The 44,431-nt window shown below is 64.4% G+C and carries 43 protein-coding genes, 4 tRNA genes and 1 riboswitch (1 of these 48 running past the window's edge); of the genes, 28 read left to right on the top strand and 19 right to left on the bottom strand.

The window, feature by feature from the left end; genetic code table 11:
- On the bottom strand, positions 1-233 hold a 233-nt coding region (locus ACIQLI_RS01805; protein ID WP_400384403.1), incomplete at its 3' end, for a hypothetical protein.
- Between the two features lie 14 nt (positions 234-247).
- Here ACIQLI_RS01805 and ACIQLI_RS01800 point away from each other — a divergent pair.
- Both ACIQLI_RS01800 and ACIQLI_RS01795 read left to right on the top strand, forming a co-directional pair.
- On the top strand, positions 248-1,453 hold the full coding sequence (locus ACIQLI_RS01800; RefSeq protein ID WP_400384400.1) for a cupin domain-containing protein: 1,206 nt from the start codon (positions 248-250) through the stop codon (positions 1,451-1,453).
- Positions 1,450-2,358 carry a sucrase ferredoxin gene (locus ACIQLI_RS01795; RefSeq protein ID WP_400384397.1) on the top strand — a complete coding sequence of 303 codons (909 nt, stop codon included), beginning with the start codon at positions 1,450-1,452 and terminating at the stop codon, positions 2,356-2,358. The genes ACIQLI_RS01800 and ACIQLI_RS01795 overlap by 4 nt, the downstream gene beginning before the upstream one ends.
- Before the next feature lie 32 nt (positions 2,359-2,390).
- Here the strand turns inward: ACIQLI_RS01795 and ACIQLI_RS01790 are convergent, their stop codons facing one another.
- Positions 2,391-2,546 (bottom strand): hypothetical protein, encoded by a 156-nt coding sequence (locus tag ACIQLI_RS01790; protein ID WP_198318330.1) that lies wholly within the window; start codon positions 2,544-2,546, stop codon positions 2,391-2,393.
- Between the two features lie 118 nt (positions 2,547-2,664).
- Between ACIQLI_RS01790 and ACIQLI_RS01785 the strand changes: the two genes are divergently transcribed.
- Positions 2,665-3,585 carry a spermidine synthase gene (locus ACIQLI_RS01785; protein ID WP_400384394.1) on the top strand — a complete coding sequence of 307 codons (921 nt, stop codon included), beginning with the start codon at positions 2,665-2,667 and terminating at the stop codon, positions 3,583-3,585.
- Here the strand turns inward: ACIQLI_RS01785 and ACIQLI_RS01780 are convergent.
- Positions 3,568-5,322, bottom strand: a complete 1,755-nt coding sequence (locus ACIQLI_RS01780; protein ID WP_400384391.1) for an ABC transporter ATP-binding protein — start codon at positions 5,320-5,322, stop codon at positions 3,568-3,570. The two genes, ACIQLI_RS01785 and ACIQLI_RS01780, sit on opposite strands and share 18 nt — an antisense overlap.
- Positions 5,319-7,142 (bottom strand): ABC transporter transmembrane domain-containing protein, encoded by a 1,824-nt coding sequence (locus ACIQLI_RS01775; RefSeq protein ID WP_400384388.1) that lies wholly within the window; start codon positions 7,140-7,142, stop codon positions 5,319-5,321. The genes ACIQLI_RS01780 and ACIQLI_RS01775 overlap by 4 nt, the downstream gene beginning before the upstream one ends.
- A gap of 40 nt (positions 7,143-7,182) precedes the next feature.
- On the opposite strand from ACIQLI_RS01775, the gene ACIQLI_RS01770 reads away from it, so the two are divergent.
- The 6 genes from ACIQLI_RS01770 (at position 7,183) to ACIQLI_RS01745 (ending at position 13,030) form a co-directional block, all read left to right on the top strand.
- Positions 7,183-8,016, top strand: a complete 834-nt coding sequence (locus ACIQLI_RS01770) for a helix-turn-helix domain-containing protein (protein ID WP_400384385.1) — start codon at positions 7,183-7,185, stop codon at positions 8,014-8,016.
- Positions 8,017-8,152: 136 nt separating this feature from the next.
- Positions 8,153-9,106 carry an ABC transporter substrate-binding protein gene (locus tag ACIQLI_RS01765; protein ID WP_400384383.1) on the top strand — a complete coding sequence of 318 codons (954 nt, stop codon included), beginning with the start codon at positions 8,153-8,155 and terminating at the stop codon, positions 9,104-9,106.
- The gene (locus ACIQLI_RS01760; RefSeq protein WP_400384381.1) at positions 9,103-9,984 is read left to right on the top strand and encodes a siderophore-interacting protein; all 882 of its coding nucleotides are present in this window, start codon (positions 9,103-9,105) and stop codon (positions 9,982-9,984) included. Before ACIQLI_RS01765 ends, ACIQLI_RS01760 begins: the two co-directional genes overlap by 4 nt.
- Positions 9,985-11,079 carry an iron chelate uptake ABC transporter family permease subunit gene (locus ACIQLI_RS01755; protein WP_400384378.1) on the top strand — a complete coding sequence of 365 codons (1,095 nt, stop codon included), beginning with the start codon at positions 9,985-9,987 and terminating at the stop codon, positions 11,077-11,079.
- 41 nt (positions 11,080-11,120) lie between these two features.
- The gene (locus ACIQLI_RS01750; protein ID WP_400384783.1) at positions 11,121-12,182 is read left to right on the top strand and encodes a FecCD family ABC transporter permease; all 1,062 of its coding nucleotides are present in this window, start codon (positions 11,121-11,123) and stop codon (positions 12,180-12,182) included.
- Entirely contained in the window at positions 12,179-13,030 is an 852-nt protein-coding gene (locus ACIQLI_RS01745) for an ABC transporter ATP-binding protein (protein WP_400384376.1), read from the top strand. Before ACIQLI_RS01750 ends, ACIQLI_RS01745 begins: the two co-directional genes overlap by 4 nt.
- A gap of 20 nt (positions 13,031-13,050) precedes the next feature.
- On the opposite strand, the gene ACIQLI_RS01740 is transcribed toward ACIQLI_RS01745, so the two are convergent.
- Positions 13,051-13,947, bottom strand: a complete 897-nt coding sequence (locus ACIQLI_RS01740; protein WP_354232090.1) for a LysR family transcriptional regulator — start codon at positions 13,945-13,947, stop codon at positions 13,051-13,053.
- Between the two features lie 137 nt (positions 13,948-14,084).
- On the opposite strand from ACIQLI_RS01740, the gene ACIQLI_RS01735 reads away from it, so the two are divergent.
- A complete protein-coding gene (locus tag ACIQLI_RS01735) occupies positions 14,085-15,473 on the top strand; it encodes an MFS transporter (RefSeq protein WP_354232092.1) in 1,389 nt (462 codons plus the stop codon).
- Between the two features lie 4 nt (positions 15,474-15,477).
- A complete protein-coding gene (locus ACIQLI_RS01730; protein ID WP_354232094.1) occupies positions 15,478-16,227 on the top strand; it encodes a 3-hydroxybutyrate dehydrogenase in 750 nt (249 codons plus the stop codon).
- A 15-nt stretch (positions 16,228-16,242) separates the two neighbouring features.
- On the opposite strand, the gene ACIQLI_RS01725 is transcribed toward ACIQLI_RS01730, so the two are convergent.
- On the bottom strand, positions 16,243-16,620 hold the full coding sequence (locus tag ACIQLI_RS01725) for a winged helix-turn-helix transcriptional regulator (RefSeq protein ID WP_400384372.1): 378 nt from the start codon (positions 16,618-16,620) through the stop codon (positions 16,243-16,245).
- Between the two features lie 106 nt (positions 16,621-16,726).
- On the opposite strand from ACIQLI_RS01725, the gene ACIQLI_RS01720 reads away from it, so the two are divergent.
- Positions 16,727-17,590: an SDR family oxidoreductase gene (locus tag ACIQLI_RS01720; protein ID WP_231340581.1), complete on the top strand. Its 864-nt coding sequence runs from the start codon at positions 16,727-16,729 to the stop codon at positions 17,588-17,590.
- 79 nt (positions 17,591-17,669) lie between these two features.
- Here ACIQLI_RS01720 and ACIQLI_RS01715 read toward each other — a convergent pair whose 3' ends face one another.
- Positions 17,670-19,106: an amino acid permease gene (locus ACIQLI_RS01715; protein ID WP_400384369.1), complete on the bottom strand. Its 1,437-nt coding sequence runs from the start codon at positions 19,104-19,106 to the stop codon at positions 17,670-17,672.
- A gap of 287 nt (positions 19,107-19,393) precedes the next feature.
- Here ACIQLI_RS01715 and ACIQLI_RS01710 point away from each other — a divergent pair, with 287 nt between their 5' ends.
- Together ACIQLI_RS01710 and ACIQLI_RS01705 are read left to right on the top strand one after the other, a co-directional pair.
- Positions 19,394-21,388: a hypothetical protein gene (locus ACIQLI_RS01710; RefSeq protein ID WP_400384367.1), complete on the top strand. Its 1,995-nt coding sequence runs from the start codon at positions 19,394-19,396 to the stop codon at positions 21,386-21,388.
- A 123-nt stretch (positions 21,389-21,511) separates the two neighbouring features.
- The gene (locus ACIQLI_RS01705; RefSeq protein ID WP_089593401.1) at positions 21,512-22,318 is read left to right on the top strand and encodes an IclR family transcriptional regulator; all 807 of its coding nucleotides are present in this window, start codon (positions 21,512-21,514) and stop codon (positions 22,316-22,318) included.
- 31 nt (positions 22,319-22,349) lie between these two features.
- Here ACIQLI_RS01705 and ACIQLI_RS01700 read toward each other — a convergent pair whose 3' ends face one another.
- Entirely contained in the window at positions 22,350-22,778 is a 429-nt protein-coding gene (locus ACIQLI_RS01700; protein WP_400384364.1) for an SRPBCC domain-containing protein, read from the bottom strand.
- 162 nt (positions 22,779-22,940) lie between these two features.
- Here ACIQLI_RS01700 and ACIQLI_RS01695 point away from each other — a divergent pair, with 162 nt between their 5' ends.
- From ACIQLI_RS01695 to ACIQLI_RS01685, 3 genes are all read left to right on the top strand, one after another.
- Positions 22,941-24,695 (top strand): urocanate hydratase, encoded by a 1,755-nt coding sequence (locus ACIQLI_RS01695; RefSeq protein WP_400384362.1) that lies wholly within the window; start codon positions 22,941-22,943, stop codon positions 24,693-24,695.
- Positions 24,696-24,699: 4 nt separating this feature from the next.
- Positions 24,700-26,292, top strand: coding sequence for a histidine ammonia-lyase (hutH, locus tag ACIQLI_RS01690; RefSeq protein WP_354228633.1), 1,593 nt, complete (start codon positions 24,700-24,702; stop codon positions 26,290-26,292).
- A gap of 197 nt (positions 26,293-26,489) precedes the next feature.
- The gene (locus ACIQLI_RS01685; protein WP_400384359.1) at positions 26,490-26,738 is read left to right on the top strand and encodes a hypothetical protein; all 249 of its coding nucleotides are present in this window, start codon (positions 26,490-26,492) and stop codon (positions 26,736-26,738) included.
- Between the two features lie 121 nt (positions 26,739-26,859).
- On the opposite strand, the gene ACIQLI_RS01680 is transcribed toward ACIQLI_RS01685, so the two are convergent.
- The 5 genes from ACIQLI_RS01680 to ACIQLI_RS01660 all read right to left on the bottom strand — a co-directional run bounded on the left by ACIQLI_RS01680 (position 26,860) and on the right by ACIQLI_RS01660 (position 30,524).
- Entirely contained in the window at positions 26,860-27,081 is a 222-nt protein-coding gene (locus ACIQLI_RS01680) for a hypothetical protein (RefSeq protein ID WP_089593406.1), read from the bottom strand.
- A 184-nt stretch (positions 27,082-27,265) separates the two neighbouring features.
- A tRNA-Cys gene (locus tag ACIQLI_RS01675) sits at positions 27,266-27,336 on the bottom strand.
- A gap of 162 nt (positions 27,337-27,498) precedes the next feature.
- Complete coding sequence (locus ACIQLI_RS01670; protein ID WP_400384357.1) at positions 27,499-27,978, bottom strand: hypothetical protein; 480 nt, start codon at positions 27,976-27,978, stop codon at positions 27,499-27,501.
- Positions 27,979-28,034: 56 nt separating this feature from the next.
- Positions 28,035-28,985: a formimidoylglutamase gene (gene hutG / locus ACIQLI_RS01665; protein ID WP_400384354.1), complete on the bottom strand. Its 951-nt coding sequence runs from the start codon at positions 28,983-28,985 to the stop codon at positions 28,035-28,037.
- A 96-nt stretch (positions 28,986-29,081) separates the two neighbouring features.
- Positions 29,082-30,524 (bottom strand): NCS2 family permease, encoded by a 1,443-nt coding sequence (locus ACIQLI_RS01660; protein WP_354228641.1) that lies wholly within the window; start codon positions 30,522-30,524, stop codon positions 29,082-29,084.
- A 114-nt stretch (positions 30,525-30,638) separates the two neighbouring features.
- Here ACIQLI_RS01660 and ACIQLI_RS01655 point away from each other — a divergent pair, with 114 nt between their 5' ends.
- Together ACIQLI_RS01655 and ACIQLI_RS01650 are read left to right on the top strand one after the other, a co-directional pair.
- Entirely contained in the window at positions 30,639-31,301 is a 663-nt protein-coding gene (locus ACIQLI_RS01655) for a copper resistance protein CopC (RefSeq protein ID WP_400384350.1), read from the top strand.
- A 150-nt stretch (positions 31,302-31,451) separates the two neighbouring features.
- A riboswitch (cyclic di-AMP (ydaO/yuaA leader) is annotated at positions 31,452-31,644 on the top strand.
- A 3-nt stretch (positions 31,645-31,647) separates the two neighbouring features.
- Complete coding sequence (locus tag ACIQLI_RS01650) at positions 31,648-32,436, top strand: NlpC/P60 family protein (RefSeq protein ID WP_207596010.1); 789 nt, start codon at positions 31,648-31,650, stop codon at positions 32,434-32,436.
- Positions 32,437-32,605: 169 nt separating this feature from the next.
- On the opposite strand, the gene ACIQLI_RS01645 is transcribed toward ACIQLI_RS01650, so the two are convergent.
- Positions 32,606-33,298, bottom strand: a complete 693-nt coding sequence (locus tag ACIQLI_RS01645) for an FAD-dependent monooxygenase (protein ID WP_400384347.1) — start codon at positions 33,296-33,298, stop codon at positions 32,606-32,608.
- A gap of 415 nt (positions 33,299-33,713) precedes the next feature.
- Here ACIQLI_RS01645 and ACIQLI_RS01640 point away from each other — a divergent pair, with 415 nt between their 5' ends.
- Both ACIQLI_RS01640 and ACIQLI_RS01635 read left to right on the top strand, forming a co-directional pair.
- A complete protein-coding gene (locus ACIQLI_RS01640; protein ID WP_354228644.1) occupies positions 33,714-34,751 on the top strand; it encodes a universal stress protein in 1,038 nt (345 codons plus the stop codon).
- Between the two features lie 20 nt (positions 34,752-34,771).
- Entirely contained in the window at positions 34,772-37,507 is a 2,736-nt protein-coding gene (locus ACIQLI_RS01635; RefSeq protein WP_400384344.1) for a PEP/pyruvate-binding domain-containing protein, read from the top strand.
- Here ACIQLI_RS01635 and ACIQLI_RS01630 read toward each other — a convergent pair.
- Both ACIQLI_RS01630 and ACIQLI_RS01625 read right to left on the bottom strand, forming a co-directional pair.
- Positions 37,504-38,424 (bottom strand): cation diffusion facilitator family transporter, encoded by a 921-nt coding sequence (locus ACIQLI_RS01630; protein ID WP_354228647.1) that lies wholly within the window; start codon positions 38,422-38,424, stop codon positions 37,504-37,506. The genes ACIQLI_RS01635 and ACIQLI_RS01630 overlap by 4 nt on opposite strands.
- A gap of 10 nt (positions 38,425-38,434) precedes the next feature.
- Complete coding sequence (locus ACIQLI_RS01625; protein ID WP_400384340.1) at positions 38,435-38,935, bottom strand: metallopeptidase family protein; 501 nt, start codon at positions 38,933-38,935, stop codon at positions 38,435-38,437.
- A 92-nt stretch (positions 38,936-39,027) separates the two neighbouring features.
- Here ACIQLI_RS01625 and ACIQLI_RS01620 point away from each other — a divergent pair, with 92 nt between their 5' ends.
- On the top strand, positions 39,028-39,951 hold the full coding sequence (locus ACIQLI_RS01620; protein ID WP_337340782.1) for a carbohydrate kinase: 924 nt from the start codon (positions 39,028-39,030) through the stop codon (positions 39,949-39,951).
- On the opposite strand, the gene ACIQLI_RS01615 is transcribed toward ACIQLI_RS01620, so the two are convergent.
- A complete protein-coding gene (locus tag ACIQLI_RS01615) occupies positions 39,948-40,901 on the bottom strand; it encodes a DMT family transporter (protein ID WP_400384337.1) in 954 nt (317 codons plus the stop codon). The two genes, ACIQLI_RS01620 and ACIQLI_RS01615, sit on opposite strands and share 4 nt — an antisense overlap.
- A 341-nt stretch (positions 40,902-41,242) precedes the next feature.
- Here ACIQLI_RS01615 and ACIQLI_RS01610 point away from each other — a divergent pair.
- From ACIQLI_RS01610 to ACIQLI_RS01600, 3 genes are all read left to right on the top strand, one after another.
- Positions 41,243-41,315: transfer RNA gene (locus tag ACIQLI_RS01610), tRNA-Glu, on the top strand.
- Between the two features lie 84 nt (positions 41,316-41,399).
- A tRNA-Asp gene (locus ACIQLI_RS01605) sits at positions 41,400-41,473 on the top strand.
- Positions 41,474-41,519: 46 nt separating this feature from the next.
- Positions 41,520-41,595, top strand: a tRNA-Phe gene (locus ACIQLI_RS01600).
- A gap of 217 nt (positions 41,596-41,812) precedes the next feature.
- Here the strand turns inward: ACIQLI_RS01600 and ACIQLI_RS01595 are convergent.
- Together ACIQLI_RS01595 and ACIQLI_RS01590 are read right to left on the bottom strand one after the other, a co-directional pair.
- Complete coding sequence (locus ACIQLI_RS01595) at positions 41,813-42,757, bottom strand: PKD domain-containing protein (RefSeq protein ID WP_400384334.1); 945 nt, start codon at positions 42,755-42,757, stop codon at positions 41,813-41,815.
- 2 nt (positions 42,758-42,759) lie between these two features.
- Complete coding sequence (locus tag ACIQLI_RS01590) at positions 42,760-43,440, bottom strand: DUF6318 family protein (RefSeq protein ID WP_400384331.1); 681 nt, start codon at positions 43,438-43,440, stop codon at positions 42,760-42,762.
- A gap of 222 nt (positions 43,441-43,662) precedes the next feature.
- On the opposite strand from ACIQLI_RS01590, the gene ACIQLI_RS01585 reads away from it, so the two are divergent.
- The 3 genes in view from ACIQLI_RS01585 to ACIQLI_RS01575 are tightly spaced (each overlapping or abutting the next) and all read left to right on the top strand, a layout consistent with a single transcriptional unit that may run on beyond the window.
- Positions 43,663-44,109 carry an Asp23/Gls24 family envelope stress response protein gene (locus tag ACIQLI_RS01585; RefSeq protein ID WP_354228655.1) on the top strand — a complete coding sequence of 149 codons (447 nt, stop codon included), beginning with the start codon at positions 43,663-43,665 and terminating at the stop codon, positions 44,107-44,109.
- On the top strand, positions 44,106-44,297 hold the full coding sequence (locus ACIQLI_RS01580) for a DUF2273 domain-containing protein (RefSeq protein ID WP_026542624.1): 192 nt from the start codon (positions 44,106-44,108) through the stop codon (positions 44,295-44,297). Before ACIQLI_RS01585 ends, ACIQLI_RS01580 begins: the two co-directional genes overlap by 4 nt.
- Positions 44,294-44,431 carry the start of a hypothetical protein gene (locus tag ACIQLI_RS01575; protein WP_089593422.1) on the top strand. Its footprint extends 243 nt past the window's final position, so only the first 138 of its 381 coding nucleotides appear in the window; it begins with the start codon at positions 44,294-44,296; its stop codon lies off the right edge, out of view. Before ACIQLI_RS01580 ends, ACIQLI_RS01575 begins: the two co-directional genes overlap by 4 nt.

Genomic DNA, 44,431 nt, shown 5'->3' with positions numbered 1-44,431 from the left:
GTGCTGACGGTGGTGCCGACGGCGGCGCAGATGGTGGTGCAGAAGGCCCCGCGGACGGTGGTGCGGACGGCGTGCCCGGCACGCACGACGGCGGTGCTGACGGTGGTGCCGACGGCGGCGCAGATGGTGGTGCAGAAGGCCCCGCTGACGGTGGTGCGGACGGCGTGCCCGGCACGCACGACGGCGGTGCCGACGGTGGCGCCGATGGTGGCGCGGACGGCGGCGCCGGACAACAGGGCAGCTAGGTTTGAGCTCTACCAGTACTGATTTCCAGGACCCCGGCGCCGTGAAAGGCGGCGGGGTCCTGGAAACACGCTTAATCGACATCGGCCAGGAAAAATTCGCCAGTGATGTCTGGGGGCGGACCGCCCTGCTCAGCCGCGGTGTCAGCGACTTCTCCGATGTTTTTTCAGCCGGCGCAGTGGACGAATTGGTTTCGCGGCGCGGGCTGCGGACGCCGTTCCTGCGCGTCGCCAAAGGAGGCTCCACGCTTCCCGAGTCCTCCTACACTTCTCCGGCAGGGGTCGGCGCCACCATCTCGGACCAACTTGACGACACCGCGCTGTGGCGCAAATTCGCTGACGGCGCCACCCTCGTCCTGCAAGCGCTGCACCGCACGTGGGAGCCTGTGTCGAGTTTCAGCTCGCAGTTGAGCACTGAACTCGGACATCCTGTGCAGGCCAACGCTTACATCACCCCGCCGCAGAACCGTGGCTTCGATGATCACTACGACATCCACGACGTCTTCGTGCTGCAGATCGAGGGAACCAAGCGCTGGATCATCCATGAGCCGGTCCACGTAGATCCGCTGCGAAGCCAGCCTTGGACGGATCGCCGCTCCGCCGTCGAAGAGGCCGCTCAAGGCGCGGCGTACATCGACACGGTCCTCGAGCCGGGCGATGTCCTTTACCTGCCACGAGGCTGGCTCCATGCCGCCCAGGCGCAGGGGAAAGTTTCCATCCATCTCACCTTGGGTATTCACACCTGGACCCGCCATGCCTTGGCCGAGCATCTGGCACAGGCCGCGCTTGCCGCGCTCTGTGACGATCCAGGGATGCGCCGGTCCTTGCCATTGGGTGTCGCCGGACCTGAGGAGGAAATCGCCGCAGTCCGCGAACGTCTCGCCGCCGCTGTCCTTGAAGCCGATACGACGTCCCTTTTCCATCGGGCCCGAAGGGGACAAGGGCGGCCGGCTCCGCTGGGTCCGGTGGCCCAGCTCGCGGCCATTGACGGACTCAGGCCGGAGTCGCTGGTTCGTCTTCGGGAGGCCCTGGAAGCACGGTTCGATGGCTCACGCCTCACAACCCGCGTCGGTTGGCTGGACTTCCCCGAGGAAGATCTGCCGTCCGTGCGGCGCCTGCTGGAGGGCGGGGATTACCTCGCGGCGGACATCGGCCTGGAACTGGCTGAGAGGTTGTTGCGCGCAGGAGTTCTTGTCCCCGTTACACAATGACGTCCCCGGCAGCCGCAACGGAACGCTTCTTCTGCGCGGAAACTGCCCGGGTGCGCGGCGACTCGATGGCAGGCACAGCGTCACCCGGCCTCGTCTGGGTCCTTGTGGAGTACCGGGGCGCGTGGCCGCCCAACGGCTTTGACGCCCTCGATCTCGAGGCTGGGACCAAAGCGCTCGTCATCTCAGCCGCGCGGACGGCGAATGCGCGGATTCTCCTGGTGCGGCGGCCCGGCCCTCGCCGCCGCCCGGGTCCGGGCAGATGGGCTGTACTTCGCCATGAAGGCTCCGGCGCCCATCGACAGCACTGGGGAACGTGGGAGCGGGATGAGGACCTCGCAGGGATTGCATCAGCCCTGGTATCTCCCGGGGAGCCCGGTTTTCCACCGGTCATCATGGTTTGCGCCCACGGTCAGCACGACCCCTGCTGCGCAGTATGGGGGCGCCCCGTGGGACGTGCACTCAGCGAGCGATGGCCGGAGATGGTGTGGGAGTGCTCCCACGTTGGCGGTGACAGGTTTGCGGCCAACGTGGTCATCGCTCCGGACGGCGTGTACTACGGAGGGCTCGACGCCGGGTCCTCCGTGGCCACCGTTGAGGAGCATCTGGCCGGTCGTATCCACGCCGGGTATCTGCGTGGATATACGGATCTTTTGCCGCCCCAGCAAGCCGCAGTGGTGGCGGTGCTGGGGCGGTTCGGTCCTGCCGGCCGGCAGGATTTTGGGGTCACTGGGACCTTGCGGGAGGGCGACCACTGGCGCATCCAGATCACTGGCCGGCCGCCCCATCCGGCGCATATCGAGGTGGAATTGCGGGCCAGCCGCGCACCGCGGAGGCAGCTGACCTGCCGGGCGCCGGCGGAGGGCTCGGTCATCGCCTACGAAACCCTTTCCATCCGCATAAACTGACACGTGCGGACCGCAGGCACCAACTGCCAGACCTAACGCGATTCCGGATCGTCGGGCGGATCCATGTCCAGCGGCGAATCGAGGAGGCCCGGCGGTTTGGGCACACGGGCCAGCAGCAGGCAGACCACCGTCAACCATGCGACAGCCACGGTCAACACCTCCGCCCACACCGATGCTCCGAGTTCCATGTAGAGATCATAGGGCTCCAGAGGCCGTAAAGGTAAGTAGCCTTACCTTCGATGTGACCGTTCGGAGTAATGGGGCGCTCCACTAGGCTTGAAGCATGACTCAAGCAGGGCTGAAGTAGTGGCGAAACGCGGCAAACCCAACAGGTCCCAGAGGTCGACGACGGGAGTCGTCGAGGTGCCTTCCGGCACCCGTCCTGATGGTCCGGTTGCGGGGGTCTACTACATCGATACCGGCGACTGCGAGCTCATCCCGGACCAGGACAACTCCAACGGCTGGCTGCTGAAGATCAACGGTGTGATGAGTTCCCACATTGACCTCGCCGATCCGCTGTTCCTGGATTTTGAGTACATGCGTTGGATCGCTGCCTTGGTGGAATCACGTTGGCCGCCGGAGCAGAAACCGAAGCTGCGGGCCTTGCACCTCGGCGGGGGAGCCTGCTCCATGGCGCGCTACTTCCACGCCGCCTACCCGGAAGCCCGGCAGGTAGTGGTGGAACTGGACGGCAAACTGGCCGACTATGTGCGCGGCTGGTTCGACCTTCCCAAGGCGCCGTTGTTGAGGCTCCGTGTGGGCGAAGCCCGGCAGGTCACTGAATCCCTCACTCCGGATACCCGGGACCTCATCATCCGCGACGTCTTCGCCGGTGCCTTCACACCCCGCGCGCTGACCACCCGCGAGTTCACGGCGCATGCCGACGCGGTGCTTGCCCCCGACGGCCTGTACGTGGTCAACTCCGGGGACGCTCCTGACCTCAAGAACGCCCGGGCAGATGCCGCGACCATCGCCGACACTTTCGAGCACACCATGATCATCGCGGACCCTGCCATGCTTAAGGGCCGCCGTTACGGCAATATGATCATGGCCGGCAGCCACGCACCTTTCGGAGATGACCCCACACTGGCCCGCAAACTCCTGGGCGGAGGCGTCCCGGCGCACATCTGGGATGATGCGAAAGTGCGGTCTTTTGCGGCGGGAACGCCGGTGCGGCATGACCCCGTAGCCGTCCCCGCGGCCGATCCCTCAGTTGCGGCTGAGTGAGCTGTTCCACGCCTCCCACAAGGTGGCGTAACGGCCCCCGCCGGCCAGCAATTCCTGATGCGGGCCCGACTCGATAATCCGTCCCTGCTCCATCACCACAACGGTGTCCGCCGACGCTGCTTGGGATAAACGGTGTGCGATCACCACGGACGTCCGCCCCGCCAACGCGGCTTCGGCAGCCTGGTCCAGCATGGTGGCTGAGCCGGTTCCCGCCTCAGCAGTAGCTTCGTCGAGGACCGCAATGGGCGGATCCTTGAGCATGAGCCGGGCCAGCGCCAGCTGCTGTGCTTGTTCGGGGGTGAGCTGGTGGCCGCCGGCGCCTACGGGCGTCTCCAGTCCGTCGTCGAGCGTGTTCATCCAGGTAGCCCCCACGGCGGCGAGGACGCGCGGGAGTTCAGCGGGGGAAGCGTCCGGCTTGGCAAGCTTGAGGTCCTCGGCCAGCGTTCCTGAGAAGACGTGCACCTCCTGGCTGACCATCGCGATCCTCGAGTGCAGGTCCGCGGGGGCTGCGGCGGCTGAGTCGAGCCCACCCACCCAGGCGGTCCCGCTGTCCGGGTGTTCCAAGCCCATGATGACCTTGGCCAGGGTGGTCTTTCCGGCTCCTGAGGTGCCGACGATCGCAACCCGCTCACCCGGTCGTACTGTGAGCGAGACGCCGTGGAGCGCGGGCCCCTGGCCGGGGTAGGAGAAGCTGACGTTGTCCAGGACGATGCTGGAATCAGTGGCGCGGGATTCGGCGGTTGGGGAGGTCTTGGCCGTTGACATGGTCAGCCCGAACATGCGCCCCAGGCCGGCAGCGGCCTTCTGGAGTTCATCGAACTGCCCCAAGACCAGCCCGATCGGATCGAACAGCCGGTAGAAGTACAGCGCAGCCGCCGTCGCCGCACCAATAGTCACGATGCCCTCGGAGTGAAGCCAGAAGCCCACCACGAGCACTGCGGACAGGCCTATGAGTTCGGCCAGGTTGAGGCGGTTGTAGAACCGGGTCAGGTAGCTGACGCCCTTGAGCGCGTGGCCGATGTTCTCCTGGGAAGCAGTTGCCACCAGCTCCGCATGGCGCGACCCGAGACCCAACGCCAGGACCGACGGTGAGCCGTGGACGGTCTCGATGATCTGTTCGGTCCGGTTGGCCTCGGTGATACGGACGGTCCGGTAAATGGGGGCGGTCCGTTTGAGGAACCACCGCAGCGTGAACACCTGTAAGGGTGCGGCGATGAGGACGGCCACGGCAAAGCGCCAGTCGATGACCCCCAGGCCCAGCAAGGTGACAGCGATAGTGAAGGCTGCGCTGGTGAACGCCGGCAGTACTCCGGAAATGGCTTCGCTGACAGCCTCGACATCGCCGGACACGCGGGCCACAACATCGCCGATGCCCGCCTTTTCGAGCTGCGCCAAGGGCTTCCGGACAGCTGCCGCGAAGACCTCCTCGCGGAGGCCGGCGAGGGCTTCCTCGCAGATCCGGGCCAGCAGGTTCTGGCCCAGGATGCCCAGCAGGGCGCCGCATCCACCCGCAACCAGCAAGCCGATGGCCAGCCACAGCAAGTTCATGACGTCTCCGCCGCCGGCCGCGATGTTGACCATGATGCCCAGGATCGCCGGCGCTGCCAGTCCACAGCAGGCCGCCGCCAGCAGGACGAACACGGTCAAGGCGAGCCTGCCGGGGCGCTGTGCCAACAGGCGCCACATGGCCCGCCGGGTCTCACGGGGTGTGGCGATGGGCAGGATGTCGGTGCTCATGAACCCACCACCTCGCGGTAGCCGGCCGACGTCGCGAGGAGTTCCCGGTGCGTCCCGGTTTCCGACGCCCCATCGGCACCTCCCACCACCACCCGGTGACAGACGGCCAACAGCGTGGGGCTGGTGGTGACCAACACCAACGCCTTGTCCGGGAAGTTGCGGAGGCCTTCCGCGATCACAGCTTCGGTAGCGGTGTCGACGGCGGTGGTGGGGTCGTGCAGGACCAGCACCGGCTGCTGCTGGTGCAGCGAGCGGCCAAGAACCAGCCGCTGCCGCTGCCCACCGGACAGGCTCTGGCCATGCCCGGTAAGAACGGTTTCGGTGCCATCCGGCAGTTGGGAAACGAAGTCCGCGACGGCTGCAGCCGCCATGGCGCGCTCTTGCAGGGGGATATCGGCTGCTGCCACGTTGTCGCGGACACTGCCGCGGAAAAGGACGCCTTCGTGAGTATCGGCGAAGACTTTGGAGCGGACATCCAGTGGGTCCAGGTCGGCGGCGTCGTGGCCGTCGATGGACACTACGCCGCGGGGAGCGGGTGTGCGGAAACCAAGGGTGTCCACCAATCGCCTGGCTTGCGGGCCGTCCGGCAGCACCACGCCCACGATCTCCCCGGCGGAGGCCGTGAAGGGAGGGAAGGCGCTGTTGTCAGGGCTGTCACGGAGTTCGAGGAGCGGGACCGGGTGCCCCGCGGAGGCGGGCTGCGTCGCTGACGTGGCGGACGCCGTCGTGCTTTCTGCTGCGGCGAGGCGGTCCCCTGAAGCTGCGCGGTAGCCGTCGGCAAGGCGTTCCCCGTCAACAGTCGCAGGCACCGCCTCCGGTTCCTCGAGCAGTACCGCGATGCGTGCCGCTGAGGCCCGTTTCCGGGCGAAATCCACGCTGAGGAAGCCCAGCGCGGCCATGGGCCCCTGGACATATTGGGCCACGCCGACAACCGCCACCAGTTGGCCCACCGTGATGCTGCCTTGGACCGCGAACCACGCTGCGAAGAAGGAGATCCCGGCCAGGAACGCAGCGGACAGCGCGGTGCTGGCGCCGTTGTAGGCGGACCTGGCCCGGACAGCCCGCAGCCCGGCCAGCAGCGATGTCCGGCTGGCGGCCTGGTATCGGGTGATGGCTGCTTCCTCGGCCCCGAGACCCTTGAGGGGGCGTGATCCGGTCACGAAGTCCGTGGCCAGCGCGCCGGCGCTGGCCGCTGAGGACTGTTCCACATCGCTGCGGTCCTCCAACGGCTTGGTGAGGCGCTGCATCACCACCAGCATGACGGGCGTGGCCACCAGGACCGCGATGCCCAAGGGGACCGAAATCAGCAGCAGCGTCACTGCGGAGGTTACGACGCCGGCCGCCGCGGCGATGCCCCCACCGATGAGCCATGACAGGCCGGCAACCCTGTCTGCGTCGGAGGAGGCGATCGCCACGATTTCGCCGGGTGCGCGCCGGGCCGCCATGCCGCGTGGGTGAAGGGTGCGTTCCACCGCCAACTGCCGGAGGTCGTGCGAACCGTAGAGGAAGGAGCGGTTGGTGGCCAAGGTGCCGATGCGCCAGGAAAGGGCGAGCACCACGAAGACGACGGCCAAGGCGCCAAGCCACCAGAGGAGGGCGCCGGCGTCGTGCGGTGCGATTGCCTTGTCAACGGCGGCACCGATGGTCGCGGGAACCAGAGCCTCGCTGACTTGATGCAGGATAAAGCCGGCGCAGCCCACCAGCAGCAACTTCCAGCGGCCATTGGCCAACAGGGTGAACTTGAAGAGACGGGAAGCCGTCCACGGTGTTGGCTTGTTACGCCCGGGTGGGCAGGACGGAATGGCGGAACGGGAGGGCATGCTTACCATAGTAAGGCTCACCTAACTTCAAGAAGGCCAGATGACCCGCCAAGCTATATCGCAATCCGGACAGACCGTGCCACAGGCGACGGCAGGGGTGGGGGTACAGCAGGTCAATGGCGTCTGCACGCAGTATTTCGAGTGCGCGACGCCCGCAACCTGGACTGAACACGTCCACACTACCCATGAGTTGCTGTGGGGTGCCCGCGGTGTCCTGACGGTGGAGGCCGACGGCGGTTTCTTCGCCGTACCGGCAACCCTGGGCCTCTGGATCCCCGCGGGCGTGGTCCATGCTGTGAAATCCGCGCAGGGTACAGGGTTTTACTGCTCGCACATCGACGGCCAGGTAGTGCCGAATCTTGCGAGCCGGACCGTGGCGGTGACGGTGCCGGCCGCAGCGCAGGAGTTGCTGCGCCACATGAGCGCTTTCGATATGGACGACTCCATCCGTGAGCGCTCGGAGCAGGTGGTGGTGGGACTTTTGGATGTTGTGGATGCCCGGCCGATGCTGCTGCCGATGCCCACGGACCCCCGGCTGGAACTCATAGCCCGGGCGCTCCTGGATGATCCCGCACTGGACCGTTCCCTGGAGGAGTGGAGCGTGAAGGTTGCCATCAGTGTCCGCAACCTTTCCCGCCTGTTCCACAAGGAAACCGGCATGACTTTTGCGCAGTGGCGCATCCATGCCAGGGTGCGGGTTGCCTTGGGGCTGCTGGCTGCCGGCTACCCCGTTTCTTCGGTCAGCAGGCGGGTGGGTTACAACAACCCGAGCGCTTTCGTTCAGGTGTTCCGAAAAGTGATGGGGCACACTCCCGGCTGGTACGTGTCCTCGCTTAAGGCCGGAAACCATCACTCTTTGGCCGGTTCCGAATAGATTCCAGCGGTTTCTCAGACCAGTCCGTTGTTAGGGTAGGTATACCTAACTTCGGCAGCCGCTGCGAGGACCCATCAACGGGGCCGCGGACGCCATCGGGAGCTCTCCGTCTCCCCTGAGAACCAAGAGGACCGCAGTGATTTCACGCCCTAAAACCATGTCGGCCGCCGTTGCGGCCCTGGCATCCGCAGCCCTTCTGATGAGCGGATGTGCCACTACCAATGCCAGCGCCAGTGCGAAATCGGAAACCCGCACTGTCACCAGTGAGGTCAAAGAGGTCAACATGCCCGCGGAGCCCAAGAAGGCTTTGGGCATGTACACCACGGACCTGGACATGCTGATCACGCTGGGCATTCCGCTGGCCAGCCAGCAGCCCATCCGCGACAGCGGTTACACAGGCTTCCCGTCTTTCTTTGACCAGGAAGCACTCAAGGGCATCACGCCCTTCACCAACTACCCCGAGTTCAACTTCGAGGCCATCCTCAAGGCTCAGCCGGATGTCATCCTCAATGGCCTGGGCTACGACAAGGAGCTTGACGGCAAGCTCTCCGACATCGCTCCCACCTACACGTTCAACGGCTTCGACGGCAGCGACTGGCGCACCAAGTTCAAGACCGTAGCCGAGGCCTTCGGCAAGACGGAGCAGTACCAGGTGTGGATGGACAAGTACCAGGCAAAGATGGACGACGTAAAGAAGCGCCTGGCCGCCGCCGGCAAGAGCGACCTGGTGATTGGCCCCGTGGATTACTACGAGGACCAGGTATCGGTCAGCTGCTACGGAACGCCATGCCTGGTCATCAAGGACCTGGGCCTGAAGGTCTCCCCGCTGGCCGACGGTGAAGGCTCCAAACTGAGCGCCGAGCAGTTGGAACAGCTCAACGGCATCGATGCCATCATCACCACCGAGGTTCCCGAGAAGGATGGCGCCAACCCGGACGCCTTCGCCCCGCTGGCCAACAACAAGCTGTGGACCTCACTGCCCTTCGTGGCCAACAAACAGATCCACACCTACGACCTCGAAATGATCTACGGCTCCCCGAGCGGCCAGTACGCACTGCTGGAGAAGTTCGAAAAGGCCCTCCTGTCATGATGGCCATCTACCGGGCCGAGGTCCTCGCCACCCGCCGTTTGACGCCTGGAATGGTGCGGATTACCTTCGGCGGTCCCGGCCTGGCCGGCTTCGACACCACGGGTGTCGGCGACGAATATCTCAGGGTCTTCCTCCCCGATCCCGGCACGCATGAGGCCCGGCTGCCCATCTCCACCGGGGACTCCTGGGACTGGTCCGAGGGCGTAGAGCCGTCCGCCATGCGGACCTACACCGTCCGCGCTGTGGACCCCGCCGCCGGAACGGTGGACATTGACTTCGTCGTTCACGACGGCGGATTGGCAGCTTCCTGGGCGCAGCGCGCCCAGGTGGGTGACGTCGTCGGGCTTAACTCGCCCACCGGACTGTACGAACCCCCGGCGGACCTTCAGTGGCAGATCCTGCTGGCCGACGCGACCGGCCTCCCCGCCGTCGCGCGGCTGGTGGAGCAGACGCCGCCGGGAGTTCGGACCCGCGTCCTGATCGAAGTGGAGCACCCGTCGCACCAGCAGGAGCTGACCCTGGGCGCTGGAACCGAGGTCGCCTGGATCCATGGCGGCAACGGCCACAGCCAGTCCCGGCTGGGCGAGGTCCTGCGCTCCATGGAGTTGCCTGGCGGCATCGGCTACATCTGGGTGGCCGGCGAAACCAAGGTGCTGCGCGGGATCCGCAAGTACCTCCGGCATGACAAGAAGCTCACGCCCGAGTCCTACAAGCTGATCGGCTACTGGACGGATAAGAGCGAGGCCTGGGAAGCGCGTTGGGAAAACCTCGACGCCGAAACCCGCCGCTGGTTCGACGATCTTTGGTCCAACGAGAAACGCGATCGCGAGGAAATCGTGGACCTTCAGGACGCCAAGTTCGAATTGCTGGGCCTCTAAATGGCGTCCGGAACCATGGCGCCGCGCCCGGTCATGGCTGAACCGCAGGACGCGGCGCCGGTTTCTTCTGCAGATGCGCGCCCCGCCGGGTTGGTGGCCGTGAACCGGTACCGACTCCTGGGACTTCTTGCAGCGATTGCCGCGCTGGCCCTGGTTCTGTGGCTAAGCCTGGTGGTGGGGTCTAAAGACGTGGACATGGGCAATCTCTGGCCCGCCATCACTGCCTACGATGCCTCGCCGGAGCACGTGATCATCCACGACCTCCGCCTGCCCCGCACCGTCACCGGAGTGGTGGTGGGCATCGCCCTCGGCCTGTCCGGGGCGTTGATCCAGGCCTTGACGCGCAACCCGTTGGCGGACCCCGGCATCCTGGGCGTCAACGCGGGTGCGGGCTTCTTCGTAGTGCTCGGGGTTGCGCTGTTCGGCGTGACCAGCATCCATGAGTACATCTGGTTCTCGTTCGCCGGTGCCGTGGTTGCCACCGTAGCCGTGTACTTCATCGGCTCGCGGGGGAGAGGCGGCGCGACACCGCTCCGCCTCACCCTTGCCGGCGTTGCCCTGGGAGCAGTCCTGGGCGGAATTTCGTCAGGGATCACCCTCTTGCGGCCCGCCGTGTTCGACAGCATGCGCAGTTGGAGCGCCGGGACGTTGAGCAACCGTACCTGGGAAATCTTCACCACCGTAGCGCCGTTCATCCTGGTGGGGACGCTCATAGCACTCGCCCTTGCCCGGCCCCTGAACGCCGTGGCCATGGGCGACGACACTGCCAAGTCCCTCGGCGCCAACATCATCCGCACCCGGATTTGGACCATCGTGTCCGTCACCCTGCTTAGCGGTGCCGCAACGGCCGCGGCAGGACCCATCGGCTTTGTGGGGCTCATGGTTCCGCACGTGGCCCGGTGGATCGTCGGGCCGGACCAGCGCTGGATTCTGGCCTACACCCTGGTGCTTTCGCCTGTGCTGCTCCTCGTCTCTGACATTGCGGGCAGGCTGGTGCTCCGCCCTGGCGAAATGCAGGTAGGCATCATCACGGCCTTCATTGGTGCGCCTGTCCTGATATGGCTCATCCGACGCCGGAAAGTGAGCACGCTGTGACGCGCACCGATCCCGCGGCTCCCATCCAACAGGCCCCTTCCATGCAGCAGGCCCGTTCCATCGATTTTGGCCGCCGGACCCTTGCTGTCCGCCGCTTCGGTGGGCGGCTTTCACTGCGCGTCGACGTCCGTACCCTTGTTGTCACCGCCGTCCTCATCGCCGCCGCCCTGGCGCTCGCCGTCGTCGCCCTTGGCCTGGGTGAGTTCAGCGTTGCGGTGCCGGACGTCGTATCGGCTTTGCTGGGTCAATCCAGCGGAGCCGTGCACATGGTGGTGGTGGAGTGGAGATTGCCCCGCGTCCTCCTGGCCCTGTTATTGGGGGCGGCCATGGGGGTCAGCGGGGCAATCTTCCAGTCGCTGACGCGCAATGCGCTGGGAAGTCCGGACGTCATTGGCTTCAACACCGGCGCCTACACGGGTGCCCTGGTGGTCATCCTGCTGATGGGTGGCGGCTACTTTGCGGTGTCGGCCGGTGCGTTGCTGGGTGGCCTGGTAACTGCTGCCCTGGTGTACCTGTTCGCGTATAAGAAGGGCATCCAGGGGTTCCGGCTCATTATTGCCGGCATCGCCGTGAGTGCCATGTTGGCTTCCGTGAACACTTTTATGATCCTCAAGGCCTCCCTGGAACAGGCGATGTCCGCTGCCGTCTGGGGTGCCGGTTCCCTCAACAAGGTCTCGTGGGACCAGGTGCTGCCCGTGGTGGGTGTCTTTGTGCTGCTGCTGGCCGTGCTGGTGTTTTACGGCAGGCGGTTGGGGCTGTTGGAAATGGGCGACGACGCCGCCCGCGCCTTGGGCGTTCGGCTGGAAGGATCGCGGCTGGTCCTGGCAGTGGTAGGCGTGGCTTTGACGGCGATGGTCACCGCTGCGGCCGGACCGATCGCTTTCGTCTCCCTTGCCGCCCCGCAACTGGCACGCCGGCTGACCCGCTCCGCCTCGGTGGGCATGGTTCCCTCCGCGGCCATGGGCGCCTTCCTGCTGGTGGCCAGCGACATCGTGGCGCAGAACCTGTTCGCGCCGATCCAATTGCCCGTGGGTGTGGTGACCGTCAGTATCGGCGGCTGCTACCTCGTGTGGCTCCTTGCCCGCGAAGTGAAACGGCAATGAGCCAAGAAATGAAGGAAATTGCTGTGACTGATGTGATGGATGTTCCGGCTTCTGTTGGCCCGCATGGTGTGGGCGCCCGGCTCCGCGCCGAGAACGTAAGCCTCGGATATGCGGGCCGGACCGTGTCTGAGGCGTTGGACGTGCGCATTCCCGATGGTGGGTTCACTGTGATTGTTGGGCCCAATGCCTGCGGGAAGTCGACGCTTTTGCGTGCGCTGTCCCGGCTGCTTGAGCCCGGTTCCGGTTCCGTGCTGTTGGATGGCAAGAGCATCTCCTCCTACGGTGCCAAGGAAGTCGCCCGACGCTTGGGTTTGCTGCCGCAGACCTCCATTGCGCCCGACGGAATAACCGTGGCCGACCTCGTTGCCCGGGGGCGCTACCCGCACCAGAAGTTGCTGCGCCAGTGGTCAGAGTCCGATGAAGCGGCCGTGGTTGCTGCGTTGGAAGCCACCAACGTGACGTCGTTGTCCGGGCGTTTGGTGGACGAGCTCTCCGGCGGGCAGCGGCAGCGAGTGTGGGTGGCCATGGTCCTGGCCCAGCAAACCCCGCTGCTCCTGCTGGACGAGCCCACCACGTTCCTGGATATCGCGCACCAGATTGAGCTGCTGGAACTGTTTCGGCGGCTCAACCGCGAAGGGAACACGCTGGTGGCCGTGCTGCACGACCTCAACCATGCATGCCGTTACGCCACACACCTGATCGCCATGAAGGACGGGGCCGTGGTGGCCGAGGGGCGGCCTGCAGATGTCGTGACGGCCGAGCTGGTGGAGCACGTGTTCGGCCTGCCGTGCATCGTGATCGATGACCCCGTGAGCCACACGCCGCTGGTGATCCCGCTGGGGTCCTGATGGTCCCCGCCGCCGGCGGGCTATTCAGCCCCCAGCAGCTCTTCCCGCCGCTGCTCGGTCTCCTCCCGCAGTGCCTGCACGACGGCGGCTACCGCGGGGCGGCGCATGGAGTCCGGGCGGAGGACCATCCAGTAGGGGAGCAGCTCGGCGAAATCCGAGGGCAGCAGGCGCACCAAATCAGCGTGCCGGTCGGCCATGAAGCACGGCAGAAACCCGATGCCGGCCCCTGCCCTGGTGGCCTCGACGTGGACGAACACGTTGGTTGAACTCAGCCCGTCCCGCATGGTGGGAACAAGCCTGCGGGGAGCATCCAGATCGTCCACTTGGAGCATGGAATCCACAAAGTAGACCAGTTGGTGCTGAGTGAGTTCCTCGATGCTCTCCGGGGTACCCTTTGCCGCTAAGTAGGCCCGGGACGCGTACATTCCCAGCCGGTATTCGCCCAGCCTGATCGCTTCGGCCCGGTGGACCTGCGGCGTCCCCACCACCACCTCGATATCCAGGCCGGAGCGCTGCTGCAACGCCCGCCTGGTCACCGTCACGATCTCCACGCTCAACCCAGGGTGTTCCCTCCGCAATCGCGCCACCGCTGGGGCCGCGATATAGGCGCTGAAGCCATCGGTCGCGGTCATGCGTACGACGCCGGTAATGGGGTCGGGCGCGCGGTCGCTGGGTCCCAGCGCGCCCACCGCAGCCTCAATCCGTTCTGCGACCAGTACGGCCTCCGCGCCCAACTCCGTGACCTCCCAACCGCCCGCGGCCCGCGCGAGGATCCTGCCGCCCAGCGCCTTCTCCAGCGCCGCTATCCTGCGCGAAACGGTGGTGTGGTTGAGCCCCAAGGCTTGGGCCGCCGTCGTAAATTTTCCTGAACGTGAGACGGCGAGGAAGATGAGGAGGTCATCCGGGTTCGGCTTCATATCTGCAATTTTGCACACACAGGGTGCTGCTTTGGTCATTGAGACACAACAAATCTGCGGCAATACTCAGTGGAGCATTTCGTGTTGTGGATCACATCACGTTCAAAAGGGTCAAAGAGGACACTGAGGAGATGGATATGAGCGTAGAGCAGCGCTCCGCATCAAAAGCAGGGAAGGGCGCCGGCGAAGGCTCCGGACTCAAGAAGATCGTCGCGGCCTCGATGGTGGGCACCGTGGTGGAGTGGTACGAGTTCTTCCTGTACGCCACGGCCGCCACGCTGGTTTTCGGCAAGTACTTCTTCCCGAGCACCGGCAATGAACTGGACGGCATCATCCAGGCGTTCATCACCTACGCCGTCGGATTCGTTGCCCGCCCGCTCGGTGGCATCGTGTTCGGCCAGATCGGCGACAAGCTCGGCCGCAAGCCCACCCTGCAGTTGACCATTGTGATCGTGGGCGTCTCCACCTTCCTGATGGGCTGCCTTCCGGGCTTCGTGGACATCGGGTACTGGGCTCCGGCCATGCTGGTGGCACTCCGCTTCATCCAGGGCTTCGCCCTGGGCGGCGAATGGGGCGGCGCGGTGCTGTTGGTGGCTGAGCACAGCCCCAACAAGTCGCGTGGCTTCTGGTCCTCCTGGCCGCAAGCAGCAGTGCCAGTGGGTAATCTCCTGGCCACCGCGGTCCTGTTCACCATGTCCTCAGTTCTCAGCAGCGAAGCCTTCCTCGGCTGGGGTTGGCGCGTAGCGTTCTGGCTCTCCGCAGTGATCGTGTTCGTGGGCTACTACATCCGCACCCACGTCACCGAAGCCCCCATCTTCCTCGAAGCCAAGGCGCAGGTGGAGGAGTCCAAGGCCATCAGCTACGGCGTTGGCGAAGTCATCCGAAAGTACCCCAAGGGCATCCTCCAGGCCATGGGCCTCCGCTTCGCCGAGAACATCATGTACTACCTCGTGGTGAGCTTCGCGATCGTGTACCTCAAGAGCGTCCATAAGTACGACACCTCCTCGCTCCTGCTCGCCCTTCTGATCGCCCACGTCATCCACTTCCTGGTCATCCCGCAGGTCGGACGCTTGGTGGACTCGTGGGGACGCAAACCCGTGTACCTCGTGGGCGCTATTGCCGGTGCCACCTGGCCGTTCTTCGCCTTCCCCATGTTCGATACCAAGAACGCCGTAATCATCGTCCTCGCCGTGACCATCGGCCTCTGCCTGCACGCGTTCATGTACGCGGGCCAGCCGGCCATCATGTCCGAACTCTTCCCCACCCGCATGCGTTACTCGGGCGTTTCGCTCGGCTCGCAGGTCACCTCGATCTTCGCCGGCTCACTCGCGCCGCTGCTGGCCACCCAGTGGCTCAAGGACACCGGCTCCTGGGTTCCCACAGCCATCTACCTCGTGGTTGCTTGCGCCATCACCGTCGTCGCGGTTGTTTCGCTGAAGGAGACCAAGGGCATCGCCCTGCAGGAAGTGGACCAGGCCGACGCCATCCGTCACGGACTGGCCACGTCATCTACGTCGAAAGGCTGAACCCGTGGATAACTCCTTGAACGGACGCAAAGCACTGGTGACCGGCGGGGCGAGTGGGATCGGGGCCGCCTGCGCCCGGGCACTCGCCGCCCGCGGCGCGAAGGTTGTAGTAGCCGACGTCGATGCCTCCGGAGCGGCGACGCTCGCCGATGAGCTGGGCGGCACAGCCTGGACAGTGGACCTTCTGGACGTCGACGCCCTGGCCGCACTGAGCCTGGATTGCGACATCCTGGTCAACAACGCCGGCATCCAGAAGGTCGCGCCCATCGAGGAGTTCGAACCCGCGGAGTTCCGGCGGATCCTGGCCCTGATGCTGGAGGCACCGTTCCTCCTCATCAGGGCCGCCCTCCCGCACATGTACGCCAACGGGTTCGGCCGGATCATCAACATCTCGTCGGTCCACGGGCTCCGCGCCTCGGCGTACAAGAGTGCCTACGTCTCCGCCAAGCACGGCCTCGAAGGGCTCAGCAAAGTCACCGCACTGGAAGGTGGCGAGCACGGTGTCACCTCCAACTGCATCAATCCGGGCTATGTACGGACCCCCTTGGTGGAGAAGCAGATCGCCGATCAGGCCCGGCTCCACGGCATCCCCGAAGCCGAGGTCCTGGCCAAAGTGATGCTCACGGAGTCCGCCGTGAAGCGGCTGGTGGAGGTGGAGGAAGTTGCGTCGTTGGCGGCGTGGATGGCCTCCGACGACGCCGGGATGGTCACCGGTGCGAGCTACACCATGGACGGTGGTTGGTCGGCCCGGTAAGTCCCCAAATCCGGGCTAACTTTGGCCGCCGATGATTTCCTCGGCATTATCGAAGGCCCAGGTCACTAGTGGGATCAGCAGTGCCGTGAGTTCGCGGCCGCGTTCAGTCAGGCTGTAGTCCACGCGCGGCGGGATGACGGGTTGTGCATCGCGGCGCACCAGTCCGTCCCGTTCGAGGGTTTTCAGGGTTTGGGCCAGCATTTTCTCGCTGATGCCCTCAGCTCGTCGGCGCAGTTCGCTCCATCGCTGATCTCCTTCGGACAGCGAGAGCAGAATCAGCACGCCCCATTTGCTGGTGATGTGGTCCAGTACCGTCCGGCTCGGGCAGCCGGCTGGGAAGACACCGTCCGCGACGCCGGCCGGAAGGGGAGCCAAGAGGGTACTTACTTTCATGTCAGTACCTTACCTTAAAGTGCGTACTCTCTTTCGGGAAGTTATCTGTTGAAGCGCTGGTTGTGATCGGTGACCGACCCAATAACTTCCTTGAAAGGAACCAGTCATGAGCATCGTCATTACCGGAGCAACAGGCCAGCTGGGCCGCCATGTCATTGAGGCCCTGCTCGAGCGCAATGTCCCCGCTGACAGCATTGTTGCCACAGGCCGCTCCATCGAAAAGCTGTCCGGCTTTGTTGCCCGCGGTGTTCGCGCCGCTGCAATGGACTACGACGACGCTGCCTCTGTGGCCCAAGCGCTTAAGGGTGCCACCAAGGTCCTTCTCATTTCGGGAAGTGCCGTCGGCCAGCGGGTAGAGCAGCACCGCACGGTCATCGAGGCTGCAAAGGCCGAGGGCGTGGAGCTTCTGGCCTACACCAGCATTGCCAACGCAGACACCACCCGCATGAAGCTGGCCGCAGAGCACCAGGCCACGGAATCCATCCTGAAGGAATCCGGCGTCCCCTTCGCCCTCCTTCGCAACAGCTGGTACATCGAGAACTACACCGATCAGTTGCCGGGAACGCTTGCGCAGGGAGCGCTTGCTGGCAGCGCCGGAAACGGCAAGGTCAGCGGTGCTTCCCGCGCAGACTATGCACAAGCTGCAGCCGCGGTTCTGGTCGCGGAGCACCAGGCCGGCAAGATCTACGAATTGGGCGGGGACGAGGCCTTTACCTTGGACGAGCTGGCCGCCGAAATCAGCGCTGCATCAGGGAAGTCCATCGAATACCGGGACCTCCCGGCAGACCAGTACGCCGATCTCCTGACGGGCGCAGGGGTACCGGAAGGCTTCGCGCAGATCCTGGCCGATACCGATCTGGGCATTGGCCGCGGCGAGCTGTTGGTCACCACCGGTGATCTCCGGAAACTGATCGGGCGCCCGGCAACTCCCTTGTCCGACGCCGTGCGCTCCGCTGCTGCTGCCATCTGAGCTGAGCCCTCGCGAGACGACAGTTGATGCCAATGTTCCGCGTGAACATTGGCATCAACTGTAGTTTCGGCGCAGGGAATCAGGCGGTTTCGTCCACCAGCTCTGCCCGGCGGAGGCCGCCGCCGCGGACCCACAGTTTGTAGGCCACGAACAGCAGCACCAGCCAGGTGCCGCCGACATACAGGGCTACCCGGGTGTCCTCGAAGACGCCGAGGATCACGATGACCATTGCCATAAAGGCCATGGTCAGGACGGACGCAGCAGGCCACAGAGGTGACCCGAATTCCGACGCCGGCAGCCCCTTGCGCTTGATCTCCCGCTTCATGGCCACGTGCGACGCCAGGATCATCACCCAGACCCACACGGTGGCAAAGGTGGCGATCGATGCGATGAGCACAAAGACGTCTTCAGGAATCACGGCGTTCAGCACGACGCCAATCAGCAGGATGCCGCCCATCATCACCACGGTCATCCAGGGAACGCCGTGCCGCGAGATCTTGCTGAAGCTCTTCGGCGCGTGACCCTGCTGGGCGAGGCCGAACAGGATGCGGCCTGCTCCGAAAATGTCGCTGTTGATAGCGGAGAGCGCGGCAGTAATGACCACGGCGTTGAGGATGTGCGGCGCGGCCGGGATGCCCAGGCCGTCGAAGATCTGCACGAACGGGCTGCCGCTGCTGCCGATCTCGTTCCACGGGAAGATGCTCATCAGCACACCCAACGTCAGTACGTAGAAGAGCAGCACGCGGACCGGCACGGTATTAACTGCCTGGGGGATGACCTTCTTGGGGTTGGTGGCTTCGCCCGCGGTAATGCCGATGGTTTCGATCCCGCCAAAGGCGAACATCACCACGGCAAATGCAGCAAGGAGCCCCTCGAAGCCGTTCGGGAGGAAGCCGCCGTGGTTCACCAGGTTCCCCAGTCCCGGTGCCACGCCGCCGCCGTCGCCCGTTTGGAAGCCGAACACCACAATCGCTGCACCGCCCACGATCATGGCGATGATCGCCACCACCTTGATGAGGGAGAACCAGAACTCGAGCTCGCCGAACACCTTGACACTGAGCAGGTTCATGGCGCCAAGGAACAGAATGATGGCCAGGACCCAGACCCATCTGTCCACCTGGGGGAACCAGAAACCCATATAGATACTGAAAGCAGTGACGTCGGCGATGGCCACAATGGCCATCTCGAACACGTACGTCCACCCGGTCACGAAACCCGCGAACGGTCCGAGGTACTTGGACGCGTACTGGCCAAAGGAGCCCGACACGGGGTGTCGCACGGCCATTTCGCCGAGTGCGCGCATCACCATGAACACGGCCGCGCCGCCAATGATGTAGGCCAGCAGGACGGCCGGGCCGGCCTTCTGAATCGCAGAAGCAGAGCCGTAGAAGAGGCCCGTACCGATTGCGGATCCGAGGGCCATGAAGCGGATGTGGCGGACGTTCAGGCCCCGGCTGAGCGCCGTACCCGCGGCCTGGAGGACAGAGTTCTCCGCGGCCAGCTTGGTTTGTTGCATAGTAAAACCTTCTCGTCTTTGGGAGGGGATCGCTATCCAGCAGATCACTTTTGGGCCCCTTGTGATCGGACTCACGGGGGTTTGGTGTCTTTGATCGCAGACACTGCTGCTGTGGGCGGACCCGGCGGCTCTGGCGGACCGGACGGTTTTCGGAGGGTGGTCAAAGTCATAGTCGCCGTTCAGATATGATGACCGCGGACAGCTCATCAAACCGGTCAGGCAACCCTCGCTTTTCAGCGTCGCCCCCCTTGAATTCAGCGCTGCCACCGCATCCTTATGGGGGACTTTTGATTTCTGTACTTCGTCACACTCGACGCCGTTGGGCCGCTGCCGTTGTTGCCGTTGTGGCTGGCGCGTCTTTGCTCTTTGCATCCCCCGCGCAGGCTTACGACATTCCCGATTTCGAGGTTCCCAGCGCATCGCAAGCTCCAGTCCCGTATGTTGAACGGGCCTCCGACGCGGCGGGCGTCCTTGAGCTGTGGAGGACGGGTGGCCCGGCCACCCGCGCCGCAGCTGCGTCGGCCCTCGTGGGTGGCGCAAGTGCGGTCCAGGCATTCGTCGACGGCGGGCAGGACGTACCGCTGGCAGCGGACCGCAAACAAATGGTCACCGAGCTGACGGAGCGGGGTAGCGAGCATGTTCGCTCGAAAGCCAAGGAGATTCTTGCCACCGGTGATCCGGCCAGGATCGATGCGTTCCTCGCGTCCGGCTGGGAGAGCACGTGGAGGGTGGACCTCAAAACGGTTGCCTACTACTTCGCCGAGTACAACAACGGCCTGGTTCAGCGCGAGGCTCAGAAGAGCCTTGACGAAGGCGAGAAGGCCGTAGAGGAGTTCGTCCTGAGCGGCTGGAAGGTCAAGGCCAAGGTGTCGGACCGGCAGGCGGTGTACGCGCTGATCGCCTCGCCCAACCCCGCGGTTTCAGCCGGAGCTAAGACCGCTCTTGCCACCACCGAGCCCGCCGCCGACGCCGCGAAGGTTGCCGATTACCTCCGCTACGGCCAGTTCGTTGCAGGCGGGCACCACACTGAATCGGCTGCTGTTTCTGCCCTGCTCCAGCAGGTCAAAGACGACGTCAAGGCCAATCCCGCAGGAGCCGCAGCAGTCGCCGACCGGGCAAAGACCGCCGTGGAACAAGCACGAAACACCGCTGCGGCGGCCCGGAAAGCAGACACGACACGTCTGACTGCTGATCGCGATCTCCTCAGTGCCCAGGCCGTTCCGCGAAATGTCCTGGACAGTGCAAGCGCGGCTTCCGAAAAGCCGTTCAAGGAAACCTTTGCAAGTGCCGCCAAGGAATTGCCCGGACTTTTGGCGACCCTCACCGCTCCCGGTGCCGACCTTGACGCGCTGGTCAAGGAAGCCCGGCAGGTCACCGTGGATCTCGCATTGGTTGGCACGCCTGAAGTGAAGAAGGCAGCCGAGGCGGCGATGTTGGGTGGCGACGCGGCGATCAAGAACTTCGTGGCCAAGGGCCACCCAGAAGCCATTGCGCGGGATTCAAGCGGAGTATCGGCTTTCGGCGCGGACCGCCAGCGCGTTTACCAGCTGCTCGACCTCGGTGGCAGCCACGTGAACAAGGCGGCTGACCTTGCCCTGGGCTCCCCCAACCACGCAGATGTCCGGTACTTCCTTGAGTATGGTTTCGATACTGCGCAGGACCTGGACAACCGGATCCTTGCCTACGCCACCCTGGATAAAGGGGCGGAACGGCGGGCGGCTGCCACGGTAGCGCTGGAGGGCAGCCGGGCTGACCTTCGGGCATTCGCCACGGCGGGGCAGTTTGCTGCTGCAAAGCGTGACGAAGCCACCGCCGTCCACGTTGCCTCGATCGATGCCATGATTGCCGAACTCGCCGGGTTGGCGGACAAGGCAGCGCTCGACGCCGGTACAGCGGCCGACGCTGCGAAGGCCGCCGAAGCAGCCCGTCAGGCAGAGGCAGCGAAAGCCGCCGAGGCGGCCCGCCAGGCAGAAGCAGCTCCCACAGTGGTGCCGTGGCCGCAGGCGCCCGTTTCCGCCGTCGCGCTTCCCGTCACCGGCGAGGCGCCGGACGGCGGGCCTGTTGATGCTGAACGTCCCGACATCACAGATGTCGAGGTCCCACCCGCTGCGACATGGCCCAGCGAGCCGGCGTCGGCCGAGTCTTTGTCGCAAGAGGCGGCCACTCCCTTGGCAGCTTCCTCCACCGGCTTGGGTGGTTGGACCTTCGGCCTGATTGCGGCGCTGGTCCTGGCTGCTGCCGGTGCCATCACGTTCCTGCTTCGTCGGAAGGTCTCTGTCTGACACCCCAGACACCGACCCAGCCTGACGGGTTGGCTGCCGGGCCCCAGAGGGTGCACGCTTGAGTACGGGATACCGGACAGTCGTTTTGATCCGCTGGTCCCGAACCCTGAGCAGTGAGGAACCATGACAACGTCGCCAGTGGCACCAGGCAAGGCCACTTCCAAAGTCCCTGCCGCCGAAAACACCCTGCGGATCCTGAAGCTGCTGGCCTCGCGACGCGGCCCGATGGCGGCGTCAAACATTGCCACGGCACTGGGATTGCCACGTTCCAGTGTTTACCACCTGTTGGGGGTGATGGAGGCCAACGGCTTCGTCCTGCACCTCCACGAAGAACAGCGGTACGGGCTGGGCATCAGCGCCTTCGAACTCAGCTCGGCATACTCGCGCCAGGAGCCTTTGTCGCGGCTTGGCCGGCCCATGCTGGCGTCACTGGTTGATGTGATCGGCGAGAGCGCGCACCTCGCGGTGCTCCATGGCCGCGACGTCCTCTACATCGTGGAGGAACGCGCCAAGAACCGCCCCAGCCTGGTGACCGACGTCGGGGTCCGCCTGCCAAGCCACCTCACGGCGTCAGGCCGAGCGATCCTAGCTGCCCTGCCAAAGTCGCAGGTCCGTGCGCTGTATCCGAACGCCGCCGCCTTCACCTCGCGGCACGAGGTGGAGTTCCCCATCATGAAATACTCCGCGTTGTCCTCTCACCTCGATCAGGTGCGGCAGCGTGGCTATGCCACGGAAAACGGCGAAATCACACCGGGATTCGGCTCCATCGCCGCCGCGGTGACCGACCACGTTGGATGGCCGACGGCGGCAGTCGCCGTCACGTTCTTGGAGGACAAAGTGCCGGCCGAGCAATGGCCGGTGCTCGCTGCCCGGATCCGGAAAGCGGCAGACGAATTGTCGGTGCGGATCCACGGCCGCCCTGGCAACTAAGAAGTTGGGTTCATGACGCGCCCTCGTGCAGTCACGCCGTCTCGCTTTCAACGAGTCTTCGGAAAGTCTCCAGCTCGCCCCGGAAGCTGCCCTTGTAGGACCCCATGGAGAACAGCCGCCCGAAGATTCCGGCGATGAATCCCCGGGTGATGAACACTTGGTTGATGCGCGTGCCGTCGCCCTCGGCAGTGAAGGTCACGTCCGACTCGCCCTTCAGGATGGCATTGCCGAAGCGGGTGCGGATGTGCCGGGGCCGTTCAACCTCAAGGATTTCGGTGGGACTGGCCATCCGCCCGAACCACACCGTGTAGCGGCTGCCGGGCTCATCAATCGAACCAACCAGGTCGCCCGCCCGGGTGACTCCGCCGATCCACTCGGGATACCGGTCAAGATCCGTCCAGGTCGCGAAAACCTGTTCGGGTGGTGCTGCCACAAGGGTCGATATACGGAACGTTGCCATGGGTCCAGCATGCGCTCATTGGTGCTCGAATGCGAGAGGTTGAGTGGGTCTGTAATCCCGGACAGCACCACTCCAAAAGCCGTTCCTGCCGCGCGATAAAGGGGCTTTAGTAGAAGTAGAAGATCTTTCCAGCACACACTTCCCACTGACGAAGGAGCCACCATGGCACCCGCCGATTTCACTACAGGAGCCCGCCCGGTTAAGGCTGCGCGGGGTACTGAGCTCACTGCCAAGTCGTGGCAGACCGAGGCACCGTTGCGCATGTTGATGAACAACCTGGATCCCGAGGTCGCTGAACGTCCGGACGACCTGGTCGTCTACGGTGGCACCGGCCGCGCAGCGCGTTCCTGGGCCGCGTTCGATGCGATTACGCGGACCCTGGAAACCATGGAGAAGGATGAAACCCTTCTGGTGCAGTCGGGGAAGCCGGTGGGTGTGTTCCGCACGAATGAGTGGGCACCGCGGGTTCTCCTCGCCAACTCCAACCTGGTGGGGGATTGGGCGACGTGGCCCGAGTTCCGCCGCCTCGAGGCTGAGGGTTTGATGATGTACGGCCAGATGACCGCCGGGTCCTGGATCTACATCGGCACCCAGGGCATCCTGCAGGGCACGTATGAGACGTTTGCCGCCGTCGGGAACAAGCTCGCCGCGGAGGGGCGCCACCCGGCCCGGTCTTTGGAAGGCGCTGCCGCGCCGGGTTCGACGGAGGGTCCGCTGGCGGGCACCCTGACATTGACCGGTGGTTGCGGCGGGATGGGCGGCGCCCAGCCGCTGGCTGTCACCCTGAACGACGGCGCGTGCCTGATTGTGGACGTGGACGAGACCCGCCTGCGTCGGCGTGTGGGGAAACGGTACCTGGACGAGGTTGAAACTGATCTGGATGCTGCGATCGCGAAGGTCCAGGCCGCGAAGGATGAGCGCCGTGGCTGGTCCGTGGGGTATGTGGGCAACGCCGCTGAGGTCTTCCCCGAACTGCTGGCCCGCCACAAGGCCGGGGAAGTGACGTTCGATGTAGTCACCGACCAGACGTCCGCGCATGACCCGTTGTCGTACCTGCCCGAGGGCATCACGGTGGCGGAGTGGCACACCGAAGCCGAGGCTGATCCGGAAGGGTTCACGAAGAAGGCCCAGGCGTCCATGGCCCGGCAGGTCCAGGCGATGGTGGAGTTCCAGGACGCCGGAGCTGAGGTCTTTGATTACGGCAACTCGATCCGTGACGAGGCCCGGAAGGGTGGGTATGACCGTGCGTTCGAATTCCCCGGCTTCGTCCCGGCCTACATCCGCCCGTTGTTCTGCGAGGGTCTTGGCCCGTTCCGCTGGGTGGCGTTGTCCGGTGACCCGGAAGACATTGCCGTGACGGACAAGGCGATCAAGGAACTGTTCCCGGAGAACACGCACCTGCACAAGTGGCTCGACGCTGCCGCGGACCGCGTGGAATTCGAAGGCCTGCCGGCACGTATTTGCTGGCTCGGGTACGGCGAGCGCGCCAAGGCCGGGTTGCTGTTCAACCAGCTCGTGAAGGAGGGCAAGGTCAAGGCCCCGATCGTGATCGGCCGTGACCACCTGGACTCGGGTTCGGTGGCGTCCCCGTACCGGGAGACCGAGTCCATGAAGGACGGCTCGGACGCTGTTGCTGACTGGCCGTTGCTTAACGCACTGACCGCTGCGTCCTCGGGCGCTACCTGGGTGTCCATCCATCACGGCGGTGGGGTTGGTATTGGCCGGTCCATCCACACCGGCCAGGTCTCGGTCGCTGACGGCACTGACCTGGCAGCCCAGAAACTCGAACGGCTGTTGACCAACGACCCCGGCATGGGCGTCATCCGCCACGTCGACGCCGGCTACGACCGCGCCATCGACGTCGCCAACGAACGCGGCGTCCGCATCCCCATGAACGAATCCGCAGAGAGCAAGTAAGAACATGACCATTACCTCGAACGAACAGCTCACGGTTACCCTCGGCTCCAGCGGCGTCACCCCGGAAGACGTCGTCGCCGTCGCCCGCCATGACGCAAAGGTGACCATCTCCCAGGACGCCCTGGACAACGTGGCCAAGGTCCGCGCCCACATCGACGATCTCGCCACCAGCGATGTCCCGGCCTACGGCATCTCCACGGGCTTCGGCGCGCTGGCCAACCGCCACATCCCCAACGACCTCCGCACCCAGCTGCAGAAGTCGCTGATCCGCAGCCACGCCGCCGGCATGGGCCCGGCCGTGGAACGCGAAGTGGTCCGCGGCATCATGTTCCTCCGCGCCAAGACTTTGGCTTCCGGGCGTACCGGCGTCCGCCCCGTGGTGCTGCAGACCATGGTGGATGTCCTCAACGCCGGCATCACCCCTCTGGTCCGCGAGTTCGGCTCGCTGGGTTGCTCGGGCGACCTCGCGCCGCTGTCGCACTGCGCACTGGTCCTCATGGGCGAAGGCGAAGCCGCAGGTCCCGACGGCGAACTGTACGGAACCGCTGGCCAGCCGCCGGTTGCTGAGCTGCTCGCGCAGCACGGTATCGAGCCGGTTACCCTCGCTGAGAAGGAGGGCCTGGCCCTCGTCAACGGCACCGAAGGCATGCTCGGCATGCTCCTGATGGCCATCGCCGACATCCGTTTGTTGCTTGCGACGGCGGACGTCACCGCCGCGCTCAGCGTCGAGGCGCTGCTCGGCACGGACCAGGTGTTCCTGCCGGAGCTCCATGCCGCACTGCGGCCGCACCCCGGCCAGGCCGCCAGCGCGGACAACATGCTCCGCGTGCTGTCCAACTCGCCGATCGTTGCTTCCCACCGGATCAACGACACCAAGGTCCAGGACGCCTACTCGCTGCGCTGTGCGCCGCAGGTTGCAGGCGCTGTCCGCGACACCGTGGACCACGCAGCGCTGGTCGCTTCCCGTGAACTCGCCGCAGCGATCGACAACCCGGTGGTCCTCCCGGACGGCCGCGTCACGTCCAACGGCAACTTCCACGGCGCACCCGTGGCATACGTCCTGGACTTCCTGGCCATCGCCATAGCGGACCTCAGCTCCATCGCCGAGCGCCGCACCGACCGCATGCTCGATCCCGCACGCTCGCACGGGCTTCCGGCGTTCCTCGCTGGAGATCCGGGCGTGGACTCGGGCCTGATGATCGCCCAGTACACGCAGGCCGGCTTGGTCTCGGACAACAAGCGCCTGGCCGTTCCCGCGTCAGTGGACTCCATCCCGAGCTCCGCGATGCAGGAAGACCACGTGTCCATGGGCTGGCACGCTGCCCGGAAGCTGCGCAAGGCCGTGGAGAACCTTCGCCGCGTGCTCGCCGTCGAGCTTGTCACCAGCGCCCGCGCCATCGACATGCGGACGCAAATGTCCGACGGCGAACTCACCCCTGGTCCTGCCGGTACGGCCGTGCTTGAGGTACTTCGTGAAGTGGTTCAGGGCCCGGGCACCGATCGGTTCCTGTCGCCGGAACTGGAAGCGGCTGACCGTTTGGTCGGCTCCGGCGCGGTCCGCGCGGCCGCCGAATCCGCCGTCGGGATTTTGGCCTGACGTCGAATAAAACGCTCATTTGATGGGCATCTTTGTCACGCCCCGGTCTTTGTTCGCAACGCAAGCACCGGGGCGTGGCAAATGTAGTAGAACTTATGGTGTACGTCACGTCCACAACAACGGTGTTGTGGGCTTGACGGTCAACCGTGAACAACTCAATACACAACAGAGAACATCCACAAAGGGGTAGAAGTTCAATGAAGGCACGCGGAGCAGTCCTGTCCAGGCGAAGCGCTCACTCGGCTACGGTTTCGGACTGGAAGACGCTGAACGTTGGCGAGGCGGTGGAAGTGGTCAAATATGCCCACGTGATTGCCACTGGCCGGATCGAGGAAATCTCCAGCAGCGGAAACGTGGTGTGGCTTGAGCACTCCGGCCCGGGCGTTACCGAAGAGGGTAAGGAACTGTTCATGAAGTCCGACGGCGTGACACTCCGCCGGGCATAGGCGGAGGTTCTGCAGAGGTACTTATTAAACAGAAACCGGGGCTCGTTCCCTTCCGCGGGTAGTAGATGCGGAAAGGAACGGGCCCCGGTTTTTGCGTCGCTGCCGGAAATACGGTGGGGTATCAGGCAGCGAGTACTTCGCGGGTCTGGCCGAAGGGAACGGATTCGTCCAGAGCCACGGTGTAGGTGCCGGGCTCGTGGCGCGTCACCAGAATTCCGCAGGCAGCGTCTGCTGCCGCGTTTTCGATCAGGGCATCCACGGCGCGGTCGAGTCCGTCGTGGATCTCGTCTGCCTTCGAGAAGGACAGGCGAATTTCGCGTTCTGCAGTCATTGCAGGGGTCATTGGGGGGCCTCCTATTACGTGCCGCATGCGAGGGCGACCCATCAATCATAGTGGCTGACCGCCGAAAATATGTAAGATGACTGGCAGTCAGGTGACCTGCGTCTCATCCGGAGCTTGCCTATGGAGGAACCCCTTCCGCCCCCCGCCGACCGCCGCGGGGCGTGCCGGCGGCGGGACCCCAAAGACGTGGTGGCGGGATTCGAACCCGCGTGCGCTGCTTTGCAGGCAGCTCCCTGGCCTCTCGGGTACACCACGTGCCTAAGACACTAGGTGCACTCAAGCGGGCCCGGCAATGTTCATGTCCCGGGCTTTCGTAAGGCTACGAACCGTGTCGCCAGGCTAAGAGTTGGAGTCGTTCGGCGACGTGAAGATTGTCATGAACCGGCCGAACCCGGGCTCGTTCGCTGAACGCAACGCTCAACAGCGGGTGTCACGGACAAGCGCGGGATCCGTGGATGCACCCCGCCCGGAGCGCAGCCCCGCCAGCTTGGTCACGCCGACGGCCACGAGCAGTGCGAGGATCGCAGCCGCCATGTGAGTGTAGAGGAGGAGGTGGATGTCGCCGCCGCTGGTCGCGGTGCCGGCCGGTGCGTCCCCCAAGTCCGGGGCTCCGTGCACGTGGTCCAGGAATCCGCTGCCGGGAAAGTACCCTCCGAAGGCCTCAAAGCCGAAGTGCAGCAGCTGCTGTGCCAAGCCGGATAGGAGCAGCAGCAGCAGCGGGCCGTGCACCCAGCGGGACACAAGCTGTGCGGCGAGCGCACACAACGCGGCGAACCCCAGGAGGACAGGTATGGCCGGAGCGCTTCCGCCCGCGAACAGGTGCGCTGCGAGGCCCAGAGCCACAGCCGCTGGCCCTGCCACCCAGGCCCACTTGTCCTGCACAGGAGTTCCGCGCATCGCCATCCTTCCCTCCCCACAGAGTAGGCGGAGGAAGGCGGCTGGAAAAGGGAACGCTAGGCGAGCAGGGCGTTCACCAGCCGCGCAGCCACTTTCGCGGTGCGGTGATCGATATCAAACTCCGGGTTCAGCTCCGCTACGTCCAGGTGCAGGAGCTTCCCGCTCGCAGCAACCTGCCGGCAGACGGCACTGATCACTGGCAAAGGCACGCCATATGCGGCGGGTGCGCTGACCCCAGGGGCCACGGATGCAGGCATTACATCCAGGTCGATGGTCAGGTACAGCACGTCCACGCCGGCCAGGAAATCGGCAACAAAAATCTCCACGGCCTCCGGGGTGCACAGCTCGTCCAGCAGGTACTTCACACCCAGGCGATCGGCGGTGTCGAAGAGGGTGCGCGTGTTGTTCGGCTCCGAAATTCCGACGACGGCGTACTGCAGTTCCCGGCCGGCGGCGGCTTCTGCGTGGGCCATCTGCAGGAACGGCGTACCCGAGCTCGGTGTGGGCTCGTCGCGAAGGTCAAAGTGGGCATCCAGGTTCAGGACACCAAGCCGTTTGCCGCGGACCGTGTCAGAACCGGCCACCCCAAGGTAACTGGCGAACGCTGTTTCGTGGCCGCCGCCCAGCACCACGGTGAGGTTTCCGGCGTCGAGCAGTTCCGAAATGGCGCGTCCGGCGCGCTCTTGGCCCGCTTCCAGTGAGTCGTCCTCCACCACCACATCACCGGCGTCGAACACGTCACGGTCAAGGTGGAACGCCAGCGGACCCAGCGCCGTGCGGATGGCGGCGGGAGCCGCAGCAGCACCCACCCGGCCTTGGTTGCGGAGGACTCCGGCATCGCTGCAGAAACCAAGCACGACGGCGGGGCGCGTGGCGGTTGCGGGCGCGGGCGACGTCAGGGGTGCTACCGCCTGCCACCAGCGGCGGTGTTCAGCGCCGTCTCCGTCAAAGCGGCCCGTCCAAGGGCTGGGGCTGACGTCTACGGCGAGGGTGGTGCTGGTTTCCATGCTTCAAGCACACCCGAATGAGCACACGAAAACCAGCGATCCAGCGTGGCGAGTGTCTGAAACCCCGGACTTCACCGCCGAAGGCAACCCCGCGACCTACTTGACGCCCAGCAGTTCCTCCACGGTTCCAATGCCGAAGAACAGCAGGAACGCAGCGGCCACAGCCCACATGAGCGGGTGGACTTCGCGGGCGCGGCCCTGGAAGGTGCGGATCAGTACGTAGGAGATGAAGCCGGCGCCGAGGCCGTTGGCGATCGAGTACGTGAACGGCATGAGGGAGATGGTCAGGAACGCCGGGATGCCGACACCCCAGTCCTGCCAATCGATCTTGCCCACCTGGGAGACCATCATGAAGCCCACAACCACCAATGCCGGGGCCACGGCTTCGAAGGGGACAAGGTTGATGAGGGGGGTGAAGAACATCGCCACCAGGAACAGCACGCCGGTGACGATCGAGGCGAGGCCGGTGCGGGCACCTTCGCCGATGCCGGCGCCGGACTCGACAAAGATCTGGTTGGACGAAACGGACGCGCCGCCGCCTACGATCGCGCCGAGGGCATCCACCTGCAGGACACGGTCCACGTTGGGGATGTTGCCGTCCTTGTCCACGGTTCCGGCCTCGTTGGCCAGGCCCACCATGGTGCCCATGGCATCGAAGAAGATGCTCAGCAGGATCACGAATGCCAGCAGGGCCGCTGCGATGAACCCAAGGTGCTCAAAGGCGCCGAATGGGTTGGCCTTGCCGATGAGGGACAGGTCCGGAGCGCCCCACTCCGAGAGGGTGGGAGCCACGAGGGACCAGCCGCGCGGGTTGACGTTCTTGCCGTCGAAGCTGGGGCCGATGTGGAGGGTGAATTCGAGGATGGCGGCCAGTGCCGTGGAGACCACGATCCCGATGAGGATGGCGCCGCGGACCTTTCGGACCACCAGGGCGATGGTGAGGATGAGGCCCACTGCGAACACCAGGGTGGGCCAGCCCATGAGCTTGCCATCCACGCCCAGGCCCAGGGGAACCGTGGTGCCGGCGGCGTCGGGAATTCGGCGCACAAATCCCGCATTGACCAGCCCGATCAGCGCAATGAAGAGTCCGATACCCACCACGATCGCCGTTTTGAGCGCTTCCGGCACGGCCTTGAACACGGCGGTACGGAAACCGGTCAGCACCAGGATGAGCATGGTGATGCCGGAGAGGACCACAAGGCCCATCATGTCCGGCCAGGTGAGCTCCGGGTGCGAGGCGACCGTGACGGCAACGAAGGCGTTGACGCCCAGACCGGTTGCGACGGCGAACGGGTGCTTGGCCCACGCACCCATGAGGATGGTCAGGATGCCCGCCACGAAGGCCGTCGTGGCTGCGACGGCCGTAAAGCCGAGGGATGCCCCACTGGAATCCGCCCCGGAGAGGATCAGCGGGTTCAACACCACGATGTAGCTCATGGCGAAGAACGTTGCGAAGCCGCCACGAATTTCCCGCGAGTACGTGGATCCACGTTCAGTAATTTTGAAGTAGCGGTCTACTGCAGAACCTTGCTTAAGCATGAAGGACTCCGGGGATCGGTGGGAGTGTGCCCTCAAATCCTATGCGGTCCGGTACGGGCGCTCCGGACGATTCGCCTAGTCTGTAAGGAAGCCAACACTAGGAGAAACCGCCCCATGCGTACCATCCGCCCGCTTCTGGCCGCCGTCGTCGCTGCTCTTGCCTTCGCGTCCGCCCTGCTGTTTTCTGCGGCACCCGCGTCCGCCCATGACGTCGCTGAATCCACGACGCCGGCCAATGGCACCAGCGTCACGGACGTTCCGGCGTCGGTTTCCATCACATTCAACAACCGGCCGCTCGCGCAATTCTCGGGCGTGACGGTTACGGCGGGCGGCGAAAACTGGGCGGATGGCCCGGTGGAGATCATCGACAACCAGGCGGTCCAGAAGCTGCGCGAAGGCGCTCCGGCCGGCGAATACACGGTGGTCTGGCGCGTCGTCAGCAGCGATTCGCACCCCATCGAGGGCACCTTTACCTTCACGGCCACCGCAGGAAGCACGACGACGACCAGCGGTTCGGCGGCAGCCTCTCCTTCCGCTTCAGCACCGTCGTCTTCAGCACCGTCGGCAGCGGTACCGACGGCCGGAACCGCGGCCCCGGGCAACGCGGCGCAGGGAACCGGTAACAGCGAACCCGCGGCCGACGCCTCCCAGCCCTTCCCGTGGAGCATCGTAGGCCTGGCGGTTGTTGCTGTTGGTCTCGTTATTTTTCTGGCTGTTACAGCCCGCAGAAAACTCGCTGCTTCAAACGACTCTGATGGCGATTCTCCCGCGGAATAACAGGGTTTTCTACGTAGCCGCGAAGATCTCGAAACGGTTACTGCGACACGCCAGAAGCGTACTTCTCGTTACTTAAATGTGACTTCCGCGTGATCATCGCGTACGGTGGTACCTGTGCCTGTTCCACGTAGCGGGCACTTCCGGCCTGATTGCCTAGCTCTGCCGCAGTCCGGAATCCGTTCGCAGACAAACCTTACGGCAGAGACGGGGAACCCATTTTAGGCCGCTTTCGAGCGTGCCTTGGGGTGAAGTCACGATGCTTCCGCTGAACAGCGGGAGATAGTGGCCGGGTGACTCCCATCCGAATCCGACAGCTAACCTCGCAGGCATCGGGAGAGGCTCTTTCATGTCTTCACGCATTCTTCGCGGCCGTCGTAAGGCGGACAGCGTACGTCCTAATCCGTTCATCTCCATCTCCAAGGCAGTTGCCAGCAACGCTTCCGGCGCTGGCCGCCAGGCGGCTGTTATCGCAGCAGCCTCGGGCCTTGTGTTGACCGGCTCCATTGCAGCTCACGCTGCTGAAGCTCCGGTTCAGCGGGATTCCAGCCCGGCAACGGTCGCTGAGACCGTTTCAGCCGACGCACCCACCCAGGTTGTCACCGCCCTGGCTACGGCTACCGTCAACTTCGAGCGCCCTGCTGTTGCTTCTGTTGCAGCGCCGGTTATCGAGAAGCCTGCACCGGTTGCTCCGGCTCCCGTCGCCAAGAAGGCAGCAGTCACCACTGCCGCCGCAAAGGCTCCTGTTGCCAAGGCTGCTGCTGCCGCTCCGGCCGCTGCTGCTCCTGCTCCTGCGGCCGCTGCTGCTCCGGCCGTTGGTGGCGTCAATGCCGCCATGGTTGCCTCGGCTTACGCCCAGATCGGCATCATGCAGGACTGCACCGCCATGGTGGAGCGCGCACTCGGCTCCGCAGGCATCCCCGTTGGCGACCTCGGTCCCATGCAGTTCATGAACTACGGCAAGGTTGTCAGCTCACCCCAGCCCGGTGACATGATCGTCCAGTCCGGCCACGTCGCCATCTACATCGGCAACGGCCAGGCCATCAGCGGTGGCATCAATGGCAACCAGACGGGCATCCACCCGATCAGCTGGTTGACCGCAACGGGTCCCCTGACCTACGTACGCGCTGGCGCATAAGCCTCACGCTTCAGTTCAAAGGCCGGTGTCTTCGAAGAGTTCTTCTTCGAGGACACCGGCCTTTGGCGTTAAGTTTTGTGCGGAATAGTTCACGGCCAGGCACGACGCCGAAGGTCAGTCAGGCGGGCAGGCGGGCCTTTGCAGGGTGTCGTGGAGGGCGTTTGATCTGCTACGCGGTGGCGATGCCCGGCCCTGCCGGGAGGGCCACCTTGGACGATATCGCCTGGCCCACAGCCTTTGCCTGCCGAAGTACTTCCTTGGGTGTGGGCGTAATGAGCTCGCCGACTCCTACAAGGTGCATCCCGACGGCCCGCATTGCGGCCACCAGGTTCTGGCCGATCGCTATACCGAGTTCCGCCAGCATTCGGCGCAATTGGCTCTGCGCACAGCGCGTGACCACAATATGGTCGGCCAGAAGAACACCGTTGGCAGTGTGCACGGCCCACTGGCGGCGGGTGGACTCGAGGGGTCCGGAGGCGTGAAGCCCTGTCCTGAGCCCGGCAGTGGTCATGCTGGCGGCCAGTCCATAGCCGATCTGCTGGGAAGGGTCGGAGCCAAGAAAGTCGAGGCGGACCGCCCGTGTGGTGCTGCGGACATCCAGGTGATGGCTTGCGGCGTAGTTCCGCAGGTGGCGGAGGATCTCGTTACGCTCCTGCATGGCCGAGGGATCGGCTGCATCGCAGCGTTGGAGCATGCCAGTGTGGACTGACGGGCCGGTTGCGGACAACGTCCCGAACCCGTCCACCACTATGGAGTTCACGCCGTAGCGGCTGAGCTCACTGGCAACTGCCAAGCCGGACAGGCCGGCTCCGATGACCACGGTGGTGGTGCGTTCCGTGGCGGAATCAGGCGTGAGTGACACTGCTTGGTTCCTCCTTGACGTGTGTGCCGTTAGGCATCGCATGGGGTCGCGTCCGAGTTCCCCAAGCGGCCGCAATAAATGGCCGGAGTGTGCTGTGGAACACGGTTGCCGGCCATTCGGTGACTCGAACACTACCGAACTTTTTCTGCCATGGATAGCCTCCTGAGTCCGCGTGTTCGCCTTGTTCATCCCCAGCGCAAAATGCGGCCCCTGCAACCGAGCCCGGACCGTTATACACATAGCCCAAAGTCACCTTGATTCGGCGTTGCCGACCGAGAATAGTGGGCATTGGGAGAAGGAATTTCCAGGTTCCTTCTGCCCGGGCCATTGACAATGGCGCCAATAGGGAATCCGAGCCGGAGAACCTCTGGCAGAATGGCCGGAACATCAAGCAGCAGGTGGAGAGGCGGGCCCCATGGACCAGCACAGCAGGCACAATGAAGAGCCACAGGACGGCCAGGACCAGGCAGTGGCGCCAGGTGGCATTGTCGTTGGAGTCGACGGTTCAGAGCACGGGCAGTGTGCGTTGGTGTGGGCGGCACGTGAAGCCGAACGCCGTCAGCTGCCTTTGCACATCGTGACGGCCTACTCCGTACCCATTTTTGCCGCATCAGGGCTGGATGGCGGCTACGCAACTGTGGATGATTCGGTGATCCGCGAGGGCGCGGACGCGATCGTGAAACAGGCTATGGACAAGATCTCCGGGTATGCCATCGACGTTGACGCTTCCGTCGAGAACGGCGACGCCGCCGGTGTTCTCCTGGACCTCTCGGCAGACGCCGCGCTCCTTGTTTTTGGCAGCCGGGGCCGCGGCGGCTTCGTTGGACGCCTTTTGGGATCTGTCAGCAGCGCATTGCCTGCCCACGCCAAATGCCCCACCGTCACGGTCCCGCTGTACTGCGCCGACCGTCTCGGCGAAAACACTGAAGACAAGCACATCAAGGCCGAGCACGCCAAGGCTGGCCCCCGCGCCGTGGAAAACGTCGTTGCAGTGGGCGTCGACGGCTCCGAGCAAGCCCGCGTGGCAGTGCTCGAAGCGGCCGAGCAAGCGCAGCGCATGGGAGCCAAGCTCCGCGTCATCTGCGCTGTGCCGCAGTACAGCGGGTCCCTGGCATGGGTGCCGGCTCCGTTGGACCGCGATGCCCTCTTTGCGGATATCAGGGTGCAGCTTGACGCCGGTGTTGCGTGGCTCAGGAGCCACTTCCCCCAGCTTCCCATTGAGACGGATCTCCGCGATGGCTCACCCGTGGACGTGCTGGTGGAAACCAGCCGCAGCGTCGAGCTGGTGGTCCTGGGAACACGCGGCCGCGGCGGGTTCGCGGGCATGCTGCTCGGTTCCACCTCGGACGGCGTCCTCCACCATGCCAAGGGTCCTGTGCTGGTTGTTCCGGATCGTGAGGACCCCCGGCTGGCCGACCGTCACAAGTTTGGGCCAATGCTCGGCGCAGCTTAGGGCGCGGGGACCACTGCGCCATGGATGTCCAACAGCCCAGCGCGGCACTCATTCTGGACATCTCTGACATCAGTGGGGCCATGGTTCCTGATGTGGGGGGAAAGGCGGCCAACCTGGGGGAGCTGGCCAGTGCCGGACTGCCCGTGCCGCCCGGATTCTGCCTGACTACCGCTGCCTACCGGAACGCCCTTTCGGCCATTGGCCTGGACGAGGTCCTTGCGGCACTGAAGGAGGTCGATGCTTCCCGGTTGGACCAGCTGAACGGGCTCGCCGCCCGCGCGCGGTCCTTGGTGCTCGACGCCGGCATTCCCCAACCGATCGCCGAAGTGGTGAGGTCCGCCTACCAGCAGTTGGGAGAGGACGTTCCCGTTGCCGTCAGGTCGTCAGCAACCGCGGAGGACCTGGCTTTCGCGAGTTTCGCCGGTCAGCAGGACACCTTCCTGAACGTGGTGGGCGCTGACTCTGTCCTGGAAGCTGTGAGCCGCTGCTGGGCGTCGCTGTGGACAGACCGTGCCGTGACGTACAGGACCACCAACGGGATTGACCACGCGTCGGTCACCCTGGCTGTAGTGGTGCAGGAGATGGTGGACTCCGCCACCGCCGGAGTCATGTTCACCGCCAACCCGGTGACAGGAAACCGGCACCAGACAGTGATTGATGCCAGCCCGGGCCTGGGAGAGGCCGTCGTTTCCGGAGCCGTGAATCCGGATCAGTACGTGGTGGATGTTCGGCGCGGTGCCATGGTGAAAAGGACCGTGGGGGACAGGCAAGTGGAGATCAGGGCGATCCCTGGCGGTGGCACGGAACGCGTTGAACGCAGCACCGGGTCCTCGCGGGACCAGCCCGGCGATTCAAACCCTCAGCCCTGCCTCAGTGATCACCAGGTGTTGGGGCTCGTGGACTTGGGCCGCGAGGTCCAGTTGCATTACGGAGCCCCGCAGGACACCGAGTGGGCCATCGACCATGAGGGAAAAATATGGCTCACCCAAGCCCGGCCCATCACTACCCTGTACCCGCAAACCACGCGGACCCCTCCCGTTCCGGGCGAGCACGCCTTCCTGAACTTCAGCCTCGCCCAGGGCCTCACCAGGCCACTGACTCCCATGGGCCTGGCCGGCATTCGGCTCATCGCCTCCTCCGTCGCCAGGACCGCGGCATTCGATGTTCCGGATCCCCGGTCCGGCCCGCCCCCTTACTACGAGGCGGGGCAGCGCATCTTCTTCGACCTCACTTCGGTGGTGCGGAGCAGGGTCGGCCGGGCGATCGTGCCCCGGGTTTTCGATCTCATGGAGGCCCGCTCGGCCGTTCTGATACGTGGACTCTTTGACGATCCACGTTTCACAGTGACCACCAGGACGCCCTTGAAACTGATTCGCCACGTTGCTCCGGTTGCGGCCAGGTACCGGCTCCCTGAGACGCTGTTCCGTGGCTTGCTCCGCCCGGCGTCGGCACTGGAACGCGTGGAGAAACGCGGCTCCGATCTGCGCAGCACCTTGACGGTCCCGCAGCGAGCAACGGCCCACCAGCGGATCGGCCACGTCCAGCGAATCCTCGGAGAAGAGGTTTTCGCCACGGTCCCGCGGGTGCTGCCCCTTCCCGCGCTGGGCTTTGCCATGCTGGCGTTGGTCAAGAAGCTCCTGGGGGATCAGGCTCCGTATAGCGAGCTCCAAACGGTGATCCGGGGCCTTCCCAACAACGTCACTACCGAGATGGACCTGGCACTCTGGCAGCTTGCCGCTGAGATTCGGAAAGACCCCGACGCCGTTGCCTCCATGTCCGGTCTCCCGGCGGCAGAATTGACGGAGCAGTATCGGGACGGAAAGCTCCCAGCCGTTGCCCAAGCCGGATTGAGCTCGTTCCTGGGCACCTTCGGGCACCGGGCCGTCGCCGAGATCGACCTGGGCATGCCGCGCTGGTCAGACGATCCCACCCACATCCTTGGCGTCGTCACCAACTATTTGAGGCTTGCGGACGGCTCAGAGGCGCCGGACCAGCAGTTCGCGCGTGCAGCCCGCGACGCCGATGAACAGGTAGCGCGTTTCGTGGCGCGGGCCAGGACCAAGAGCCCTTTGCACTCTGCCGTGGTTCGCATGGCGTTGGACCGGACACGGAGGTTCGCTGGACTGCGAGAGTTGCCCAAGTACAACCTGGTCCTGGGACTGGCTGTTGCGCGGAAGCAGTTGCTTCTCATCGGCAATGAGCTTGCGGCAGAGCACCGGATCAAACGCCCCGAGGACATCTTTTTCCTGGACCTCGACGAAGCCGAGACCGCACTGGCAGGAGATGACCTGCAGGAGTTGGTTGCTGAGCGACGCGCCGCCTACGGGCAGGAACTGCGGCGGAGGCACATACCGCGGGTGCTGATGTCGGATGGCACCGAACCGGAAGCCGCACCCGGAACCAGGGGGCCACAGCGCTCTGGCACTTTGTCCGGCAGTCCGGCGTCGACGGGACGGGTCACAGCTCCTGCGAGGGTCATCATGGACCCCATTGGCGCGCATCTGGAGCCCGGAGAAATCCTCGTGGCACCGTCAACGGACCCCGGCTGGACGCCGTTGTTCCTCACAGCGGGAGGTTTGGTCATGGAGATGGGTGGACCCAACTCCCATGGCGCCGTGGTGGCTCGTGAGTACGGCATCCCTGCCGTTGTGGGGGTTCCGGACGCCACATCGCGCATCAGGACCGGTCAGCGCGTCACCGTGGACGGCGCAGCGGGGACCGTAGCTGTTGAGGGTGCGGGCGAGGGGACCAGCTAGGCGTGCTGGTGCGACTCGTGCTCCGAGTGGCTCACCGGCTCCAACTGGAAAGTGCAATGCTCGGTGTCGAAATGACGGCCCAGGCAGGACCCCAACTGGTCAAGGATGCTGTCCGCCCCGCTGGCGTTGAGGACTTCGTCTTCCACCACAACATGGGCTGAGAACACGGGAACGCCGGAAGTGATGGTCCAGATGTGGATGTCGTGGGCTTCCACCACACCATCCACGGCGATGATGTGCTCGCGGATCATGTTCACGTCCACGCCCTTCGGTGTGGCCTCCAAGAGGACGTCCACCACGTCGCGAAGCAGATGCCAGGCGCGGGGGATGATCATCACTGCGATCAACACCGAAGCGATGGGGTCGGCGGCGCTGAAGCCTGTCGTCATGATGACGATGGCCGCCACAATGACCGCGATGGAGCCCAGAAGGTCACCGAGGACCTCAAGGTAGGCCCCACGTACGTTGAGGCTCTCTTTCTGCGCCCCCTGCAGGATCAGGAGCGAGACAAGGTTGGCCACGGCACCCAAAATGGCGGCCCACAGCATGACGTCGGTATGGATCTCCGGGGATTCCCCGAAGCGGCGGATGGCTTCGATCATGATCACCACAGCGATCACAATGAGGATCAACGCGTTCGCCAAGGCGGCCAGCACTTCGGCCCGCTGGTACCCGTACGTCCGCTGGTCACTGGCTGGACGGGTGGCGATCCAAGCCGCCATCAGTGCGATGAAGACGCCTGCGGCATCAGAGAGCATGTGGCCGGCATCAGCCAGCAGCGCCAAGGATCCGGACACGACGGCGCCCACCACCTGGATGCCCACCACCCCTAAGGTGATGGCCAGGACGGCGATGAGCCGCTTCCGATGCTTGCCGGTTGCTGTGACTCCGTGGGAGTGGTTGTGGTCGTGCCCCATGTCTATAAGGCTAGCCCCAGCCGAGTTCGTGCAGACGGTCGTCGTCGATCCCGAAGTGGTGCGCGATCTCGTGGACCACTGTGATGGCTACTTCATCAATCACTTCTTCGCGCGTGCTGCAGATGTTCAGGATGGGCTGTCTGAAGATGGTGATCCGGTCCGGCAGTGAACCGGCTTCCCACCAGGAATCGCGTTCCGTCAGGGGGACGCCCTCGTAGAGTCCCAACAGCACAGTGTCCGGATCTTCGCCCGGCTGGGGCGTGTAGTCGTCTTCAATGAAGATAGCCACGTTGTCCATGGCACTGGCCGCTTTGGGCGGGATCAGTTGGAGGGCGTCGCTGACGGCCTCTTCAAATTCTTCGGGAGACATGTCGAAAGGCGAGGCGCTATGGGCTTCGTCCGCTGCGGTGTGCTCAACAGGACTGTGCACCGCATTCCGTTCCCGAAGCGGCGATGATGGGCGCTCGCCGTCCGGAACTATGGGCAAGCCGGGTGGAAGATTCGCGGGCATGATCTGACTTTAGTCCGCTCTGGCAGCATCGGCGCCGTGTGTGATGAGAGATACTAAAAGTCAATCCTCTTTTCGACAGACACAGGAACCGCATGACCGGCACCTCTTCCCTCGCGCCTGAACCCCTCGACGTCGTGGTTGTCGGTGAGGCGTTGATCGACATCGTGCAGTCTGCCGACGGACAGGTGGAGTACCCCGGCGGCTCGCCGGCCAATGTCGCCTTCGGCCTGGGACGGTTGGACGTCAAGACCGGACTGCTGACAGCCATTGGCCGCGATGCCAGGGGTGACGCCATCGCATCGCATCTGCACAGTGCCGGCGTGGTGCTGTTGCCCGGCTCCATGTCCGCGGGCAAGACCGCGACGGCGACGGCCAGGATCGCTGCGGACGGTTCAGCTGACTACACCTTCGACATTGACTGGGCTTTGGCGCCTCTGGCCCTTCCCTACGCTCCGAGGATCCTGCACACGGGCTCCATCGCCACGTTCCTGGAGCCCGGCGCAAGCGTTGTGCGGAGCTTGCTGGAGCAAGCGCAGGGTGGCTGCATGGTGACGTACGACCCCAACATCCGCGCCGACCTCCTCGGAAGCCATCAGGAGGCCTTGGCGCTGTTCGAGGAAATAGTGCCGCTGACCGACGTCGTGAAGCTCAGCGGCACCGATGCCCGCTGGCTGTACCCGGGCAAGGCGCTTGAAGACACCGCGAACCACCTCCTCGCACTGGGCACCGGGTTGGTTGTCGTGACCCAGGGTGTCAAGGGCTCGCTCATGGCCACACGGCACATACAGCTCAACGTACCGGCCGTCCCTGCCACAGTGGCAGACACCATCGGCGCGGGCGATTCCTATATGGCAGCGCTGATCATGGGGCTGCTCCTGCGTGGCAGCGACGGACTGGCGCCCACCGTCATGGAGCGGATCGGCACCATTGCCTCCATGGCGGCCTCCATTGCCGTCGGCCGCCCTGGTGCCAATCCGCCCACACACCGCGAACTTTTGGTGGGAATGGCCCGCTAGCTGAGGGGTTGGCGCGTCCGACGCCGGGTCAGGCCCACGCCGATCAGGCACACCACGCCACCGATCAGTCCCCAGATGGTGGGGACTTCCTGAAGCACGGCCCACGAAATCAGAATGGTGGTGCCCGGAACCAGGTACGTGGTTGCGGCGAGCTTGCCGGCCGAGATGAGGGACAAAGCGTACGCCCAAGTGGTGAAAGCGATGGCTGTGGGGAAAATGCCCAGGTACACCAGGCCGAGGGATGCCGGGATCGGCGCCGTTTGGACCTCGGAAATCAGTTGCCCGGTCCACGGCAGGCAGCAGATGGCTCCCACCATGATGCCGAACCACGTTGCCTGCCCGGCGGTGAACTTACGGAGCACGGGCTTCTGGAGGATCGCGCTCACCGAGGCGAGTACAGCGGCAAGCAAGCACAACAGCACGCCGGCGACGTCCGCCGTCGAGCGCTGTCCGGAACCCAGCGCGATCATTGCGACGCCGCAGAACGCCACCCCGCTGCCGATCAGCAGCCAGCGGGGGAAGCCCTCCTTGAGGAAGATTCCGGCAAGGATCGCGATCAGGATGGGGGAAACGTTGATCAGCATGGCGCTGGTGCCGGCGTCGAGCATATGTTCCGCGGCGTTCAGTGCCACGTTGTAACCGCCGAACCACATCACCCCGTAGGCCACAATCGGCAACCACTCCCGGCCGCTCGGCCAAACTTTCAGCGTCGGCAGCACCACGATTCCAAGCACGACGGCGGCAACCGCCAGGCGTCCCAGCGTCAAGGATCCGGGGGAGAAGTGGGGGCCGACAGCGCGGATGCCCACGAACGCCGAAGCCCACAGGATCACGGTGACGATCACGGCGGCGATGCCGAGTTTACTCATGGCTGCTCCGGGCGCGGGGGTGGTGCGCTGGGGCAGGTCCGGGGAAGGCTGGCCGGGTTCGGCCGGGGAGGTGGTTGTCATAGAGCCAAATCTAGCCGCCGATGAGCCGGGGCGGCTGGCGGTTTTCGGACGCGTCAGGGCAAGATCCTGCCAATGTTCACGGACCGGCTCCGGTGTGGGTCCGTTGTTGATGTGGGTGAGCGCTGGCGAGGGGTGGGCTTTCGACTCTTTGGGTGCTTCTTAGAGGTGGGATCCCGCCCCTCGGTGGAACCCAAGTCGGTAGCCCTGGACGGTCAGCAGACCTCGATTTGGGAATATCGCCATCTATGCTCTAAAGTTTTAGAGTCCAGTTCGGACGAGCGAGACACGGAAAGAACGCGTAGAGCGTCGCTTTTCTTTTGCGAAATCCGAATTGAGTTCAGGCCCCCATCGTCTAGCGGCCTAGGACACCGCCCTTTCACGGCGGCGGCACGGGTTCGAATCCCGTTGGGGGTACGCAAGGAAGTGGTAAATCGGATGAAAAAAGTCTGGTAAGCTAGAAGCCTTGAAAAAAACGCGGTAGAGATACTGCAAACGCAAGGCCCTGTAGCGCAGTTGGTTAGCGCGCCGCCCTGTCACGGCGGAGGTCGCGGGTTCAAGTCCCGTCAGGGTCGCTCTGAGCGCCGAAGAAATTCGGTTCTCAAGGTGACATGTCACCTAGGCTCTGTAGCTCAGTTGGTAGAGCGTTCGACTGAAAATCGAAAGGTCACCGGATCGACGCCGGTCGGAGCCACCACTGGGAAGCATCAGTTCTTTGGAACTGGTGCTTTTCTTCTTTAACCCGATGAGCGGGTGCGTGTACCGCCGCCACCCACTTTGGTTCGCCTGGATTCGTCGCAGAAGCCGACGCACCTAATTCTCCGTGTGTCGAAGGTCATAGCCGTTCAAAGTAGGTGGAGGCCGCACGGAAGGTGTCCTCCACCTGCGCTCACCCGCTCTGCACACTCACTTTATTAGTCGGTCTTCGCGCCGGGGCAGCCCCAGGAGTTGGGGTTTTGCTGGCAGGTGTCGGCGACGAGTGCTCGTTCTGTTTTCCAGACCTGGATGGTTTTGGCTGGTGTGGTGAGGTTCAGGGTTCCGTTGATGGGTAGGGGTGGGCCGTTGTTGACGGAGTAGGTGCCGGTGAAGGCGGTGGTGAGGGTGGCTTGGTAGTTGCCGGTTTCGGTGTAGGTGTGGCTGGTTCGGGTCTGGTTGGTGAGCCAGTCGGCTTCGGGGATGGAGTAGCCGGCCACCGGTGTGGGGCCTAGGGTTCCTCCGTCGCCGAAGGTGTAGGTGTAGTGGGCTGGTGTTGCGGTGAGGTGGACTGCTTGGCCGAGAATGGTGACGTCGAAGCCTTGTTCTGCGGTGGTGGTGTAGAAGTTGGTGGGTCCGCCTTTGAGGGTGTGCGGGAAGGGTTGGGCTTGGAGGGTTCCGGGGTTGACGGGTAGTTGTTGGAAGTCGGTGAGGATGCGGGCTGCGATGTTGGCCAGGACGTTTTCCGGCTGGGGGTCGTAGAGGCATGTGGGTCCGCTGACTGGGATCCAGTCTGTCCAACCCGGATTGGTGATGGCTTTGGGGGCTTCCTTCCAGATGACGGGGGTGCCTGCTTCACTGTTGGTTGCGGTGGCTGGACACTCAAGGGCATCGCAACCGGGGTCCTTGGTGTCAGGTCCATCGGCGCGACAGTGGGTGTCAGCCAGGTACTGATTTGGATCCTCCGTGGCGGCAGCGGATCCCAGATTCATTGAGGGCATACCGGTGACTGGGTCGATGGTGAACTTCGCGTTGATGTCGATGGCCGTGTCGTGTTTTCCGATGCTGACTCGAGGTTCGTCTTTCGCAAACGCCGAGGAACCTGCGAGAACAGCGTGCGCTGTTATGGCGGCGAGGATGACATGACTCCATCTAAATGGCTGCACTGCTAACCGACAATCAGTCCATTGTCGATGACCTGCCACTTGCTGTCCCGATAGCTGAGCATGACCGCTTCGGCAGTGTTGTATGCGGGCGTCGTTTCCTGCCCCGGGCTACCGCCTGCATCAAAGTACTGAATACGCTCTTGGAGCACCTGCACTTTTGCCGACTGTTGGTCTGCCCCCTCTTTCCAGAGGACTTCTATGACCGGAGTGGTTATCCGCCCGCCCACGACCCAGCGCCCATTTACGTAATTGAGCTCTATGGCCTTCTTGTAGGCAGCGCCCGATTCTGTAGTCGTATCTGTAGATGCCATCCATTCCGTCAGGTCACCCGTCTCCGTCGCATAGGAGTACGTCGCGTACCAATACCCAATAAACGCCTCCAGCCCCGCCTTCGAGTTCTCCTTGGCCAACTCGGGCATCACGGGGACGGGCACGTTCTGCGCTTTTCCCTTCGCGTCTGCGGGCTTGTAGATGGCGGATGCAGAAGGAGCGCCAGAGGTAGCCGAAGGAGCCGGGGCGGCGGGGCTCGAGGTGGGGGACGCCGTCGTCGAGCCCGTTTGTGAGGGTGGGCCATCTGGCGCACTTCCGCCTTGGCAAGCCGTGAGGAGCAGGGCAAGCCCCACAGCCAGGGCTGCCGTCCGGGAGGAGGCATAAGGAAAAGTGGCAGACGAAAGACGCGGCATGACAAGCTCCCCAGCAGCTGTTTAGTGATGTGTCGGCCAGTCTAGGTGGGCTGCCAAGAGCGTCCCAGCCAAGAATTCTGCTATGTGGATAACCCGCCCGAAGTGGGTGCTGGAGCCGGCATTTAAGCCGGGGTCACATCAAAACAGTTGCCCGAAGAGCAGCTTCTCCCAAAGCGTCGGAGCTAGACGCTAGGGTGGTACTCAAAAGAAGGGGAGTGCTCCATGGAAGACCAGAACGTGCAGCTTGATCCTGTGCCTGGGGGCGAGATCCTGGGGACTGGACGCACAATCATCTCCGAAGCGGCGGTTGCCAAGGTTGCAGGCATTGCTGCCCGCACAGTGCCGGGCGTCTACTCGTTGGGTTCGGGTCCGTCCCGTGCGCTCGGCGCGATTCGCGACGCCGTTGGCAGTTCGGACCACGCAGCGGGCGTCCGCGCGGAAGTCGGCGAGACTCAGGTGGCCGTGGACATCAACCTCGTGGCCCTCTACGGATACCCCCTGCACAACGTCGCCAACCAGGTCCGCAGCGCCGTTTTCCGCGCCGTTGAAGAACTTGTAGGCCTGCAGGTCATTGAGGTCAACATCGAGATCAACGACGTCTACGTGGCTCCGCCGGTCAAACCTGCGGGAAGCAAAGCGGCTGTAGTGGAAAGGGAGGCGCTCCAGTGAGCATGACCGTTGTTGGAATCGCGATCGGTGCCTTTGTGGCGTTCATGTCCTTCTCCTTTGGGCTGTGGGGATTCCTGATCTCCCTTCTCTTCATGGGCATCGGAGCGCTGCTCGGCCGGGCCGCCGACGGAAAGCTGGACCTCCGCAGCGTCCTGGACGCCATTACGGGCCGGCGCTCTTCGTCATGAGCGTGGCTGAGGCTGTGGACTCCACCAGCAGCCTGGCCGGCCACAACCGGATCAGTACCCAGGCTTTGACATCCCTGGCGCGCGCCGCCGCCTCCGAGGCCCTCGGCGTTGAGGCCAACGACATCCGCGCTGAT

This window comes from Paenarthrobacter sp. NPDC091669 (assembly GCF_044756725.1).
Taxonomy (GTDB): Bacteria; Actinomycetota; Actinomycetes; order Actinomycetales; family Micrococcaceae; genus Arthrobacter; species Arthrobacter bambusae_C.
This window is presented reverse-complemented; position numbering and strand designations above follow the sequence as displayed.

Excerpts from the sequence above, each read along its gene's own strand:
- ACIQLI_RS01795 (WP_400384397.1), top strand. The coding sequence starts at position 1,450 with ATGACGTCCCCGGCAGCCGCAACGGAACGCTTCTTCTGCGCGGAAACT.
- ACIQLI_RS01790 (WP_198318330.1), bottom strand. The coding sequence starts at position 2,546 with ATGGAACTCGGAGCATCGGTGTGGGCGGAGGTGTTGACCGTGGCTGTC.
- ACIQLI_RS01780 (WP_400384391.1), bottom strand. The coding sequence starts at position 5,322 with ATGAGCACCGACATCCTGCCCATCGCCACACCCCGTGAGACCCGGCGG.
- ACIQLI_RS01775 (WP_400384388.1), bottom strand. The coding sequence starts at position 7,142 with ATGCCCTCCCGTTCCGCCATTCCGTCCTGCCCACCCGGGCGTAACAAG.
- ACIQLI_RS01770 (WP_400384385.1), top strand. The coding sequence starts at position 7,183 with ATGACCCGCCAAGCTATATCGCAATCCGGACAGACCGTGCCACAGGCG.
- ACIQLI_RS01760 (WP_400384381.1), top strand. The coding sequence starts at position 9,103 with ATGATGGCCATCTACCGGGCCGAGGTCCTCGCCACCCGCCGTTTGACG.
- ACIQLI_RS01755 (WP_400384378.1), top strand. The coding sequence starts at position 9,985 with ATGGCGTCCGGAACCATGGCGCCGCGCCCGGTCATGGCTGAACCGCAG.
- ACIQLI_RS01750 (WP_400384783.1), top strand. The coding sequence starts at position 11,121 with ATGCAGCAGGCCCGTTCCATCGATTTTGGCCGCCGGACCCTTGCTGTC.
- ACIQLI_RS01745 (WP_400384376.1), top strand. The coding sequence starts at position 12,179 with ATGAGCCAAGAAATGAAGGAAATTGCTGTGACTGATGTGATGGATGTT.
- ACIQLI_RS01740 (WP_354232090.1), bottom strand. The coding sequence starts at position 13,947 with ATGAAGCCGAACCCGGATGACCTCCTCATCTTCCTCGCCGTCTCACGT.
- ACIQLI_RS01735 (WP_354232092.1), top strand. The coding sequence starts at position 14,085 with ATGAGCGTAGAGCAGCGCTCCGCATCAAAAGCAGGGAAGGGCGCCGGC.
- ACIQLI_RS01725 (WP_400384372.1), bottom strand. The coding sequence starts at position 16,620 with ATGAAAGTAAGTACCCTCTTGGCTCCCCTTCCGGCCGGCGTCGCGGAC.
- ACIQLI_RS01720 (WP_231340581.1), top strand. The coding sequence starts at position 16,727 with ATGAGCATCGTCATTACCGGAGCAACAGGCCAGCTGGGCCGCCATGTC.
- ACIQLI_RS01715 (WP_400384369.1), bottom strand. The coding sequence starts at position 19,106 with ATGCAACAAACCAAGCTGGCCGCGGAGAACTCTGTCCTCCAGGCCGCG.
- ACIQLI_RS01705 (WP_089593401.1), top strand. The coding sequence starts at position 21,512 with ATGACAACGTCGCCAGTGGCACCAGGCAAGGCCACTTCCAAAGTCCCT.
- ACIQLI_RS01700 (WP_400384364.1), bottom strand. The coding sequence starts at position 22,778 with ATGGCAACGTTCCGTATATCGACCCTTGTGGCAGCACCACCCGAACAG.
- ACIQLI_RS01695 (WP_400384362.1), top strand. The coding sequence starts at position 22,941 with ATGGCACCCGCCGATTTCACTACAGGAGCCCGCCCGGTTAAGGCTGCG.
- hutH (WP_354228633.1), top strand. The coding sequence starts at position 24,700 with ATGACCATTACCTCGAACGAACAGCTCACGGTTACCCTCGGCTCCAGC.
- ACIQLI_RS01685 (WP_400384359.1), top strand. The coding sequence starts at position 26,490 with ATGAAGGCACGCGGAGCAGTCCTGTCCAGGCGAAGCGCTCACTCGGCT.
- ACIQLI_RS01680 (WP_089593406.1), bottom strand. The coding sequence starts at position 27,081 with ATGACCCCTGCAATGACTGCAGAACGCGAAATTCGCCTGTCCTTCTCG.
- ACIQLI_RS01670 (WP_400384357.1), bottom strand. The coding sequence starts at position 27,978 with ATGCGCGGAACTCCTGTGCAGGACAAGTGGGCCTGGGTGGCAGGGCCA.
- hutG (WP_400384354.1), bottom strand. The coding sequence starts at position 28,985 with ATGGAAACCAGCACCACCCTCGCCGTAGACGTCAGCCCCAGCCCTTGG.
- ACIQLI_RS01660 (WP_354228641.1), bottom strand. The coding sequence starts at position 30,524 with ATGCTTAAGCAAGGTTCTGCAGTAGACCGCTACTTCAAAATTACTGAA.
- ACIQLI_RS01655 (WP_400384350.1), top strand. The coding sequence starts at position 30,639 with ATGCGTACCATCCGCCCGCTTCTGGCCGCCGTCGTCGCTGCTCTTGCC.
- ACIQLI_RS01650 (WP_207596010.1), top strand. The coding sequence starts at position 31,648 with ATGTCTTCACGCATTCTTCGCGGCCGTCGTAAGGCGGACAGCGTACGT.
- ACIQLI_RS01640 (WP_354228644.1), top strand. The coding sequence starts at position 33,714 with ATGGACCAGCACAGCAGGCACAATGAAGAGCCACAGGACGGCCAGGAC.
- ACIQLI_RS01635 (WP_400384344.1), top strand. The coding sequence starts at position 34,772 with ATGGATGTCCAACAGCCCAGCGCGGCACTCATTCTGGACATCTCTGAC.
- ACIQLI_RS01630 (WP_354228647.1), bottom strand. The coding sequence starts at position 38,424 with ATGGGGCACGACCACAACCACTCCCACGGAGTCACAGCAACCGGCAAG.
- ACIQLI_RS01625 (WP_400384340.1), bottom strand. The coding sequence starts at position 38,935 with ATGCCCGCGAATCTTCCACCCGGCTTGCCCATAGTTCCGGACGGCGAG.
- ACIQLI_RS01620 (WP_337340782.1), top strand. The coding sequence starts at position 39,028 with ATGACCGGCACCTCTTCCCTCGCGCCTGAACCCCTCGACGTCGTGGTT.
- ACIQLI_RS01615 (WP_400384337.1), bottom strand. The coding sequence starts at position 40,901 with ATGACAACCACCTCCCCGGCCGAACCCGGCCAGCCTTCCCCGGACCTG.
- ACIQLI_RS01590 (WP_400384331.1), bottom strand. The coding sequence starts at position 43,440 with ATGCCGCGTCTTTCGTCTGCCACTTTTCCTTATGCCTCCTCCCGGACG.
- ACIQLI_RS01585 (WP_354228655.1), top strand. The coding sequence starts at position 43,663 with ATGGAAGACCAGAACGTGCAGCTTGATCCTGTGCCTGGGGGCGAGATC.